This window comes from Cellulomonas sp. H30R-01, assembly GCF_010119915.1.
In the GTDB taxonomy this organism is placed as follows: Bacteria; Actinomycetota; Actinomycetes; order Actinomycetales; family Cellulomonadaceae; genus Cellulomonas; species Cellulomonas algicola.
Genome location: NZ_CP048210.1, coordinates 2760749 through 2816932 on the forward strand (window position 1 = coordinate 2760749; position 56184 = coordinate 2816932).

General features: G+C 74.4%; 54 protein-coding genes (2 of these 54 only partly in view). 22 read left to right on the forward strand and 32 right to left on the reverse strand.

The annotated features are described in order from the left end of the window. The 3 genes in view from mshD to GXP71_RS12315 are tightly spaced (each overlapping or abutting the next) and all read left to right on the forward strand, a layout consistent with a single transcriptional unit that may run on beyond the window. Positions 1-289 carry the final stretch of a mycothiol synthase gene (mshD, locus tag GXP71_RS12305; protein WP_162352877.1) on the forward strand. The gene continues 674 nt to the left of window position 1, outside the view, so the window shows 289 of its 963 coding nt (coding positions 675-963); its start codon lies off the left edge, out of view; the stop codon is at positions 287-289. After that, the gene (locus GXP71_RS12310; RefSeq protein ID WP_162352878.1) at positions 286-2520 is read left to right on the forward strand and encodes an RNA degradosome polyphosphate kinase; all 2235 of its coding nucleotides are present in this window, start codon (positions 286-288) and stop codon (positions 2518-2520) included. The genes mshD and GXP71_RS12310 overlap by 4 nt, the downstream gene beginning before the upstream one ends. Further along, entirely contained in the window at positions 2517-3491 is a 975-nt protein-coding gene (locus GXP71_RS12315; RefSeq protein WP_162352879.1) for an NUDIX domain-containing protein, read from the forward strand. Before GXP71_RS12310 ends, GXP71_RS12315 begins: the two co-directional genes overlap by 4 nt. Positions 3492-3548: 57 nt before the next feature. Here the strand turns inward: GXP71_RS12315 and GXP71_RS12320 are convergent, their stop codons facing one another. The 3 genes from GXP71_RS12320 to GXP71_RS12330 all read right to left on the reverse strand — a co-directional run bounded on the left by GXP71_RS12320 (position 3549) and on the right by GXP71_RS12330 (position 6193). Further along, complete coding sequence (locus GXP71_RS12320; protein WP_162352880.1) at positions 3549-4556, reverse strand: inorganic phosphate transporter; 1008 nt, start codon at positions 4554-4556, stop codon at positions 3549-3551. A gap of 6 nt (positions 4557-4562) precedes the next feature. Then, entirely contained in the window at positions 4563-5183 is a 621-nt protein-coding gene (locus tag GXP71_RS12325; RefSeq protein ID WP_124341894.1) for a DUF47 domain-containing protein, read from the reverse strand. A gap of 410 nt (positions 5184-5593) precedes the next feature. Then, positions 5594-6193 (reverse strand): hypothetical protein, encoded by a 600-nt coding sequence (locus GXP71_RS12330; protein ID WP_162354331.1) that lies wholly within the window; start codon positions 6191-6193, stop codon positions 5594-5596. 252 nt (positions 6194-6445) lie between these two features. On the opposite strand from GXP71_RS12330, the gene GXP71_RS12335 reads away from it, so the two are divergent. The 3 genes from GXP71_RS12335 (at position 6446) to GXP71_RS12345 (ending at position 10373) form a co-directional block, all read left to right on the forward strand. Continuing rightward, positions 6446-7933 carry a sugar porter family MFS transporter gene (locus GXP71_RS12335; RefSeq protein ID WP_162352881.1) on the forward strand — a complete coding sequence of 496 codons (1488 nt, stop codon included), beginning with the start codon at positions 6446-6448 and terminating at the stop codon, positions 7931-7933. 141 nt (positions 7934-8074) lie between these two features. After that, positions 8075-8563: a MarR family winged helix-turn-helix transcriptional regulator gene (locus GXP71_RS12340; RefSeq protein WP_162352882.1), complete on the forward strand. Its 489-nt coding sequence runs from the start codon at positions 8075-8077 to the stop codon at positions 8561-8563. Positions 8564-8813: 250 nt separating this feature from the next. Then, on the forward strand, positions 8814-10373 hold the full coding sequence (locus GXP71_RS12345) for an MFS transporter (protein ID WP_162354332.1): 1560 nt from the start codon (positions 8814-8816) through the stop codon (positions 10371-10373). Between the two features lie 76 nt (positions 10374-10449). Here GXP71_RS12345 and GXP71_RS12350 read toward each other — a convergent pair whose 3' ends face one another. From GXP71_RS12350 to msrB, 3 genes are all read right to left on the reverse strand, one after another. Beyond that, positions 10450-10899: a MarR family winged helix-turn-helix transcriptional regulator gene (locus GXP71_RS12350; RefSeq protein ID WP_162352883.1), complete on the reverse strand. Its 450-nt coding sequence runs from the start codon at positions 10897-10899 to the stop codon at positions 10450-10452. Positions 10900-10996: 97 nt separating this feature from the next. Beyond that, positions 10997-11791, reverse strand: coding sequence for an NERD domain-containing protein (locus GXP71_RS12355; RefSeq protein ID WP_162352884.1), 795 nt, complete (start codon positions 11789-11791; stop codon positions 10997-10999). Between the two features lie 111 nt (positions 11792-11902). Next, positions 11903-12304: a peptide-methionine (R)-S-oxide reductase MsrB gene (msrB, locus tag GXP71_RS12360; protein WP_162352885.1), complete on the reverse strand. Its 402-nt coding sequence runs from the start codon at positions 12302-12304 to the stop codon at positions 11903-11905. A 226-nt stretch (positions 12305-12530) separates the two neighbouring features. Here msrB and GXP71_RS12365 point away from each other — a divergent pair, with 226 nt between their 5' ends. The 4 genes from GXP71_RS12365 to GXP71_RS12380 all read left to right on the forward strand — a co-directional run bounded on the left by GXP71_RS12365 (position 12531) and on the right by GXP71_RS12380 (position 16604). Further along, positions 12531-14636, forward strand: a complete 2106-nt coding sequence (locus GXP71_RS12365; protein ID WP_238402395.1) for a bifunctional diguanylate cyclase/phosphodiesterase — start codon at positions 12531-12533, stop codon at positions 14634-14636. A 96-nt stretch (positions 14637-14732) separates the two neighbouring features. After that, positions 14733-15431 (forward strand): TasA family protein, encoded by a 699-nt coding sequence (locus GXP71_RS12370; RefSeq protein ID WP_162352886.1) that lies wholly within the window; start codon positions 14733-14735, stop codon positions 15429-15431. 59 nt (positions 15432-15490) lie between these two features. Then, on the forward strand, positions 15491-16177 hold the full coding sequence (locus GXP71_RS12375; protein WP_162354334.1) for a signal peptidase I: 687 nt from the start codon (positions 15491-15493) through the stop codon (positions 16175-16177). After that, positions 16158-16604, forward strand: coding sequence for a hypothetical protein (locus tag GXP71_RS12380; protein WP_162352887.1), 447 nt, complete (start codon positions 16158-16160; stop codon positions 16602-16604). Before GXP71_RS12375 ends, GXP71_RS12380 begins: the two co-directional genes overlap by 20 nt. On the opposite strand, the gene GXP71_RS12385 is transcribed toward GXP71_RS12380, so the two are convergent. The 6 genes from GXP71_RS12385 to GXP71_RS12410 all read right to left on the reverse strand — a co-directional run bounded on the left by GXP71_RS12385 (position 16605) and on the right by GXP71_RS12410 (position 23273). Beyond that, positions 16605-18005, reverse strand: a complete 1401-nt coding sequence (locus GXP71_RS12385) for an FAD-binding oxidoreductase (protein ID WP_162352888.1) — start codon at positions 18003-18005, stop codon at positions 16605-16607. Between the two features lie 182 nt (positions 18006-18187). Continuing rightward, a complete protein-coding gene (locus GXP71_RS12390; RefSeq protein WP_162352889.1) occupies positions 18188-19969 on the reverse strand; it encodes a cell wall metabolism sensor histidine kinase WalK in 1782 nt (593 codons plus the stop codon). After that, the gene (locus tag GXP71_RS12395) at positions 19966-20361 is read right to left on the reverse strand and encodes a response regulator (protein ID WP_124341884.1); all 396 of its coding nucleotides are present in this window, start codon (positions 20359-20361) and stop codon (positions 19966-19968) included. Before GXP71_RS12395 ends, GXP71_RS12390 begins: the two co-directional genes overlap by 4 nt. A gap of 79 nt (positions 20362-20440) precedes the next feature. Beyond that, a complete protein-coding gene (locus GXP71_RS12400; RefSeq protein ID WP_162352890.1) occupies positions 20441-21175 on the reverse strand; it encodes a PHP domain-containing protein in 735 nt (244 codons plus the stop codon). Further along, on the reverse strand, positions 21172-22182 hold the full coding sequence (locus GXP71_RS12405) for an ATP-grasp domain-containing protein (RefSeq protein ID WP_162352891.1): 1011 nt from the start codon (positions 22180-22182) through the stop codon (positions 21172-21174). The genes GXP71_RS12400 and GXP71_RS12405 overlap by 4 nt, the downstream gene beginning before the upstream one ends. Next, positions 22179-23273 carry a response regulator gene (locus GXP71_RS12410; protein WP_124341881.1) on the reverse strand — a complete coding sequence of 365 codons (1095 nt, stop codon included), beginning with the start codon at positions 23271-23273 and terminating at the stop codon, positions 22179-22181. The genes GXP71_RS12405 and GXP71_RS12410 overlap by 4 nt, the downstream gene beginning before the upstream one ends. Positions 23274-23512: 239 nt before the next feature. Between GXP71_RS12410 and GXP71_RS12415 the strand changes: the two genes are divergently transcribed. Next, positions 23513-24691: an LLM class flavin-dependent oxidoreductase gene (locus tag GXP71_RS12415; RefSeq protein ID WP_162352892.1), complete on the forward strand. Its 1179-nt coding sequence runs from the start codon at positions 23513-23515 to the stop codon at positions 24689-24691. Between the two features lie 65 nt (positions 24692-24756). Continuing rightward, complete coding sequence (locus GXP71_RS12420; protein WP_162352893.1) at positions 24757-25374, forward strand: FMN reductase; 618 nt, start codon at positions 24757-24759, stop codon at positions 25372-25374. A gap of 255 nt (positions 25375-25629) precedes the next feature. On the opposite strand, the gene GXP71_RS12425 is transcribed toward GXP71_RS12420, so the two are convergent. Further along, on the reverse strand, positions 25630-27606 hold the full coding sequence (locus GXP71_RS12425; RefSeq protein ID WP_202924246.1) for an ABC transporter ATP-binding protein: 1977 nt from the start codon (positions 27604-27606) through the stop codon (positions 25630-25632). Positions 27607-27681: 75 nt separating this feature from the next. Here GXP71_RS12425 and GXP71_RS12430 point away from each other — a divergent pair, with 75 nt between their 5' ends. After that, on the forward strand, positions 27682-28257 hold the full coding sequence (locus GXP71_RS12430; protein ID WP_162352894.1) for a TetR/AcrR family transcriptional regulator: 576 nt from the start codon (positions 27682-27684) through the stop codon (positions 28255-28257). Between the two features lie 131 nt (positions 28258-28388). Here GXP71_RS12430 and GXP71_RS12435 read toward each other — a convergent pair whose 3' ends face one another. Next, positions 28389-28664, reverse strand: coding sequence for an adhesin (locus GXP71_RS12435; RefSeq protein WP_162352895.1), 276 nt, complete (start codon positions 28662-28664; stop codon positions 28389-28391). A 342-nt stretch (positions 28665-29006) separates the two neighbouring features. On the opposite strand from GXP71_RS12435, the gene GXP71_RS12440 reads away from it, so the two are divergent. Together GXP71_RS12440 and GXP71_RS12445 are read left to right on the forward strand one after the other, a co-directional pair. Next, complete coding sequence (locus tag GXP71_RS12440; protein ID WP_162352896.1) at positions 29007-29420, forward strand: nitroreductase family deazaflavin-dependent oxidoreductase; 414 nt, start codon at positions 29007-29009, stop codon at positions 29418-29420. A gap of 84 nt (positions 29421-29504) precedes the next feature. Continuing rightward, a complete protein-coding gene (locus GXP71_RS12445) occupies positions 29505-31124 on the forward strand; it encodes a threonine/serine exporter ThrE family protein (RefSeq protein ID WP_162352897.1) in 1620 nt (539 codons plus the stop codon). 45 nt (positions 31125-31169) lie between these two features. Here GXP71_RS12445 and GXP71_RS12450 read toward each other — a convergent pair whose 3' ends face one another. Beyond that, positions 31170-31979: a M15 family metallopeptidase gene (locus tag GXP71_RS12450; protein WP_238402396.1), complete on the reverse strand. Its 810-nt coding sequence runs from the start codon at positions 31977-31979 to the stop codon at positions 31170-31172. Positions 31980-32320: 341 nt separating this feature from the next. After that, positions 32321-32602: a hypothetical protein gene (locus GXP71_RS12455; RefSeq protein ID WP_162352898.1), complete on the reverse strand. Its 282-nt coding sequence runs from the start codon at positions 32600-32602 to the stop codon at positions 32321-32323. A gap of 127 nt (positions 32603-32729) precedes the next feature. Here GXP71_RS12455 and GXP71_RS12460 point away from each other — a divergent pair, with 127 nt between their 5' ends. Both GXP71_RS12460 and GXP71_RS12465 read left to right on the forward strand, forming a co-directional pair. Continuing rightward, positions 32730-33515, forward strand: a complete 786-nt coding sequence (locus tag GXP71_RS12460) for an aldo/keto reductase (RefSeq protein WP_162352899.1) — start codon at positions 32730-32732, stop codon at positions 33513-33515. A 2-nt stretch (positions 33516-33517) separates the two neighbouring features. Beyond that, positions 33518-33988: an NUDIX domain-containing protein gene (locus tag GXP71_RS12465; protein ID WP_162352900.1), complete on the forward strand. Its 471-nt coding sequence runs from the start codon at positions 33518-33520 to the stop codon at positions 33986-33988. Between the two features lie 82 nt (positions 33989-34070). On the opposite strand, the gene GXP71_RS12470 is transcribed toward GXP71_RS12465, so the two are convergent. Both GXP71_RS12470 and GXP71_RS12475 read right to left on the reverse strand, forming a co-directional pair. Beyond that, positions 34071-34349: a hypothetical protein gene (locus tag GXP71_RS12470; RefSeq protein ID WP_162352901.1), complete on the reverse strand. Its 279-nt coding sequence runs from the start codon at positions 34347-34349 to the stop codon at positions 34071-34073. 113 nt (positions 34350-34462) lie between these two features. Then, complete coding sequence (locus GXP71_RS12475; protein WP_202924247.1) at positions 34463-36520, reverse strand: hypothetical protein; 2058 nt, start codon at positions 36518-36520, stop codon at positions 34463-34465. Between the two features lie 213 nt (positions 36521-36733). Between GXP71_RS12475 and GXP71_RS20510 the strand changes: the two genes are divergently transcribed. The 4 genes from GXP71_RS20510 to GXP71_RS12495 all read left to right on the forward strand — a co-directional run bounded on the left by GXP71_RS20510 (position 36734) and on the right by GXP71_RS12495 (position 39124). Then, positions 36734-37522, forward strand: a complete 789-nt coding sequence (locus GXP71_RS20510; protein ID WP_162352902.1) for a CAP domain-containing protein — start codon at positions 36734-36736, stop codon at positions 37520-37522. Between the two features lie 90 nt (positions 37523-37612). After that, a complete protein-coding gene (locus tag GXP71_RS12485; protein WP_162352903.1) occupies positions 37613-37960 on the forward strand; it encodes a YciI family protein in 348 nt (115 codons plus the stop codon). A 207-nt stretch (positions 37961-38167) separates the two neighbouring features. Further along, a complete protein-coding gene (locus GXP71_RS12490; protein ID WP_162352904.1) occupies positions 38168-38734 on the forward strand; it encodes an isochorismatase family protein in 567 nt (188 codons plus the stop codon). Positions 38735-38875: 141 nt separating this feature from the next. Next, positions 38876-39124, forward strand: a complete 249-nt coding sequence (locus tag GXP71_RS12495) for a hypothetical protein (protein WP_162352905.1) — start codon at positions 38876-38878, stop codon at positions 39122-39124. 171 nt (positions 39125-39295) lie between these two features. On the opposite strand, the gene GXP71_RS12500 is transcribed toward GXP71_RS12495, so the two are convergent. The 8 genes from GXP71_RS12500 to GXP71_RS12535 all read right to left on the reverse strand — a co-directional run bounded on the left by GXP71_RS12500 (position 39296) and on the right by GXP71_RS12535 (position 48031). Then, positions 39296-39604 (reverse strand): PGPGW domain-containing protein, encoded by a 309-nt coding sequence (locus GXP71_RS12500; RefSeq protein ID WP_162352906.1) that lies wholly within the window; start codon positions 39602-39604, stop codon positions 39296-39298. Between the two features lie 70 nt (positions 39605-39674). Next, complete coding sequence (locus tag GXP71_RS12505; RefSeq protein WP_162352907.1) at positions 39675-40088, reverse strand: CBS domain-containing protein; 414 nt, start codon at positions 40086-40088, stop codon at positions 39675-39677. A gap of 262 nt (positions 40089-40350) precedes the next feature. Beyond that, the gene (gene ligD / locus GXP71_RS12510) at positions 40351-41850 is read right to left on the reverse strand and encodes a non-homologous end-joining DNA ligase (RefSeq protein WP_162352908.1); all 1500 of its coding nucleotides are present in this window, start codon (positions 41848-41850) and stop codon (positions 40351-40353) included. A 105-nt stretch (positions 41851-41955) separates the two neighbouring features. Further along, the gene (locus GXP71_RS12515; protein WP_162352909.1) at positions 41956-42705 is read right to left on the reverse strand and encodes a DUF3592 domain-containing protein; all 750 of its coding nucleotides are present in this window, start codon (positions 42703-42705) and stop codon (positions 41956-41958) included. Positions 42706-42905: 200 nt separating this feature from the next. Further along, the gene (locus GXP71_RS12520) at positions 42906-44810 is read right to left on the reverse strand and encodes a glycoside hydrolase family 127 protein (RefSeq protein ID WP_162352910.1); all 1905 of its coding nucleotides are present in this window, start codon (positions 44808-44810) and stop codon (positions 42906-42908) included. Beyond that, positions 44807-45631, reverse strand: coding sequence for a carbohydrate ABC transporter permease (locus GXP71_RS12525; RefSeq protein WP_162352911.1), 825 nt, complete (start codon positions 45629-45631; stop codon positions 44807-44809). The genes GXP71_RS12520 and GXP71_RS12525 overlap by 4 nt, the downstream gene beginning before the upstream one ends. 13 nt (positions 45632-45644) lie before the next feature. Beyond that, positions 45645-46502: a carbohydrate ABC transporter permease gene (locus GXP71_RS12530; RefSeq protein WP_238402397.1), complete on the reverse strand. Its 858-nt coding sequence runs from the start codon at positions 46500-46502 to the stop codon at positions 45645-45647. Between the two features lie 206 nt (positions 46503-46708). Then, a complete protein-coding gene (locus tag GXP71_RS12535) occupies positions 46709-48031 on the reverse strand; it encodes an ABC transporter substrate-binding protein (protein WP_162352912.1) in 1323 nt (440 codons plus the stop codon). Between the two features lie 208 nt (positions 48032-48239). On the opposite strand from GXP71_RS12535, the gene GXP71_RS12540 reads away from it, so the two are divergent. Further along, a complete protein-coding gene (locus GXP71_RS12540) occupies positions 48240-49265 on the forward strand; it encodes a LacI family DNA-binding transcriptional regulator (RefSeq protein WP_162354337.1) in 1026 nt (341 codons plus the stop codon). 22 nt (positions 49266-49287) lie between these two features. Here GXP71_RS12540 and GXP71_RS12545 read toward each other — a convergent pair whose 3' ends face one another. The 6 genes from GXP71_RS12545 to GXP71_RS12570 form a co-directional block, all read right to left on the reverse strand. Then, positions 49288-50253: a sensor histidine kinase KdpD gene (locus tag GXP71_RS12545; RefSeq protein ID WP_162352913.1), complete on the reverse strand. Its 966-nt coding sequence runs from the start codon at positions 50251-50253 to the stop codon at positions 49288-49290. Then, positions 50250-50987, reverse strand: a complete 738-nt coding sequence (locus GXP71_RS12550) for a response regulator transcription factor (RefSeq protein ID WP_238402398.1) — start codon at positions 50985-50987, stop codon at positions 50250-50252. The genes GXP71_RS12545 and GXP71_RS12550 overlap by 4 nt, the downstream gene beginning before the upstream one ends. Then, entirely contained in the window at positions 50984-51268 is a 285-nt protein-coding gene (locus GXP71_RS12555; protein ID WP_162352914.1) for a DUF4190 domain-containing protein, read from the reverse strand. Before GXP71_RS12555 ends, GXP71_RS12550 begins: the two co-directional genes overlap by 4 nt. Next, positions 51265-51831 carry a DUF3060 domain-containing protein gene (locus GXP71_RS12560; protein WP_162352915.1) on the reverse strand — a complete coding sequence of 189 codons (567 nt, stop codon included), beginning with the start codon at positions 51829-51831 and terminating at the stop codon, positions 51265-51267. Before GXP71_RS12560 ends, GXP71_RS12555 begins: the two co-directional genes overlap by 4 nt. Next, positions 51828-53009 (reverse strand): OmpA family protein, encoded by a 1182-nt coding sequence (locus tag GXP71_RS12565; RefSeq protein ID WP_162352916.1) that lies wholly within the window; start codon positions 53007-53009, stop codon positions 51828-51830. The genes GXP71_RS12560 and GXP71_RS12565 overlap by 4 nt, the downstream gene beginning before the upstream one ends. A gap of 162 nt (positions 53010-53171) precedes the next feature. Further along, positions 53172-56184 carry the 3' portion of a family 43 glycosylhydrolase gene (locus GXP71_RS12570; RefSeq protein WP_162352917.1) on the reverse strand. 638 nt of this gene lie beyond the right edge of the window, so the window shows 3013 of its 3651 coding nt (coding positions 639-3651); the start codon falls outside the window, past its right edge; it ends in the stop codon at positions 53172-53174.

Consider the following 56184-nt stretch of genomic DNA (forward strand, 5'->3'; position numbering starts at 1 on the left):
GACGAAGGTGCACCCGGCCGGCACGGAGGCCGACGCGCCGGTCGGCGAGATCTACGTCGTGGGCGTCGACCCGGACGCGCAGGGCACGGGCCTGGGCGCGGCGCTCACGTCGGCCGGGCTCGACCACCTGGCGTCGCGGGGCCTCGCGACGGTCGTCCTCTACGTCGACGCGGACAACACGGCGGCCGTCCGGACGTACGACCGGCAGGGGTTCGTGCGGGCCGCGACCGACGTGATGCTCGCTTCCGATACCGAGGGTTCACCCGCGGGTGCCACGATGGGGTCATGACCGACGCCCCCGCGCTCGACTCCCTCGAAGAGCACCTCGCCTCGCACGTGGCACCGCAGGAGGAGCTGCCCGAGGTCGAGCCCGAACCGCTCCCCGACGACCGGTTCCTGGACCGCGAGCTGTCGTGGCTCGCGTTCAACCAGCGGGTGCTCGAGCTCGCGGAGGACCCGGACCTGCCGCTGCTGGAGCGCGTGCGGTTCCTGGCGATCTTCGCGTCGAACCTCGACGAGTTCTTCATGGTGCGGGTCGCGGGTCTGAAGCGGCGCATCGCGACGGGCATCGCGGTGACGGCGGCGTCGGGCCTGTCGCCCCGTCAGGTGCTCGAGGCCATCAGCGAGAAGGCGCACGAGCTGCAGCACCGGCACGCCCGCGTGTTCGCCGAGCAGGTGCAGCCGGCGCTGGCGCGCGAGGGCATCACGCTGGTCCGCTGGGACGACCTCGGCGACGCCGAGCAGGACCGGCTGCGCAAGTTCTTCCGCCGCCAGATCTTCCCCGTGCTGACGCCGCTCGCGGTCGACCCGGCGCACCCGTTCCCGTACATCTCGGGGCTGTCCCTCAACCTGGCGGTCGTCGTCGCCAACCCGGTCACGGGCAAGGAGCACTTCGCGCGCGTGAAGGTCCCACCGCTGCTGCCGCGGTTCATCGCGGTCGACGCGAGCGGTCGCCCGTCCGCCCCGGACGCGGGCGCGGCCGCGCCCGAGAAGGGCCCGATGTCGTTCGTCCCGGTCGAGGACGTCATCTCCGAGCACCTCGAGCACCTGTTCCCCGGCATGGAGGTGCGCGAGCACCACACGTTCCGCGTGACCCGCAACGAGGACGTCGAGGTCGAGGAGGACGACGCCGAGAACCTGCTCAAGGCGATGGAGAAGGAGCTCCTGCGGCGCCGGTTCGGCCCGCCGGTCCGCCTCGAGATCGCCGAGGGCATCAGCCCGCGCATCCGCCAGCTGCTCGTGCGCGAGCTGCGGATGGCCGACGACGAGGTGTACGAGCTCCCCGCGCCGCTCGACTGCACGGGGCTCAACGTCATCGCGGACCTCGACCGGGCGGAGCTGCAGTTCCCGCGGTTCGTGCCGACGACGCACCGCCAGCTCGCCGAGGTGGAGAGCGCGACGCCCGCCGAGGTGTTCGCGAAGATCCGCGAGCGCGACATCCTGCTGCACCACCCGTACGACTCGTTCTCGACGTCGGTCCAGACGTTCCTCGAGCAGGCCGCGGCCGACCCGGCGGTGCTCGCGATCAAGCAGACGCTCTACCGGACGTCGGGCGACTCCCCGATCGTCGACGCGCTGATCGACGCCGCGCAGGCGGGCAAGCAGGTGCTCGCGCTCGTCGAGATCAAGGCGCGGTTCGACGAGCAGAACAACATCTCGTGGGCGCGCAAGCTCGAGCAGGCGGGCGTGCACGTCGTGTACGGCATCGTCGGGCTCAAGACGCACTGCAAGCTGTCGCTCGTGGTGCGCCAGGAGGCGGACGGCCTGCGCCGGTACAGCCACGTCGGGACGGGCAACTACCACCCGAAGACGGCCCGCCTGTACACGGACGTCGGGCTGCTCACGTCCGACCCCGAGGTCGGGCAGGACCTCACGCGCCTCTTCAACCAGCTGTCGGGGTACGCGCCGAAGTCGCGGTTCCACCGGCTGCTCGTCGCGCCGCGCTCGGTGCGCGTGGGCCTGATCGAGCGCATCGAGCGCGAGGCCGCGGCCGCGCGCGCGGGTGAGCCCGCGTGGATCAAGATCAAGGTCAACTCGATGGTCGACGAGGCCACGATCGACGCGCTGTACCGCGCCTCGCAGGCGGGCGTGCAGGTCGACCTGGTGGTCCGCGGCATCTGCGCGCTGCGGCCGGGCGTGCCGGGCCTGTCGGAGAACGTGCGGGTCCGCTCGATCCTCGGCCGGTTCCTCGAGCACTCGCGGATCTTCGCGTTCGCGAACGCGACGGGCGGCGAGGACGGTGCGCTCGACGGGCCCGAGGTCTTCATCGGGTCTGCGGACCTCATGCACCGCAACCTCGACCGGCGCGTCGAGGCGCTCGTGCGCGTCGCCGACCCCGACCAGGTCGGCGAGCTCGTCGACCTCGTCGACGAGTCCATGGACGACGCGACGTCGACCTGGCACCTCGACGGCGCGGGCGACTGGCACCGCCGGCACGTCGACGACGAGGGCAACCCGCTCGTCGACCTGCAGGCCGCCCTGATCCAGCGGCAGCGGCGCCGCCCCGGCGCCAGCCGGTGAGCAGCACCGCCGCACCGGTCGTCGTCGAGGCGGCCGGCGCTCTCGTGTGGCGCGTGCGCCTGCGTCGCCTGCAGGTCGCGCTCGTGCACCGTCCGCGCTACCGCGACTGGTCGTGGCCGAAGGGCAAGCTCGACCCGGGCGAGACGCCCGTCGTCGCGGCGATCCGCGAGGTCGCCGAGGAGACGGGTCACGACGTCGTGCTCGGCATCCCGCTGCCCGGCCTGGAGTACCGCCTGTCCGACGGCCGCACCAAGCGCGTGCACTACTGGGCCGCACAGGTCGCGGGCCGCCGCGACGCCGTCGCGCTGCGGGCGCGCCCGCCGGTGCCGCGCGCGTCCCGCTCGGAGATCGACCGCGTGCGGTGGATGGACGTCGGCACGGCCGCGCGCCGCCTGACGCGCGCCGCCGACCGCGAGCCGCTCGACGCGCTCGTCGCCGCGTACCGCAAGGGGCGGCTCGACACGCACGCGCTCGTGGTCGCGCGGCACGGGTCGGCCCGCAAGCGGAGCGCGTGGAAGGGCTCGGACGCCGAGCGGCCGCTGACGTCGGACGGGACGCGGCAGGCCGAGGCGCTGGTCCCGCTGCTGTCGGCGTTCGGCGTCGCGCACGTGGTGACGAGCCCGTGGCGGCGCTGCGTCGAGACGGTCCGCCCCTACGCACGGGCGGTCGGCATGCCCGAGCAGAAGGTCGAGGCGTGGTCGGAGGACGCGCACGACGAGGCGCCGGGTCTGGTCACGGGTCACGTCGACGCGCTGATGCACTGGCCCGGCGACGGCGTGGTGTGCACGCACCGGCCGGTGCTGGGCACGGCGTTCGGGGCGCTCGCGTCCCGTGCGCGCAGGTCCGTCGCCGCCCAGGTGCCCGCGGAGGACCCGTACCTGCTGCCGGGCCAGATGCTGGTCGCGCACGTCGCGCACCGCCCGAAGGGTCCGCGGGTCGTCGCGGTCGAGGTGCACGGGCCGGGCGCCTGAGCCGTCGGGGCCGCGCACCGACCCGTCCGGTGCGCGGCGCGGCAGCCGCGCGGCCCGTCAGGTGAGGATCGGGTTGAGCACCAGGTAGATGAGCGCGGCGACGATCGCGGCCGCGGGGATCGTGAGCACCCACGCGGCACCGATGTTCTTCGCGACGCCCCAGCGCACCGCGGACAGCCGCCGGGTCGCGCCGACGCCCATGATCGCCGAGGTGATCGTGTGGGTCGTCGAGACCGGCGCGTGCAGCCAGTACGCGTTGGCGTAGAGCACCACGGCGGCGACGGACTCCGCGACGAAGCCGCGCGCCGGGTCGAGCTCGATGATCTTGCGGCCCAGCGTGCGCATGATGCGCCACCCGCCCGCGTACGTGCCCAGCGAGATCGCAGTCGCGGCGGACAGCTTGACCCACAGCGGGATCGTCATGTTGTCCGGGTCGTGGAAGCCGCCGGCGATGAGCGCGAGGACGATGACGCCCATCGTCTTCTGCGCGTCCTGCAGGCCGTGCCCCAGGGCCATCGCGGCGGCCGAGGCCGTCTGCGCGAGCCGGAAGCGGCGCATCGTCCGCGCGGGCGCGCGGTTCCGGACGAGCCACAGCACGCCGACCATGAGACCGAACGCGAGCAGGAACCCGATGAGCGGCGAGAACACCATCGGCAGGACGACCTTGTCCCAGATGGCGTTCCAGTGGACGGTGACCCCGGACGCGATGCCGACGCCCGTGAGCCCGCCGATGAGCGCGTGCGTCGACGAGGACGGCAGCCCCAGCCACCACGTGATGAGGTTCCACGTGATCGCGCCGATCAGGCCGGACAGCACGATGACCAGACCCTCGTGCGGCCCGACGTCGCCGATGCTGATGATGTCTTCGGCGATCGTCGTCGCGACGTGCGTGCCGAGCAGCGCGCCGACGAGGTTGAAGAACGCCGCCATGAGCAGCGCGACCCGCGGCGTCAGCGCCCGCGTCGAGACCGAGGTCGCGATCGCGTTGGCCGCGTCGTGGAAGCCGTTGGTGTAGTCGAACCCGAGCGCGAACGCGACGACGACGACGACGAGCAGGACGTCCACGTGGGCTCAGGACTCCTTGAGCGCGATCGTCTCGACCGCGTTGGCCACCTTCTCGAACGCGTCCGCGGCGTCCTCGAGCGTGTCGATGATCTCCTTGAGCTTGATGATCATCACGGGGTCGGTCACCTCGTCGAACATCTGGGCGACGAGCTTGCGGTGCGACTTGTCGGCCTGGTTCTCGAGGCGGTTGACCTCGACCCAGTACTCCGAGAGCGAGTCCATCGAGCGCAGCCGCGGCATGGCGTCGGCCGTGAGCTCGGCGGCGCGCTGGAGCACCTGCACCTGGTCGGAGACCCGCGCGGGCAGCTCGTCGATCTTGTAGAGCACGATGAGGTCCGCGGCCTCGTCCATGAGGTCCATGCAGTCGTCGAGGTGCGACGCGAGCATGTAGATGTCGTCGCGGTCGAACGGCGTGACGAAGGTCTGGTTGAGGCGCCGCATGATCGTGTGCGTCGCGTCGTCGGCCGCGTGCTCGGCGTCGGCGATCCGCTTGCCGATCTCCTTGCGGGTGGCACGGTCCGCCCCGAGCATCTCGCCGAGGAGGTTGGCCCCCGTCACGAGGTGCTTCGCCGAGTCGGCGAAGAGGTCGAAGTACGTGGTGTCGCGCGGGGTGAGGCGCAGGCGCACGGGATTCTCCGGGACGGGGGGACGGACGTGGTTCAGGCTAGGTCAACCCGGCCCGGATGCCTAACGGCGGCCGACGGGCTCGTGGACACATGGTGACAGCCCGACGACCGTGCGGGGAACGCGGTGCGCCCGTCCGGGTGGCGACGCGCCGGACGCCACGCGGGTGACGTCGCGACGGGGTCGCGCCCACAGCCGTCACGCGCGTTCGCGCAGGTGAGGGGAGGGGCGGCGCCGGACCGGGAGCGCCTCTCGGCGCGTGGCCGCTCGAAGCGGCTTGAGATGGAGCCCGGGGCTACCGCGGCCCGGCGCCTCGTCCATGCTACGTCGTCGTCGCCCGCCGTGTGCTGTGCGGAACCTCACGACACCCGTCCGGCGAGACCGGACGTACCGGGCGCACCGGCGGGCAGCCGTCAGTCGAGGCGCTCCGCACGCCACAGCGCCGCGGCGTGCGTGAGCTCCTCCGCGGTGCGGACCAGGGACGCGGCCCCGCGCGTCGTGCGCAGCGCCCCCCGCGGGTCGACGAGGTCGAGGTGGTCGGCGTCGAACGCGGCGCCCGTCGCGAGGACCTGGCAGAAGGCGGCCGCGCGCTCGAGCGCGACGGCGAGGTCGCCCGCGTACACGCCCGACAGCACGGCGTCGGCGACGGCCCGGACGTCCTCGGGGCCCGGGGTGTCCGCGACGCCCGCGACGACACCGTGCACGGGGGCCGCGGCGACGCCCGCGCGGTAGCGGTCGGCGATCGTCACGGGGTCGCGCCGGACCCACTCGCGCAGCACGTACAGCCGCCACAGCGCACCGGGCAGCGTGTCGGGCTGGCTGTCGGCCCACAGGCCCGCGACGACGTCGAGACCCTCGTGCTCGACGAGCGCGACGAGCCGCGCGACCACGTCGGGGTCGGGCTGCGCGCGCCCGCGCCGCACGAGCGCCTGCGCCGTGGTGTGCGCGACCTCGTCGCGCAGCGCGGGCGACAGGTCGCCGGGGATCGCGTCCGCCTGCTGCGGGTCGAGCATCGCGGGGCGACGCGGTCGACGGGGCTCGTCGCCGCTGGTCGGACCGGTCATCGCGCACCTCCTCCACGGGCGGGCCGCGGGGTCGGCGCTCACCCGTCGGACGATCTTGCCTCGTCGGGCTGGCCCTCGCGCGCGCCGCCCGTCGTCCGTCCGGGGCGGACGACCGGCCTCGACATGCGTGTCCGTGCAGGTGGGGTCACAGTGGTTCTCACTCCTCGGGACGGCCCCGACGAGTGACGGAGGTGCCACACGATGTCCGACGCGACACGGCCGCCGCAGGGGGCGGCAGGAGGATCCGAGGTGCGCCACCCGCACCACAACAAGGCCATCGCGCTCGCCGTCGCGGCGGCCGTCGGTGGCTTCCTCTTCGGGTTCGACAGCTCCGTCATCAACGGTGCGGTCGACGCGATCGGGGAGCAGTTCGACCTCGGGTCCGCCCTGCAGGGGTTCGCCGTCGCCGTCGCGCTGCTCGGCTGCGCGCTCGGCGCCTGGTCCGGCGGCAAGCTGGCCGACCACTGGGGCCGCACCAGGGTGATGTTCGTCGGTGCGGTCCTGTTCTTCGTGTCGTCGATCCTGTCGGCGATCGCGTTCGGCGTCTGGGACCTGATCCTGTGGCGGTTCATGGCGGGCGTCGGCATCGGCATCGCGTCGGTCATCGCCCCCGCGTACATCGCGGAGATCGCGCCGGCGGCGATGCGCGGCCGGCTCGGCTCGCTCCAGCAGCTCGCGATCACGCTCGGCATCTTCGCCGCCCTGCTGTCCGACCAGCTGCTGGCGACGTCCGCGGGCGGTGCGTCGGAGGAGCTGTGGTTCGGGCTCGAGGCGTGGCGGTGGATGTTCCTGGTCGCCGTGGTCCCCGCGACGGTCTACGGCGTCCTCGCGCTGATGATCCCCGAGTCGCCGCGCTACCTGGTCGCGCGCGGCCGGCGCGACGAGGCGCAGAAGATCCTGGCGGACGTCCTGGGCCCCGACGAGGACGCCGCGGCCCGCGTGCGCGAGATCGAGCACACGATCGAGGCGGACAAGAAGCTCGAGGAGCAGGCGACGCTGCGCGGCCCGCGGTTCGGGCTCCTGCCCGTGGTCTGGGTCGGCATCCTGCTGTCGGTGTTCCAGCAGTTCGTCGGCATCAACGTGATCTTCTACTACTCGACGACGCTGTGGCAGGCCGTCGGGTTCGACGAGTCCGACTCGTTCATGGTCTCGACGATCACGTCGATCACGAACGTCGCGGTGACGTTCATCGCCATCGCGCTCATCGACAAGATCGGTCGCCGCCCGCTCCTGCTCATCGGCTCGGCCGGCATGGCGGTGTCGCTGGCGATCATGGCGATCGCGTTCACGCAGTCGACGGGCACGGGCGACGACCTGACGCTGACGGGCTCGTGGGGCACGATCGCGCTGGTCGCGGCCAACGCGTTCGTCGTGTTCTTCGGCGCGACGTGGGGCCCGCTGGTGTGGGTGCTCCTCGGCGAGATGTTCCCGAACCGGATCCGTGCCGCGGCGCTCGGCGTGGCCGCGATGGCGCAGTGGATCGCGAACTTCCTCATCACGATCTCGTTCCCGCCGATGCTGGACCGGTTCGGCGCGTCCATCCCGTACCTGATGTACGCGATCTTCGCGACGCTGTCCTTCTTCTTCACGCTCTTCAAGGTGCCGGAGACGAAGGGCGTGCAGCTCGAGGACATGGAGTCGGTCAAGGTCGAGCGGCGTGCGCGCGGGACGGCCGCCACGACCCGCTGACGCGACCCGCACGTCCCGGAGGCCCCTGGCGCACCACGCGCCGGGGGCCTTCGTCGTCCCGGTCGACATCCCGCGGAATAAGTTGCCCCGCGCAAATGCTGTGCCCTACAGTCTTTGCGTGACGCAACCAAGGAGCACCCCATGACCGGCACCACCGACGCACCCGAGACACCCACGCGTCTCCTGCTGCGCGCCATGGAGGAGCTCACCCGGTCGCTGCGCGAGGCGTCGCACGTCATGTCGAAGCAGTTCCCCTGCTCGCGCGGCGAGGTCCCGCTCATCCGCCTGCTCGCCCGCCGCGGCGCGCTCGGCGTCGGCGAGATCGCGCACGCCATGCGCGTCGACGTCTCCGTCGTCAGCCGCCAGGTGAGCCACCTCGTCGACGAGGGCTGGGTCGAGCGGACCGTCGACCCCGACGACCGCCGCGCCCGCACGCTGCGGCTCACCGCCGACGGCGAGGCCCTCGCCGCGCGCATGCTCGACGTCCGCGACGGCGCCATGCAGGCCGTCTTCGGCGACTGGGCGCCCGACGACATCGACGACGCGGCGGCCGTCCTGCACCGCATCGCCGCCACGATCGACGCCGCCCGCCTGCGCGAGCAGGCGCCCGCGCTCGCCACCACCGGGTGACAAGCCCGCCGCGACCTCCGCGTCGCGGACCGGCCACGACCCGCACCACCCACCGACCTGCCGACGACGCCGGGTCCACCCCGCACGACCCGAGATCGACGAGAGCGAGACCATGACCGACCGCACCGCACCCTCCGCGCCCGTGGCGCCCGCCGAGGACGAGGCCACGCGCCTCGTCGAGACCTCGGCCGACGCCGCGGGCCTCCCCCTCGACCCCACCGCCGCGCCCGACTCGGCCGACGCCCCCCGCATGACGCACCGCGAGGTGCTCGAGTCGCTGTCCGGGATCCTCCTCGGCATGTTCGTCTCGATCCTCGCGACGAGCGTCGTGTCCTCCTCGCTGCCGCGGATCATCTCCGACCTCGAGGGCGAGCAGTCCGCGTTCACGTGGGTCGTCACGGCGACCCTGCTCACCACGACGATCACGACCCCGATCTGGGGCAAGCTCGCCGACCTCGTCGACCGCAAGCTGCTCATCCAGCTCGCGCTCGTCATCTCCGTCGTGTCGTCCGCGCTCGCGGGCCTCTCGCACACGACCGGCATGCTCATCGGCATGCGCGCCCTGCAGGGCATCGGCGCCGGCGGCCTGACCGCGCTCGGCACGGTCCTCATCGCCGACATCATCAGCCCGCGCGAGCGCGGCCGGTACATGGGCCTCATGGGCGGCGTCATGGGCATCGGCATGGTCGGCGGCCCGCTGCTCGGCGGCCTCATCACCGACGGCCCCGGCTGGCGCTGGAACTTCTTCGTCGGCCTGCCGTTCGCCGTCGCCGCGATCATCGTGCTCCAGCGCACGCTGCACCTGCCCCCGCTCACGCGCCGCCAGGTGAAGATCGACTACCTCGGCGCAGCGCTGCTGTCCGCCGGCATCGCGCTGCTCCTGCTGTGGGTCACCTTCGCGGGCGACTCCTTCGCGTGGGCCTCGTGGCAGACCGCCGCGATGGTCGGCGGCTCGATCGCGCTGCTCGCGCTCGCCGTGTGGGCGGAGTCCCGCGCCGCCGAGCCGATCATCCCGCTGCACCTGTTCAAGAACCGCACGCTGGTCCTGTCGGTCGTCGCCTCCGTCGCGGTCGGCATCGCGCTGTTCGGCACCTCGGTGTTCCTCAGCCAGTACATGCAGCTCGCGCGCGGCAAGACCCCGACCGAGTCGGGTCTGCTCACGATCCCCATGGTCGTCGGCGTGTTCGTCGCCTCGACGCTCTCGGGCCAGATCATCAGCCGCACGGGCCGCTACAAGGGCTTCATGGTCGCGGGCGCGACCGTCCTCACCGCGGGCCTCGTGCTCATGGGGACGATCCACTACGACACGAGCTTCACGCTCGTCGCGCTCTACATGGTGATCCTCGGCACCGGCGTCGGCATGCTCATGCAGAACCTCGTCCTCGCCGTGCAGAACACGCTCGACGTCCGCGAGGTCGGCTCCGGCACCTCGACGGTCGCGTTCTTCCGGACCCTCGGCGGCGCGATCGGCGTGTCCGCGCTCGGCGCCGTCCTGGCCAACCGGGTGGGCGACCTCATCGTCTCCGGCCTGAAGGGCATCGGGATCGACGCGTCGGCGCTCGGCGCGGGCGGCACCAGCACGCTGCCCAACCTGGCCACGCTGCCCGAGCCCGTGCGCGTCGTCGTCGAGCGGGCCTTCGGCGACGCGATCGCGGACCTGTTCCTCGTCGCCGCACCCGTGGCCCTGATCTCCCTGGTCGCGGTCCTGTTCCTCAAGGAGGTGCCGCTCGGCCGCAAGTCCGGCATCGAGCAGCGGCTCGAGCAGGACGCCGACGTCGAGGAGAGGAAGGCGCCCGTCACGGTCGCCTGACCTCACCGCACGCAGACGGACGCGCCGCCTCCCGGGAGTCCCGGGGGCGGCGCGTCCGTCTGCCGCGTGCGGTCGGTCAGTCGTGCTGGCGGATCGCCGCGAGCGCCGAGTTCAGCCGGTCGAGCTGCTCGGCGAGCGCGTCGACCTCCTCCGCGGTCCAGCCGTCGAGCGCGCGCAGCAGGAACTCGCGCCGGGCCGCGCGCGCGGACGACAGGCGGCGCTGACCCTCGTCGGTGAGGTCGAGCAGCTGGCCGCGGAAGTCCTCGGGGTCGGGGCGGCGCGAGACCAGCCCGATGGCGCCGAGCCGCGCGAGCTGGCGGGAGATCGTGCCGCGGCCGACGCCGATGTAGGTCGCGAGGTCGCTGGCCCGGACGCCGGGCGTCGCCTCGATGTGCCCGAGCAGCACGTACGCCGACGGCTCCAGGTCGGGGTGCACGTCGCGCGCGAGCGCCGCCGACGACGCGTGCGCCCGGCGCAGCAGCAGGCCGAGCTCTCGCTCGAGCCTCGCGAAGTTCTCCTCGACCACGCACCCATCCTCGCCCCACCAGGGGTACCCGGGCGGGCGAAATCGCTGGACAGCTGCCCGACACGCCGGACGGACTAGGTGCTGGCACCCAGACGGGTCAGCGTGACCAGGTCGTGCGCCTGCCCGCGATGGTCGCGATCGCGGCGGCGCGGTCGGCCCCGAGCCGCGGCGCCATGCGGCGGAAGATGCCCGGCACCTCGGTCCGCGGGACGACCAGCACGTCGTCCGTGCCGCCCGGCGACCGCACCTCGACGCGGCCCTGCACGACGAGCACCGCGCGGACGACGACGCCCGCGCACGCGGCCGCGAGCAGCGCGGTCTGGACGCGCGACGCCTCGAGCCGCGCGTCGCGCAGGTACGGGACCGGCTCGCCGTCGACGGTCATGAACCGGCCCTCGACGACGACCTCCGAGCCGGTGAGGTCGCGCTCCGAGACGGTGAGGATGCCGCCCGGTCCGACCAGCAGGTTCTGGAGCACCGAGCCCTGCCGGCCCACGGGCACGTCGTGCAGCACCTGCCAGCCCTCGTCGACGAGCCGGGACAGGCGCGTGCGCACCGAGCTGCCGCGCTCGCCGCGGTACGCGGGCAGCGACGGGGCGTCGGCGGAGACGGTGCCGAGCCACGCCTCGAGCGCGGCCTGGTCGAGCGCGTCGAGCGCGTCGGTCGCACTGGCCGGCACGGGCAGCACGAGCGCGCCGGTGTCGGTGCGCAGGTCGGCCCGCAGCCAGGCCTGCGCGGCCTTGCGGACGCCGTCCTCCAGCGCGGGGTGCTCGACGACGACCTCGCCGGACTGGAGGTCGACGGAACCGACGGGGGCGCCGGTCTCCTGCGTGACGAAAAGACGGTCGGCGCCGTAGCGGCGCCACCGTCTCACCGTCAGCAGCTCGTCCACGTCAGCATTATCGGCAGGAACGGGCCCGGACTTCAGGTGTGTCGACCATCCGGACGGCCCCCGTCGGGGTGATCCCCGATCGTCCCGCGACGGGGGCTTCGTGCCGCGCGGTCAGGCCTGCTGCTCGAACGTCAGGCTCACCGAGTTCATGCAGTAGCGGTCCCCCGTGGGGGTCTGCGGCGCGTCGTCGAAGACGTGCCCCAGGTGCGACCCGCAGCGCGCGCAGCGGACCTCGGTCCGCACCATGCCGAGGCTGCGGTCGACGAGCAGCTCGACGCGGTCCTCGGCGAGCGGCGAGAAGAAGCTCGGCCACCCGCAGTGCGAGTCGAACTTCGTCTCGGACCGGAACAGCTCGTTGCCGCACGCGCGACAGCGGTACACGCCGACCCGCTTCTCGTCGAGCAGCTCGCCCGTCCAGGCACGCTCGGTGCCTGCCTGGCGCAGCACCGCGAACTCCTGCGGCGCGAGCTCCGCGGCCCACTGCTCGTCGGTCTTCTCGACCTCGTAGCCCATCTCGTCCTCCTCGTGGGAACCGCGCGGTGCGGCGCCCGACCGGTGCAACACGGCAGGGCCGTCACCGGTTCCCGACGCGCCGAACGGGTCGCTGACCAGCGCGTCTCGCAGTTCCCCAGCACTTCGGTCTACCGTGCCCCGTAGCGCACGCTCCTCCCGCGCTGACCGAAAGCCGCCGAACCCGACCGACTCGCCCCCGGTCGTCCTTCCCGCCCGTGAGGTCCGCGTGCCCCGTACCCGTCGACCGTGGTCGCTGACGCGCTACTTCGCGGTCGTGAGCGTCGTCGCCATGACGGTCCTCGGGCTCGCGCTCGTCGTCGTGTCGGCGAACGTCATGGAGCGGCAGTCCACGCGGGACGGGATGGCGTCCGCGGAGTCCGTCCAGTCGTACGCGACCGGGCAGGTGCCGACCGACTCGTTCGTGCTGGCCACCGCGCTGACCCCCGAGCAGGACGCCGCGGTGCGCGCGGCCGTCGCCGGGTTCGCGGACAGCGTCGTCGAGGTCCGGCTGTGGGCGCAGGACGGGACCCTCATCTTCTCGACCGCCGACCGCACCACGAGCGGGTTCCCCGACGGCGACCGGCTCGACGCGACGATGCGCACCGGCGAGCCGGACGCGAAGGTCGTGACCGACGTCCGCGGCGACGAGGGCGAGGCGAGCGGCACCCAGACCGACGTCCTCGACGTCTACGTCCCGGTCACGGCCGGCGACACGCTCACCGCGGACGGGCAGGCGACGGACGCGGACGAGGTCGTCGGCGCGGCGGAGGTCATGCTCGACCACACCGGCTCGGCCGACGCGGTGGGCGACGCGGTCCGGACGGTCGGCATCGTGGTCGGCGTCGGGCTCGTGCTGCTGTGGGTCCTGCTGTTCCGCACGGTGCTCACGACGTCGCGCCGCCTGCAGGCGACCGCGCTGGAGAACGCCCGGCTCGCGCTGCTCGACTCGCTCACGGGGCTGCCCAACCGGCGCATGCTCGCGGACCGCATGCGCCGCACGATCGCCGAGGCGCAGCAGGACGGGACGCGCGTCGGGCTGATGATGCTCGACATCGACCACTTCAAGGACATCAACGACTCCCTCGGTCACGACCGGGGCGACGAGCTGCTCGAGCAGGTCGCGGAACGGCTGCGCGGGGCGCTGCGCGGGAACGACGTCGTCGCGCGGCTCGGCGGCGACGAGTTCGCGGTCCTGCTGCCCGACGTGCGGTCCGTGGAGAACGCCGAGCGGCTCGCACGGCGCGTGCGTGGGCTGTTCGCGACACCGTTCCCGCTGGGCGACCTGGCGCTGCACGTCGAGACGTCGGTCGGCGTCGCGTGCCTGCCGGAGCACGCGAGCGACGCGTCGTCCCTCATGCGGACCGCCGACGTCGCGATGTACGCCGCGAAGCACCGCCGCACGGGCGTCGCCGTCTACTCGCTCGACGAGGACGACTCCTCCCCCGCGCGCCTGGTCCTGCTGGGCGACCTGCACCGTGCGCTCGACGCGGCGAGCCCCGACTCGCACGAGCTCGAGATGCACTACCAGCCGAAGGTGGACCTCACGACGGGCCGCACCGTCGGCCTCGAGGCGCTCATGCGCTGGCGGCACGAGACGCGCGGCCTGCTGGCGCCCGCGGCGTTCATCCCGCTCGCCGAGCAGTCGGGCCTGATCCACGACGTCACGCGGTACGCGCTCACGGCGTGCGTCCGCCAGCTCGCGCAGTGGTCGCAGGACGGCCGCAGCACGCCGGTCGCGGTCAACCTGTCGGCGCACGACGTGGCGTCGACCGACGTCGTCGACCTCATCGAGCGGCTGCTCGAGGAGCACGCGGTGCCCGCCGAGCTGCTCGAGGTCGAGATCACCGAGACCGCGCTCGTCGCGGACCGGTCGCGCGTCGTGCCGGTGCTCGAGCGTCTCGGCGAGCTCGGGGTGCGGGTCGCGATCGACGACTTCGGCATCGGCAACACGTCGATCTCGCAGCTGCGCGACCTGCCGGTCGACGAGCTGAAGATCGACCGGCTGTTCGTCGCGGACCTGCAGGCCGGGGGCCGGGAGGGCTCGGAGGTCGTGGTCCGCGCGATGGTGGACCTCGCGCACTCGTTCGGGCTGCGCGTGGTCGCGGAGGGCGTCGAGGACGAGCACACCGCCGAGATCCTCGCGCGGCTGGGCGTCGACCAGGCGCAGGGCTTCCTCTACTCGCGCGCCGTCCCGCCCGCCGACCTCACGTTCGGCACGCTCGTCCCGACGCCGCGGCGGGGGGCCGACGAGTCGACGCGACCTGCGGGTTCACGTCCGGGCGGGCGTCGCCGCCCCCGGACGGCGCAGACCACACGTCACTCGAACGAGTGAATCTCACCCGGATGCCTCAACCCGCGCCACCCGTTTGCCGATGGTGATTCGTCCGACCCGTACCTGCCTGCGCACGATGCCCGAGGAGTGCCCCCGATGATGGACGACCTGCTCCAGGAGATGATCGACCCCGCCCCGCCGCAGCGGGACAGGCCCCGACGTCGCCGGATGTGGACCACGGTCGGCATCGTCGGGCTCGCGGTCGTCGGTGCGACGTCGCTCACGACGTCGGCGCTGTTCAGCGACACCGACTCGACGAGCGCCGAGATCTCGACCGGCACCGTGGACCTCGCGGTCGGCGCGACGTCGTTCGCCCTGCCGCCCGGCGGCATGGCGCCCGGCGACACCGTCTACACGCCCGTGACCGTCAGCAACGACGGCTCGCTGCAGCTGCGGTACGCGATCGAGTACCGGGCCGAGACCCTCGCGACGGGCCCGGCGCCCGCACCGACGCTCGCCGACGGTGCGACGCCGCAGTCGCTCGGCACCGTCGTGCAGCTCGCGATCTTCGAGACCGGTCAGTGCGACGCGGCCGGCGTGGCAGGCGCCCGGCAGCTCGGCTCCGTGGACGGCGCGAGCACCCCGCTCGCGACGGACTTCACCGCGATCGTCGGCAGCGCCGCGACCGGCCCGGACACCGACGACCGCGACCTCGGCGCCGGCACGGACGAGACGCTGTGCGTCCGCGTCCACCTGCCGATCGGGGCCGACAACAGCTACCAGGACACGGCGCTCGCGCTCTCCCTGCGCATGCAGGCCGAGCAGGTCGCGAACAACGGCACGTCCTCCTCCTGAGGTCCCGTGCGATGAGGTTCCGCAGGCGCACCCCCGGTGCGCCGGCCGTCGACCGACGGATGCCGAGCGTGCCCGCACGCACCAGGACCGCGCGCGCCCCGCGCCCGGCCTGGCGCCGCGTGCTGTCCGCCGCGCTCTGGACCGTCGTCGCGGTGTGCGGGGCCGCGTACGCCGCGTCGCTGCTGGTGCCGCTCTGGTACCAGGTCAACGACGAGCGGCTGCTCATCGTCACGTCCGGGTCGATGGCGCCGAAGTTCGAGGCCGGTGACGCCGTGGTCCTGCAGGCGATCACGCAGGAGTCCGACCTCAAGGTCGGCCAGGTCGTGTCGTTCTGGCCCGTCGGGTCGCAGCAGCTCGTGACGCACCGGATCGTCGCGCTCCGGCACCTGCCCGAGCTCACGGACGACCCCGTGACGGGCGAGCGCGTGCCGAGGATCGGCGCCGACGGGACCCCGGTCACGAAGCCGTACGTGTTCACCAAGGGCGACGCGAACGCCGAGGCGGACCCGAACGCGATCCCCATCACGCGCGTCCGCGGCGTCGTGCTCGACGTGCACCGCGGGTGGGGCTGGGTCCTGCAGTGGTCGACGTCCGCGACCGGCCGCGCCGTGATGCTCGTGCCGCCGCTGCTGTCGCTCGCGACGCTCGAGCTCCTGGCCGTCACCGACGGCCGACGCGAGCGCCGGGCCGCCGCCGCGAGCGCCCAGGCCGACGCGAGGAGGTTCGATGACCTCCTCCTCGACTGAGGCGACCGTGCCGGCCGGCCGGCACCCGTTCCTCGCGGCGGACCGCGGTTCGTGGGTGCGCCTGGCCGTGGTGCTCGCGTTCGCGGCGGCCGCGCTGGTCGCACCCTTCGTCGGGTCGACGCAGGCGCAGTTCACCGACCACGCGACGGTCGAGATCCGCTACCAGGTGGGCCCGACGACGACCCCCACCCCGACGCCGGACCCGTCGACCGACCCGACCGCCGACCCGTCGGCCGGCACCTCGGCCGACCCCGTGCAGCAGGCCGGCGCCGGCACGGAAGGCCCGGCCGCGGCCTCCCGCACGGTCCCGGGCCGCACACCCCGGCTCTCCCCCGACGCCGCCCGTCCGGGCGCACCCGCCGACGGACCGGACGCCCCGCGCGCGCCGTCCGGTCCGTGGTCGACGCGCGGGGACGCCCGCGACTGATCAGGCCGCGCGCACCCCGCGCGCCGCGAGCAGCACGCCCGCCGGGTCGTACGTGCGGGCCAGCGTGCGCAGGCGGCGCGCGACGAGCGGGGTGAACACCCGGTCCGCCCACGCCGTTCCGGCCGCGTCGGTGAAGTTCGGCAGGCCGCCGTCGGTGACCCAGGGGCCCAGCCCCTGCGCGACGCGCGCGGCGTCGCGCGTCACGACCTGCGCGATCTCGGGGACCAGGAGGCCGACCGCGAAGACGCTGTACGCGGCGTCGCGGTGCGCGTAGGCGCACGGGTCGCCCGTGCGGACGCGGCCGCCGAGCTGGCGGACCTCGACCACGGCGAGCGACGAGTCGACGCCCGGACCGGCGAGCTCGAGCAGCCGGTCGGCACCGTCGACGCCGAAGCCGTGCAGCAGGTGGTGCGACTCGTGCAGCGGCAGCGGGTCGACCGGGTCGGCGTGGATCGCGCCGAGCGCGGCGTACGGCATGACGCCGACCGTGTCGAGGACGGGTGCGGCGACCGCGCGGAGCGCGCGGATCATCTCCTCGCCGACCGCCGGGTCGCCGGTCCAGGCGAAGCGCACGTGCAGCGTCACCTGACCGCGCAGCGGCGCGGGGAACGGGTCCATGTCGGGCAGACGCATCACCGCGGCGGACGTGGTGCCCTCCTCGGGCAGCAGCTCGCACCACCGGCCCCACGTGCGCAGGACCGCGGCGACGTCGGGCTCGGCGAACCACAGACCGCCGCCGTACAGCTCGGGCAGCTCGACGAGGTCGATCTCGACCGCGGTGACGATCCCCAGGGTGCCCTTGCCGCCGCGCAGTCCCCAGAACAGGTCGGGGTGCTCGTCGGGCGTGACGCGGCGCAGCACGCCGTCCCCCGTGACGACCTCGAACGCGCGCACGGTGTCCGACGACAGCCCGTGCGAGCGGGCGATCGGCCCGAGGCCGCCGCCCGTGAGCAGACCCACGACCCCGACGTCGGGCGAGGACCCGCACAGGGCCGCGAGCCCGTACGGCGCGGTCGCCTCGAGCACCCGCTCCCAGCGGACGCCCGCACCCACGCGCGCCCAGCGCTCCTCGGGGTGGACCGTGAGCTCGTCGAGCGCGGCGGTGTGCACGAGGACCGCGTCACGCATCTCCTCGGTCGCGCCGTGGCCGGTGCTCTGCACGCCGACCTGCACGCCGAACGCGGCGGCGATGCGCAGCGTGGCGCTCACGTCCGCCGCGCCCGTGGCCTCGACCACGGCGAGCGGGCTCACGCGGCGCGTGAGGTTCGAGGTCGCGGTGAGGCGCGCGTAGCCGTCGGTGCCGGGCAGGTGCACGGCGGGGACGGCGTCGCGCAGCGCGCGGACGGCGGCGGCGCCGGTCGGGCGGGGGTCCGTCCCGAGGGCGGGGCTGACGAACGACATGGGTGATCCTTCGGGTCCGGCACGGGGTTCCGTGCGCTGTCACGAGGGCGCCGCGTCGGGCGCACGGGCAGAAGGAATCCCGGGCAGGTGTCCAGATACATCTCGTTCCTCCGGTGCCGGCGCTCGCCGGGCCGGGCAGGCAGGGCGCGCGTGGCCGGCGGAGGAGGCGGTCGGGTCTCGGCTCAGGCGCGCGCGTCGGGCGGCGGGGCCGCCGGGAGCGTCACGACGAACGTCGTCCCCTCGCCCAGCGTGCTGTCGATGTCGAGCAGCCCGCCGTGCGCGTCGACCACGGCCCGCGCGATCGCGAGCCCCAGCCCGACGCCGGGGATCGCGCGGCGCGTCGCGGACGTCGCGCGGAAGAACCGGGTCGTCAGGCGGCTGAGCTCGTCGGGCGCGATGCCGATGCCCGTGTCGCGCACCGACAGGGCCGCGCCGCCGTCGGGTGTCGGCCCCACCTCGAGGTGCACGTCGCCGCCCGCGGGCGTGAACTTCACGGCGTTGGAGACGAGGTTGTCGACGACCTGCGAGAGCCGGCCCGGGTCGGCGGTCACCGGGGCGGGCGCGATGGTCGTCGTGAGGCGCACGCCCGCCTGCTCGGCGACCGGGCCGAGGGACGCGACCGAGCCCGTCACGACGTCGGCGAGGTCGATGCCGCGCGGCGAGATCGCGAACGTGCCCGCGTCGACCTGCGCCGTCAGCAGCAGGTCGCCGACCAGACGGAGCTGGCGGCGCGCGTTGCGCTCGATCACCGTGAGGTAGCTGCGCTGCTCCTCGGTGAGCTCGTCGGTGCCGTCGAGCAGCAGCTCGAGGTACCCGAGCACGGACGTCAGCGGGGTGCGCAGCTCGTGGCTCACCAGGCTGACGAACTCGTCCTTGAGCCGCGACGCCTCGCGCTCGGCCGTGACGTCGGTCGCGACGACGACGTACCCGGCGATGCTGCCGTCGACGTCGAGCCGTCGGGTCACCGCGAGCTTGACCGTCACGTCGGTCCCGTCGCGGCGGCGGTACGTGGCGTCGCGCGACGCGCGCCCGTCGTCCCCGGCCGTCACGATCGACTCGAGCAGCCGCGCGGCGACCGAGCCGGGCGCGCGCGGCTGGTTGCCCGTCGGCTCGACGACGTCGGCGTACAGGTCCGTGATACGCCTCTTGCCGACGACCTCGCCCTGACCGAACCCGAGCAGCCGCTCGGCACCCGCGTTGAAGACGCGGATCATCCCGGTCGCGTCGGTCGCGATGATCGCCTGCTCGGTCGCGGAGTCGATGATCGAGACGAGCTCGTCGCGCGCGGCGCGGCGGGCGTCGGCCACGCGGGCGAGCTCGAACGCGTCGGCGCGCATGCGCTCGACCATCTCCTGCTCGCGGTCGCGCATGACGGACACGGCCTCGGTGCGCGCGCGCAGCCGCTCGGTCACCTCGTGCGCGGTGACGGCGACGACCAGCGCCACGAGCGACACGAACAGGCCGCGGACCAGCACGAGCGTCCCGAAGTCGGCGTTCGGGTCGAGCAGCGGCGGCAGCAGGATGACGAGGTTGACCCCGATGGTCGAGATGATCGGGCCGCGCCACCCGCGCTGCGCGGCGAGCGCGAGCACGGGCAGGAAGATCATCACGGTGTACATCGAGCCGACGCCGCCCGTGCCGGCGCGCAGGAACGCGACGCAGACCATCTGCATGATCGGCAGCAGGTCCTGCGTCCACTCGGGCTCGTCGCGCCAGTGCACGAGTCGCGCGACGACCGCGAGCAGCACCGCGACCGCGGCCGACACCCACACGGCCCACGGCACGGTCACGGGGATCGACGGGATCCACAGCGTCAGCACCGCGACGAGGTACACGCCGAGGAACGGCAGCTGGCGCTCGACGACGTTCGCGTCGTCGCCCAGGCGCGACGCGATCTTCGTCAGGAACCGCGAGCCGCCGCCCGCGGGCACGGGCGGGATCGCGGCGCGGTAGGAGGACGTCATCGCGCCCTGTCCGGCAGCGCCTGCTCGAGGGCCGCGCGCACGCTCTCCCCGACGAACGGCTTCGGCAGCGTCGCCTCGACGTCCGGGTAGTCGTGCGCGTCGAGCACCGAGGTGACGACGACCGGCAGGCCGGGACGGAGCCGGTGCAGCTCCTCGACGAGCTCCCAGCCGCCCATGCCGGGCAGGCGCAGGTCGACGAACGCGACGTCGACGTCGAGCTGCCGCTCGTCGGCGAGCGCGGCCTCCGCCGACGGCGCCTCGAGCACCTCGCAGCCCGCGCGGCGCAGGTGGGTCGCGAGCAGCGCGCGCTCGTCGGGCTCGTCGTCGACGACCAGCACGCGGGTGCCCGCGCCCGGCTCGGTGGGTCGCACGGTCGTGTCGTCGTCGGTCATGCGTCCAGCCTGCCCGTCCGCGGCCTCGCACCGCAGCACATCGGGCGCGTCGCGGCCCGGCACGTCGCGCGTCCGGTGGTCACGCGCCCTCCCGGACGGCCTCGCGCAGCCACGCGTACCGGCCGACGTCGTCCGCGACGTGCGCGTCGGTCGACGCGACGAGCGCGACGCCCGCGTCCGCCCACCGGGCCCGCACGCGCGGTCCGGGGCAGCGCCACTTCTCGTTGACCTCGACCGGCGTGCCGGTCGCGACCGCGACGGCGGCGAGCTCGTCGAGCAGGTCGTCGGGGACGTCGTCCTCGGTGAGGCCGATCTTCGGCAGCAGGGACAGCGGGTGCGCGAGCTGCGCGCGGCCGGCGCGTCGCACGGCCCGGACGGTGGCGCTGACGAGCGTCTCGACCGCGCCCTCGCGCGTCAGCGCCCCGGACGCGAGGTGCTCGACGACGACGCGCGGGCTCCACGGCCCGTCGGGCCCGGGGTACTGGTGGTCGGCGAGCAGCACCCGGTCGGCACCGTCGGGCCCGCCGAGCGTCGCGAGCACCTCGGGCGGTGCGTCGATCCCGCCGTCGGCGTCCAGGATCTTCGCCTCGACGCCCGTGAGGACGCGCAGGCCGTCGACGGCCGGCAGACCGCGCACGACCGCGAGGAAGTCGGGCACGTACGTGGTCGAGACGCGCACGTGGTCGACCATCCGCACCGTGTCGAGCCCCGCGGCCCGGGCGGCGGCGAGGTTCTCGGCGGGCGTGCTCACCGCGTCGTCCGAGAACGCGGAGTGCACGTGGTGGTCGCCGCGCAGCGACGGGCCGCCCGTCATGCGCCGGGGGTGTCGGCGCCGGTCGGCACGGGCGCGGCGTCAGGTGCCGCGAGCACCTCGTCGACCGGCAGGAACACGTCCTCGAGGTAGCGGACGTTGGCGATCTCGGCGAAGTCGACGCGCTCCGGGACCGGCCGGCCGAGCACGGCGTCGAGCGTGAGCGACGGCATGTCGACGCCCGCGGCGATGGTCAGCGGCATCGCGCCCGGGAACCGCGGGTTGACCTCGAGCAGCGCGGGCGTGCCGTCGGCGTCGCGCTTGAGCTGGACGTTCGCGACGCTCGTGAGCCCGACCGCGCGCGCGACGGCCGACGCGGTCGCGACGAGCTCGTCGTCGCGCACGGTCACCCCCGCGACCGCGACGCCCGAGTCGACGCGCAGGCGGGCGCGCGGGACGGCGGCGATCACCTGCCCGTCGGGCCCGGCGAGGACGTCGACCGAGTACTCGTCGCCGGGCAGCATCTCCTGCACCAGCAGGTCCTCCTCGGCGTGCACGGCGTCGAGCTCGGCGGCCGTGAACACCGTCCGGACCCCGCGCGACCCGGCGCCGCGCCGCGGCTTGACGATGACCGGGAAGTCCCAGCCCGACGTGGCCTCGGGCGTCCCGACGAGCTCGGTGCGCGGCACGCGGACGGTGCGCGCGCAGGCCCGCGCGAGCGCGAGCTTGTCGAGGCACGTCTCGATGGTGTCGAGCGTGGGCGACGCGAGCAGCGTGCCGTCGGCGGCGAGGTCGTCGCGCGCGGCGGCCAGCCGCGGCAGCTCGACGTCGACGGTCGGGTAGAGCACGTCGATCCCGTCCTCGCGGCACATCGCGCGCACGACGTCGACGAACTCGGGTGCACGACCCGCCGGGACGAGGCGGCGCCGGTCCGGCGGGACGAGGTAGATCGCGCTGGCCCACCGGTCCATGTCGGCGGCGTACACCTCGACGTCGTCGCGCGCCTGCAGCGAGCGGATCACCGCGACGCCCGCGGGGCCGCCCGCCCCCGTGACGAGGACCCTGGTCATCGCGTGCCTCCCGTGTCGTCGTGCGCCAGCGGCGCGGGCTCGTGCGCCGCGGCCGCAGCGATGCCGCCGCCGCGCCCGGAGCCGGAGATCATCGCCGCGACCCGCACCGTCTCGAGCGGCTCGGCGTACCGGCCCGTGCCGAACCTCGACCAGTACCGCGCGGTCGCGCGCACGAGCTCGGGCTCCATGTAGTCGCGGTGCGCCTGCGACTCGAACGCCGCGAGCATCTGCAGCTTCGTCTCGACGAACCCGTCGACGGGCACGAACGTGTCGGGCTGGAAGTCGACCGTCGACGACGGGCTCTGGAAGCACGCGAGCGACGGGACGCGCCGCGCGGCGACCTGCACGGCCTGGTGCACCGCGCGGTGGTCCTGGTGCCGGTCGTGCACCGAGTGCGTGTAGACGATCGTCGGCGACACCTCGGCGATCATCTGCTCGATCGTCGTGATGAGCCCGCCCGCGGGGTCGAGCCGGGTGTCCTCGAAGTCGTGCAGGTAGAGCCGCGCGCCGATGACGGCGGACGCCGCGAGCGCCTCGTGCCGCCGTGCGTTGATCTCGCCGCCGATCGCGCCGCCCGACAGCGTGAGGACCACGACGGTGTCGCCCGCGGCCCGGTGCGACGCGAGCGTCGCGCCGACGCCGATCTCGACGTCGTCGGGGTGCGCGCCGACGGCCAGCACGGTCTCGGTCGGCCCGGCGGCGTCGCGGCGGCTGCGTCCCTCGGCCGCGAGCGCGCGCACCTTCTCGACGAGGATCGCGGCGCCGACGGGCTTGACGAGGAACTCGTCCGCGTCACGGCGCAGCGCCTCGACGGCGTAGTCGACGCTCGCGAACGCGGTCATGACCGCGACCGGCACGCCGGGAGCGCGTGAGCGCAGCTCGCCGAGCAGCTCGAGCCCGCTCATGCCGGGCATCTGGATGTCCGTCAGGACGACGTCGAACGTCTGCTGCGCGACCTCGGCGAGCGCCGACATCGGGTCGTGCACGACGGTGGCCGACATGCCACCGCGACGTTCCAGGACAGTCCGGACGAATTGGGCGGTGTCGACGTCGTCCTCGACGACGAGCACCTTCACCTGGTCGTCGGCCACGCTGGTCGGCCCTCCCCACCCCTGACTGCCTTCCGGTGACCACCGTAACCGCGGAGTCGCGCGGAAGCCCTTCGGGCCCTCCCGTCGGCGCGGCGCGGCGCCCCCGCTGTCGTGCGCCGGACGGGCACGGCACCCTGGGAATAGGTCGCGCGGCCCGTGGGTTGAGCGGGTCGATACATGCAAACGCATGAACCTCCGGGACGGGTTCCCGGATCGAGGCAGCAGGAACGAGGCGCACCATGCAGTTCGGGATCTTCAGCGTCGGGGACGTCACCACCGACCCGACCACCGGGCACACGCCGGACGACACCGAGCGCGTGCGGAACATGCTCACGATCGCCGAGCACGCGGACCAGGCCGGCCTCGACGTCTTCGCGACCGGCGAGCACCACAACCCGCCGTTCGTCCCGTCGTCGCCCACGACGATGCTCGGCTACCTCGCGGGGCGCACCACGAACATCGTGCTGTCGACCGCGACCACCCTCATCACGACCAACGACCCCGTCCGCCTGGCCGAGGAGTACGCGATGCTCCAGGTCATCTCCGACGGCCGCATGGACCTCATGCTCGGCCGCGGCAACACCGGCCCCGTCTACCCGTGGTTCGGCCAGGACATCCGCCAGGGCATCCCGCTCGCGATCGAGAACTACGCGCTGCTGCGCAAGCTGTGGACCGAGGACGTCGTCGACTGGTCCGGCAAGTTCCGCACCCCGCTGCAGGGCTTCACCTCGACCCCGCGCCCGCTCGACGGCGTCGCGCCGTTCGTGTGGCACGCGTCGATCCGCTCCCCCGAGATCGCCGAGCAGGCCGCGTACTACGGCGACGGCTTCCTGCACAACGCGATCTTCTGGCCCATGGAGCACACCGCGCAGATGGTGAACTTCTACCGCCAGCGCTTCGAGCACTACGGGCACGGCCAGGCCGACCAGGCGATCGTCGGGCTCGGCGGACAGGTCTTCGTCCGCAAGGACTCGCAGAAGGCGTGGGACGAGTTCCGCCCCTACTTCGACGTCGCCCCCGTCTACGGCCACGGGCCGTCGATGGAGGAGTTCACGCGCGACACCCCGCTGACCGTCGGGTCGCCGCAGCAGGTCATCGACCGGTACGGGAAGTTCTTCGAGCAGGTCGGGCACTACCAGCGGCAGATGTTCCTCGTCGACCACGCCGGCCTCCCGCTCAAGACCGTCCTGGAGCAGATCGACCTCCTCGCCGAGGAGATCGTGCCCGTGCTGCGCCGCGAGGCCGAGGCCGTCCGCCCCGCGCACGTCCCGTCGAACCCGCCGTCGCACGCCGAGCGCGTCGCCGCGGCACGCGCCGCCGGCACGCTGCCCGCCGCCGCGGCGACCGCCGCCGCCGACCGCTGGACCGGCCGGACCGCGGAGGACGACGTGGAAGCAGCGGACGCCGTCGCGCGTTGAGCCTGCTGGACTCCTCGCAGCACCCCTCGCAGCACCTCACGCACACGTACAGGAAGAAGGACACGATGAGCGACCGCTCGATCGTCGTCGTCTCGGCCGGGCTGTCCCAGCCCTCCTCGACGCGTCTGCTGGCCGACCGGCTGGCCGACGCGACCGTGGCCGAGCTCGCCCAGCGCGGCATCGCCGCGCAGGTCGAGACCGTGGAGCTCCGGGACCTCGCCCACGAGATCGTCAACATGACCCTCACCGGGTTCGCGTCCGGGACGCTGCGCGAGGTTCTCGACAAGGTCGACCGGGCCGACGGCCTCATCGCCGTGTCGCCCGTGTTCTCCGCGTCGTACTCCGGGCTGTTCAAGTCCTTCGTCGACGTGCTCGACAAGGACGCGCTCGTCGGGCGGCCCGTGCTGCTCGGCGCGACGGGCGGCACCGCCCGGCACTCGCTCGCGCTCGAGTACGCGCTGCGGCCGCTGTTCGCCTACCTGCGGGCCGACGTCGTGCCGACCGGCGTGTTCGCCGCCACCGACGACTGGGGCGACGACGGCAGCGAGCGGGTCAACCCGCTGCCCGACCGCATCCGCCGCGCCGGCCGCCAGCTGGCCGAGGAGGTCGCGGACCGCGAGCCGTCGGCGCCCGCGGGCCTGTACGACGCGGTCCCGTCCTTCGAGGACCTCCTGGGCGGCTGACGCCCGGCCCCACCGGCCGCGTCCCCTCTGCGCCGCCGAGTTCGTCACGTCGCGCCCAGTGCGTCAGCTGCCACTGACGAGCTCGGCACGGACCAGCGAGCTCGGCGGCGCTGCGCGTGGGGCGAGGCGCGGGTGGTGGGTCAGGCGGGGTGCCGATCCGGGGGCAGGCGGGGTGCCGATCGGGGGGCAGGCGGGGTGCCGATCGGGGGGCAGGCGGGTTGCCGATCGGGGGTCAGGCGGGGTGCCGATCGGGGGTCAGACGGGGGTGCGGGCCGGGAGCTCGACGCCGATGCGGAGGGCCTCGACCAGGTCGCGGTAGAGGTCGTCGGTCGCCAGCAGGTCGGTGTGCGTCCCGCGCGCGCGGACGCGGCCGTCCTCCATGACGAGGATCGTGTCCGCGTCGACGACCGTCGACAGCCGGTGCGCGACGGTCACGACCGCGCCCGTCTCTGCCGCCGCCCGGATGCAGTCGTGCACCGCGGCCTCCGTCAGGCCGTCGACCTGGGCCGTCGCCTCGTCGAGCAGCAGCACGTCGGGCGAACGCAGCAGCGCGCGGGCCAGCGCGATCCGCTGACGCTGCCCGCCCGAGACCGACGTCGACGACAGCGACGTGTCGAGCCCGTCGGGCAGGCCGTCGAACGCGCCGTCGAGCCGGACGGCCCGCAGCACGCGGTCGAGCGCCTCCTCGGACGCGTCGGGCGCGCTGAACAGCAGGTTGTCGCGGATCGTGCCCGGCACGATCGGGGTCTCCTGCTCGACGTACGCGAACCGTGCGCGCAGCGCGTCGTGGCCGACCTCCGCGAACGGGACGCCGTCGAGCAGCAGCGTCCCGTCCTGCGGCTCGAGGAACCGCAGCAGCAGCGAGAAGATCGTCGTCTTGCCCGCCCCCGACGGGCCCACCAGGGCGGTGTGACCGCGCCGCGGGATCGCGAACGACACGTCACGGACCGCCGGCGGTGCGTCGGGCCCGTACGCGGCGGTCACGCCGCGCAGCTCGACGACCGGCAGCGCCGCGCCGGGCACCGCGCCCGGCTCCGGACGCGGGTCGGCCTCGCGTCGGGCCTCCGGTCCTGCGACGTCCGGCCCGCCCGGTTCCGGCGCCGCGCCTGCCCTGTCCGGCGCCACCTCGCCGTCGCGCCCGCTCGCCCGGCCACCCGCGCGTGCGTGCGTCGCAGCGACGGCAGGCGGCTCCTCGGTCTCCATCGCGGTCACCTCGCGGATGCGCGCGGCCGCGGCGATGCCGGACTGGAGCTGCGTGAAGCTCTGCGTGAGCTCGGTGATCGGGCCGACGATGTTGAACGCGTAGAGCAGGAAAGCGACGAGGCTCGACACCGCGAGCAGCCCCTCGGACACACGCCACGCGCCGAGGCCCAGGATGACGACGATCGCGAGCTGGATGCCGCCCCACGACACCGTCCACGCCACGGCGGTCGTGCGGACGGCCCGGATCGCGTGGTCACGGGCTCCCTGCGCGTCGACGAGGATCTTGTCGCCCTGGCGCCGCTCGGCCCGGCTCGACTTCACGGTGCGGACCGCGCGCAGCGTGCCCTCGAGCGTCCCGCCGAGGCGGCCCATCGACTCCTGCGCCGCCTGCTGCGCGGCCCCGATGCCCGGCAGCAGGAGGGCCATCACGGCGCCGACGACGACGATCGCCGCGATGGTCGTGCCGAGCAGCACCAGGTCGAGCACGGCCATGAGGACGAGCGTCCCGATCAGCGAGACCGTCCCGTTGACGAGGCTCACGAGGCTCGACGACGCGGCCTCGCGCAGCAGCACGGTGTCGGACGTGGTCCGCGTGACGAGCTCGCCGACGGGCCGGCGCGTGATCGCCGGGACGGTCGCGCGCAGGAAGTGGTCGACGAGCGAGCGGCGTGCGTCGTAGACGATCCGCTCGGCGACGGTCCCCATGAGGATCCACTGCGCGAGCCCGACCGCGGAGCCGACGACGAGCAGGGCGAGGAGCACGCCGACGGGTGCCGCGAGGTCGCCCGACGCGGTGAGCGAGTCGAGGACCCACTTGGTGACCATCGGGGTCGCGAGGCCCATGGCGGTCGCCGCGAGCCCCAGGACGAGCCCGAGGGACAGCGAGCGCGCGTGCGGGCGGGCGAACGAGACGAGGATGCGCAGCCGCTCGCCGCGCGGCAGCTCGGGCTCGGCGGGGGCGGCCGTGTCGCCCGGAGCCGGGTGGGTGGTGTCCGGGGTCTCGGTGGAGGGTGCGGTCGTCGGCGGCATGGGCCCAGTGGAACACTGGTGTTCCATCGCGGTCAACACTGATTCCACTGTGGAACACGGTGCTACTGTCCGATCGTGAGCACGGACATCGCGACCGGGGCACGCGCCCGCACCCGACGCGCCATCGTCGACGCCGCGATCCGCACCCTCGCGCAGGACGCGGGTGCGAGCCTCGGCCAGATCGCCGACGCCGCCGACGTCGGCCGCACGACGCTCCACCGCTACTTCCCCGAGCGCGGCGACCTACTCGCCGCCGTCACCGAGGAGGCCGGCACGCGGCTCGCCGCCGTCGCGGACCGCGCGCGGCTCGACGACGGGCCCGGCCTCGACGCGATCCTGCGCGCGTGCCAGGAGTGCCTGCGCCTCGGCGACCTCCTGACGCTCGTCTTCACGGGCCTCGTGCCGCTCGAGCAGTGCGACCCGGCCGACGGCTTCACGCACGCGCTCGACGCCGCCTGCACGCGCGGACTCGCGGACGGGTCGCTCGACACCCGGCTCACCGCCGCGTGGGTGCAGACCACGGTGTGGGCGTCGCTCTACGCCGCGTGGAGCGAGCTCGCGCAGGGCAGCGCCGGTCCGCACGACGTCGTGACGCAGCTCCTGCTCACGGTCGGCAAGGGTCTCGCGGCACCCGGCGCACCAGCGCGCTGACAGCCCACGTCGGCCCCCGGACACGGGAACGGCGGGGCGGGAGTGACGCCTCCCGCCCCGCCGCCGGGGACGCCGCCCCGCTCAGCGAGCGGGGACGGTCCAGGGCCGCGGCCTCACCGCGGCTCCCGGGTTCACTGCGGCGAGAGCGTGAAGCTCGAGCCGCTCGCCGTCGGCTCCACGTCCAGACGCTGCGCGGACAACGTGTGCGCAGCGCGCTGGTCGACGTAGACGCGGGCACCCGCGTCGGACACCACGTCGTCTCCGGGCACGGGCGCGGCGACGAGCGCGAGCTCGAAACCTCCCGCGTCCTGCTCGGCGATGCGCAGCCCGCCCGTCTCGTCGGGCAGGCCCGCCCGCTCCGTGAGGGTCCGGACGGCGGTGCAGGCGTTCTCGGTCAGGGTGAGCACAGGCGGCTCCTCTCGTGCCGGGGAACACCACCCCGTCACCGACAGGCCCGGGGGCCGGCCGACGCCGGGGCAGCGCTTGCGGACCCCTCCACCGTGGGCGGACCGCGCGACGGCAGGCAAGTCGAGGTCCGCCCAGCGAGACCGTTCGCGACACGCCGGGCCCCCCGGTCGCGTCGTCCCGCGCACCCTCCTAAGTTGCGCACCCGCCGCCTCGAACGCCGCCGCGGCGGCGGTCCGGGGGCAGGTGTCGCGCGGTCCGTCCGACGCCGGTCGACGAGCGCCGCGGACGACGGCCGCGGACCCCGGGTGCCCCGCCGCTGAAGCGTCGGTACGGTCCACCCCATGCCCATCCCGCACTGGATCACCCGCGTCAACCGGGTCGTCGCCAACCCGGTGATGGGGCTCTTCTCCGACCGTGTCCCACCGCTCGCGACGCTGCACCACGTCGGCCGCTCGTCGGGCCGCCGCTACCGGACCCCCGTCATGGCGTTCCGGACGCCGCGCGGCGTCGTCGTCGCGCTCACCTACGGTCCCGACGTGCAGTGGCTGCACAACATCGACGCCGCCGGCGGGGCGCGGCTCGTCCGGGCCGGGCACGTCCTCGTGCTCGACGACCCCGTCCGCCTGCGCGGCGACGCGGGTACCCGCCTGGTGCCCGCGCCCGTCCGCGCCGCGCTGCGCGTGCTGCACGTCGACGAGTTCGTCGAGCTCGCCGTCGTCGGGACCGCGACCGGGACCGCCCACCGGGACGCCTGACCGGTCCCTCCGTACGATCCGAGGAGGACCGGCACGATGGGACCAGCCCGGCAGGACGGCCTGGGCGCACGCGCGGGAGGCAGCATGCGCGACGAGGGGGCACAGCCGCCTGCGACGCCCCCGACGGGGACGACGGCCGCCTACCCGCCGCCGACCTCCGCCACGGGGACGCCCGCCGTCCGCGGACCGGCGACGTCCCCGGCAGCCGCACGGTCCGTCCGGGCGCGCTCGACGTCGACCGGCGCGCCCCCCGTCGTGCGCGGGCCGTCGACGTCTCTCGGAGGCACCCCCGTCGCCGTCGCCCCCGCGACGGCACCGACGGGTGCACCCGTCGTCGTCCCACCGGCGGCCGTCGCGCGCCGCCGGACGCTCGCCGCCCGGCTCCGGCGCGCGGCGCACGCGCTCACCGAGCCCGCCGCGCCGCACGCGCCGCCCGAGCCCGTCGAGCCGCCCGAGGTGCCGCCCGACCTCGTCCCGCTGCTGCGCGAGCTGGGCGCCGCGCTGCTGTCGTCGGGGCAGTCGGTCGTCGACACCGAGCGCCAGATCGGCGAGGTCGCGGCCGCGTACGGCGCCGACCACGTGCGCACGATCGTGCTGCCGACCGGCGTGTTCGTCCAGGTCGAGACGACCCGCGGGACGTTGAGCGACTTCACCGGGCCGGGCGCGAGCGGCACGCTGCCGCTGCACCAGATCGGCGACGTCGACCGGCTCGTGCGCGACCTCGTGCGCGGTGACGCCGACCTCGCCGGTGCCCGCGCGCGGCTGCGCGAGATCCTGGCGACGCCCGCGCGGTTCGGCCCGCTGCTCGTCGTGCTCGGCCACGCGCTGCTCACCGTCGGGTTCGGCCTGATCCTCTACCCGAGCGCCGCGACGCTCCCGGTGTTCCTCGTGCTCGGCGCGGTCGTCGGGGTCCTCCGGCTGCTCGGCGGGCGCTGGCCCACGCTCGGCGCGGCCCTGCCGGTCGCGGCGTCGTTCCTCGTCACGGTCGTCACGATCACGCTCGTGTCGCCCGCGCTCGGCGGCGACCCCGTGCGGATCCTCGCACCGCCGCTCGTGAGCTTCCTGCCGGGTGCGGTGCTCACGGTCGCCGCGATCGAGCTGACGTCGAACCAGGTCGTCGCGGGCGCGAGCCGCTTCGTGTTCGGCGGCGCGCAGCTGCTGCTGCTCGCGTTCGGCGTCGTCGCCGCGGTGAGCGTCGCGGGCCCGTTCGCGACCGAGACGCGGCTGGACCCGCTCGGCGCGTGGACGCCCTGGCTCGGCGTGCTGTGCGTCGCCGTCGGGCACCGGTTCTTCTCGTCGCCGCCGCGCGGCACGTTCTGGTGGCTGCTGCTCGCGCTCTACGCGGCCTACACCGCGCAGGCCGTCGGGGGTCTCGTGCTCAACCCGCAGCTGTCGGGCTTCGTCGGCGGGCTGGTCGTCGTCCCCGTCTCGCAGGCGATCCAGCGCGCCCGCACCGGTCCACCCGCGGTCGTCACGATGCTCCCCGCGTTCTGGCTGCTCGTGCCCGGTGCGCTCGGGTTCCGAGGCGTCTCCGAGCTCGCCACCGGCTACTCGTTCGGGATCTCCGACCTGATCGACACGGTCCTGGCGCTGTTCTCGATCGCGCTCGGGGTGCTCGTCGGGACCGCCGCCACGCGCGACGCCCGGCGCGTGACCCGCACGGTCGTCGAGGCCGTCGCCCCCGTGGTCCACCGCGACCGCTGAACGCGCCGCGTCCGCGCGCGGTCGGTCGGTCGGGCGACGGCGGGATCAGCGGCCCGAGACGGAGAAGTGCTGGTAGTCGACCGGCGAGGACCAGTCGCCGCCCCACTGCCAGCCCGCCGCCGCGAACGCCCGGACCACGGCGTCGTCCGCCAGGATCACGCCCGGCGCCGGGGTCCGGGACGCGAAGGCGCGGCCCGCGGGCGGCGCGACGTGCCGGCCGACCACGTAGGGGTTCTCGACGGGGTTCACGTCGATCGCCCTGCCGTAGGCGTGCTCCGACCACGCGGTGCCGCCCGTGATCGCGCGGCAGTTGAAGGCCGACGTGTTGTCGGCCGCCATCGACGCGTCGTCGTCGCCCCCGAAGTCGTCGACCAGGCGCATCGACCGGACCGGGTAGCCCGCGTCGAACAGCGCGCGGAACACCTCGACGATCCCGTCGGCGACGTCGGCGTGCACGACGAGCTCGCCCTGGAGGACCTGTCCCTCGAACCCGTGGTGCGTGACGGTGACGTACCGCAGGTCCTCGAGAGGCACCGGGCAGCCCGGTCGCCACGACGCGGACATGCGGGCGACGACGTCGGCCGTGAGCGCGCTCACCGTGCCGACGTACGCGGAGGTGGGGGTAGGGGTGGCGGTGGCGGTGGGGGTGGGGGTGGGGGTCGGCGTCGGCGTCGGGACGACGGGGTCGGGCGCCGCCACCTTCGCCGCCGCGTCGGGCCGGACCGTGACCGTCGCGGCCGTGACGGGGTCGCGCACCACGGATCCGCACCCGGCGAGCCCGACCGCGAGCACGCCGGCGCACGCGAGCGCCGCGAGGCGGCGCGCGCCGGACGACCGGTCACCCGCGGTCCGCACGTCGCCAGTGTCGCGGCCGGGCACCCGGTCGCGCACCTGGAGACCGGGACCGCTGCACGCCGACGGGACGACCCGGACGGGAGAGACGGACGCGAGCCCTCGCGCGAGCGCCGAAGGGGCCGAGCGCCGAGGGCCGAGGGCCGAGGGCCGAGGGTGCAGGGTCGAGGGTCGAGGGCCGAGGGCCGAGGGCCGAGGGCCGAGGGCCGAGGGTCGAGGGCCGAGGGCCGAGGGCCGCAGGGTGCCGGGCGAGGGACGGCGAGGGACGAGGGACGCAGGGCCCCACGTGCGAGGAGCCGGTGACGCGGGGTGAGGGGATGAGGGCCGAAGCGACCGACCGTCGCCTACACGCGACCGCGCCGGTCGACCGTGACGCCGACGGACACCGTGCTGCCCGCCCACAGCCGCACGTCGCGGCAGTCCTCGGCGCAGTGCATGCCGCACGCGGGGCAGACCCACAGCGTGTGGTGCCGCTCGATCGTGCAGCCGCACGTGACGAACCGCTCCGAGGGTCGGCCCGGACCCGTCGTCGTCCAGCGGTGACCGGCGGGGCACGCCGCCGGCGGCACCCGCACCCAGCCGCGTGGCGTTCGCAGCCACTTCGACCAGTCGACCTCCCGCACCATCGAACAAGTGTACGAACGCGCGGACCGCTCGGGCGACCGCCCAGCGGGTGACGAGCTCGCGCCGCACCGCCTGCGGGCGACGACGCACGCCGGGCAGCGACGGGGACCGCGGGTGAGGATGGGACGCATGACACTTCCCCCTACGACCCCCACGCTGACCATCCCCGGCGGAGAGATCCCGGTGCTCGGTCTCGGCACCTGGCAGGCGGAGGGCGGCGACGCGGAGCGCGCGGTGACGGCCGCGCTGCAGCTCGGCTACCGCCACGTCGACACCGCGACGGGCTACGGCAACGAGGCGGAGGTCGGCCGCGCGCTGGCCACGATCGACATCGACCGCGACGACGTGTTCGTCACGACGAAGCTGCCGCCGGACCACGTCGGTCGCGAGCGCCAGACGCTGATGGAGTCGCTGGCGGCGCTCGGCACCGACCACCTGGACCTGTGGCTCGTGCACTGGCCGCCGAACAAGCAGGCGACGCCCAGCACGTGGCGCGAGCTCGTCGCGGCCCGTGACGAGGGCCTGGTGCGGTCCATCGGCGTCTCCAACTACTCGATCGCGCAGATCGACGAGCTCATCGACGCGACCGGCGTCGCGCCCGCGGTCAACCAGATCCCGTACAGCCCGGTCGACCACGACCCGGCCCTGCTGGCGGCGCACCGTGAGCGCGGCGTGGTCGTCGAGGGCTACAGCCCGCTCAAGCGCACCGACCTGGACGCCGCGGCCATCGCGGACGCGGCCCGGGCGCACGGCGTGACGCCCGCGCAGGTCGTGCTGCGCTGGCACGTCCAGCACGACGTGGTCGTCATCCCGAAGTCGACGAAGCAGCACCGCCTCGAGGAGAACCTGGGCGCGCTCGGGTTCGAGCTCTCGGCGGACGAGGTCGCGGCGATCGACGCCCTCGGCAAGGGCTGAGCGTGGCGGCCCGCGTGAGCGCCGGGCTGCTGCTGTACCGGCGGACCGGCGACGGCGTCGAGGTGCTGCTCGCGCACATGGGCGGCCCGTTCTGGGAGCGCCGTGAGCGCGCCTGGACGATCCCGAAGGGCGAGCCGGAGCCCGACGAGGACGACCTGCTCGCGGTCGCGGTGCGGGAGTTCACCGAGGAGCTCGGCGTCGCTCCCCCGCCGGCGTCGACCCCCGACCTGCCGCTGGGCACCGTGCGGCAGAGCGGTGGGAAGGTCGTGCACGCGTGGGCCCGGGAGGGCTCGGTCGACGAGACGACGGTCCGCAGCAACACGGTCGAGGTCGAGTGGCCGCCGCGCTCGGGCCGCACGGTGACCGTCCCGGAGGTGGACCGGGCGGCGTGGTTCACGCCCGACGACGCGCGGCTCGCGGTCGTCGCGGCGCAGGCCGAGCTCGTGGAGCGGCTGGCGCAGGCGCTGACCTGAGCAGGACCGTGCGTCCGTCGCGGCGCGCGACGTCGACCACGGGCGGGCCGGTGCCCTGGGGCTAACCCGGCGCGCCGGCCCGTCAGGGGTTGTGCTCGACCTCGGCGTGCGGGGTCACGCCCGGGGGCGTCGGCCCGGGCACGGTCTCGTCGAGGATGACCTCGAGCCGCTTGGCGCTGGTCGAGAGCGCGTACCCCGCGAGCGCGAGCCCCATGGCGGCCGCGACGACCAGGGCCTTGAGCACGAGACCGGGGACGAGGACGGCGCCGTAGGCGGCCGGGACGACGAGCAGCAGCGTCACGTGCGCGCCCGTCCACATGCCGTCGCGGCGCTGCTCGAGCTCGTGGCGCATCGAGGCCATCGTCACCTCCGTGGTCGGGGGTCGCCCGCCGTTGGACGACCCCGCCGACCGAACACTACGACCCGAGGGGCGGGGTGCGTGAGGACGATGGTCCCCGCGCACCCCGCGTGCCGTCAGCGGCGGACGACGACCGTGAGGGGTGCGGTCGCCGTGGTGCCCGCGGCGTTCGACAGCTCGGCGGTGAACACGTACGTCCCGGGCGCCAGTCCGCTGACCCGCGTGGTCGCGTGCTGCGCCTGCGGCGTGGCCGGGGTCAGCGTCTGGCGGTCGACCTCGACACCGTCCTGGTAGAGGACGTACCGCTCGGCGTTCGTGCCCCACCACAGGTGCGCGGTGATCGTCAGGTCGCCGTCCCCGTCCCGGTCGTCGTGCTTCAGGACGGCCTTCGCGGGTGCCGCGTCGCGGACGCGGACCGTCAGCGGTGCCGACGTCGACGAGCCCCACGGGTTGAGGACCTCGACCACGTACGTGCGGTCGCCGTCGGTCCGGCCGGTGACGTCGAACGCGACCTGCTGCCTGCCCGGCGTCCTGCCCTCGAGCCAGGCCGCGTCGACGAGCACGCCGTCCTCGTACAGCTTGGCGACCGTGCCGTTGCTGCCCCAGAAGAGCGTCGCCGTGACGGTGTAGTCGCCGTCGTGCAGCCCGGTGTCCCAGCCGTTGTCGTGCGACAGCCGGAACCGGTCGGGCGCACGGTCGGCGACGGGCGACCCGGACCGCAGCACGCCCGCACCGGCCTGTGCGCGGACGGTGGCCGCGACCTGCTCGGCCGGCTGCGCGGTGTACGGGTAGACCGCGGCGGGGTCCCAGCGGACGGCGTCGGACAGCGGCGTCGTGGCCGTCGCGTTGTACGCGGCGAGCACGTCGAACGGCGCGCCGTTCACGAGCGACCCGGCGACCTTCGCCTCGGTGCCGCCCCAGCCCGCCAGGATCTTCGCGGGGTCGGACGTCGGCAGCAGCTCGAAGACGTTCTGCTCCGCGACGATGCTGCTCTCCCGGCCCGCGCCGAGGTAGTACTGGAACCCGACACCGTCGGGGTAGAGCGCGGGCTTCGTCTGCTCGTAGAGCTCGTTGTAGACGTGGACGTCGCCGTACCGGACGCGGGGTGCGCGCTGGCCGATGTCGGTCCAGCGGTTGTGGTGGTAGGTGATGCGGTGCTGGCCGCGGTCCTGCGTCCGGGAGTCGGACGAGCCGACGAGCGACGTCTTGTCGTGCTCGGTCAGCGCGTTGTACGACACCGTGACGAGGTCGGAGCCGTGCGTGATGTCGACCAGGCCGTCGTGCACCTCGAACGGCCGCCCGTAGACGGTGTCGAGCGTGGCCGGCGGGTGGTCGCCGTCGTCGAACGTGTTGTGGTCGATCCACACGCTCGTCGAGGTCCACACCGAGAGGTTGTCGTAGGCGGAGTTCCAGTTGCCGCCCGAGTCGTTCGCGTCCCACTGCGGGAAGCAGTCGTACGCGTCGGACAGCGTGAGGTTGCGGACGATCACGTTGCTCGCGTCGCGGATGCGCAGGGACCCGCCGACGATCCGGGCGTCGTCGCCGACGCCCACGAGCGTCACGTTCGAGCCGACGTGCTGGAGCGTCTGGGCGGCCTGCAGCGCGGCGGCCGCGGTGCGCGCGGTCTCGAGCGGGCCGCTCGGGTCGACACCGGGGCCGAAGGCCGCGACGTAGTCGCTCATCGCGAACGGCTCGCCGGTCCCCTCGACCGCGACCCGCCGCTCGAGGTCCGCGCACGTGGTGCGCGTGCCGTCCGGGCGCTCCCACGCGTCGATCGTGCCGCGCACGTAGACGATCCGCGGGACCGTGTTGCGGCGCGCGTCGGTCTGGGACCCGCCGCGCTTGCCGGCGAGCGCGTCGCGCAGCTCCTGCCAGGTGTCGACGACGTACACATCGGCGGGCGCTGCGGCCACGCCGCCGGTGACGGGGGCCGCGGTGCGCGCGACCCCGTCGGGGCGGGTGACGCCGGACCAGGAGGCCCAGCCGTCGCCGGGCGGCAGGACCTCGCGACCGAGGTCGACGGCTGGCGAGGGCGGTGGCGTCGACGGCTTCTGCGCGGCGCGAGCGGTCGCGGGCAGGGCCGTCGCGGCGCCCGTGACGCCGAGCGCCGCGACGAGTGCGAGGGTGGCGGCCGCGCGGGCGCGGCGCCGCGGGACGGGGGCGGTGGTGCGCATGAGACTCCTTCGTCCCGGGACGCGGGGGCGGGTCACGGCCTGCGCGGACATCCCGCCAGAAACCGGTTTCCCTACGAATCGCCCCCAACGTCCCACACGGGCCCGGAAAGCGCAATCCCCTCGGATGGCCGCACGGCGCGACACGCCGACGCGAACCGGACCGGTGTCCAGTCCGGGATGACGGAAATGTCACGGTCCGATAACGTGCCGGGCGTGACGTTCCCGGAGCAGGCCCCTCGACGACGCGACCTGCGCCGACGCGACCGGGGCCGCCCACGGCGCCGGCGCCGGGTCGTCGTCGAGCTGCTGGTCGTCGCCACCGGCCTCGCCGCCGCAGCGGTCGCCGCCCCGCTCGTCCTCGCCCCCGACCCCGCCGACGGCCTCGCGGCCGCCCCGGGAGCCGGCCTCGAGCAGCGCCTCTGGGACGCCGTCAGCCGCAGCGGCGGGCGCGCGGAGCTCAGCGACGCCTCCGCCACCCCCACCGCGCCCACCCCCGCCACCGCCTCCGCGACGCCGACGCAGACGCCCGCGCCGACCGCGACCGACGCCCCGGCCGCACCCCCCGCCGCCGGCACGCCCCCGCCCTCCGGCGGCAGCTCCCCCGCGCCGGCTCCGTCGTCCGCCCCTGCGGCGGCCCCCGCACCCCGGCCGGTCGACGCCGAGATCGTCGCGCTCGGCAACGACGCCCGCCGTGCGCAGGGCGCCGGCGACCTCACCGTCTCCGCGTGCGCCCAGCAGCAGGCGCTCGCGCGCGCCACGCTCCTCGTCGCCGAGGGCCGCTTCGAGCACGATCCGCTCGAGCCCATCCTCGCGGCCTGCGGCGGCCGGACCGTCGGGGAGAACCTCGCGCTGGGCTACCCGACCGCCAAGGCCACTGTCGACGCGTGGCTCGCGTCGCCGGGGCACCGCGCCAACCTCCTCTCGAAGGACTTCACGAGCATCGGCGTGGCGTGCGTCGACAGCGCACGCGGCCTGCTGTGCGCGCAGGTGTTCCTGGGCTGACGCGCGTCGCCTGTCGAACCAGGCCGGCCTCGCGCGTCATGGGCACGACGGGCACGCTCGGGCCCGTCGACGGGAACAGGAGGACGGACGATGTCGCAGACCTGGGTCGTGCTGCTGCACGGCGACGAGAAGGCGTGGGAGAGCGCCGACGAGGCCACCCGCGCCGCCGCGTACGCGGACCACGACGCGTTCAGCGCCGCGTGCGCCGAGCGCGGCCACACCATCGTCGGCGGGCACGAGCTCGCGTCGTCGAGCCGCGCGGTCGTGGTGCGGAACGACGCCGAGGGCCACACCGTCACCGACGGCCCGTACGCCGAGGCCGTCGAGCAGCTCGGCGGCTACTACGCGGTCGAGACCGACGACGTCCAGGACCTGGCCCGCCTGGTCGTGCAGGTCCTGTCGCCGGGCGAGGCCGCCGAGATCCGGCCCGTCGCCTGACGCGCACCGCCCGGGCGACCGCGGCCCGACGGCGGCAGCACCCGTCGCCGTCGTCGGCGGCAGCACCAGTCGCCGGACGGCGGCAGCACCCGTCGCCGGACGGCGGCGTCCGACGCGTGGGACACGTACCGGGACGAACCGGGACCCGGCCGACCTGCGGGTGCGTCGATTTCCCCGCCGTGCCCCCGGTCGTGGAGAATCGGCACCATGTATGGGAGCGCTACCACGCCACGCACGGCGGTGCTCGTCGTCGACCTCCAGGTCGGCGTCGTCGGGGACTGCGTCGACGTCGACGGCGTGCTCGCCCGCACCGTCGCCCTCGTCGACCGGGCACGCGCCGAGGGCGTCCCCGTCGTCTGGGTCCAGGACGAGCAGGACTTCCCCCGCGGCAGTGCCGGCTGGGAGCTGCACCCGGCGCTGGTGCCGGTCCCCGGCGAGGCGCGCGTCCACAAGGCGTACCGCGACGCGTTCGCCGGCACCGACCTGCAGTCCGTGCTGGCCCGCACCGGGACGACCCACCTCGTCCTCACGGGCGCCCAGTCCGACTACTGCGTGCGGACCCTGGGGCAGTCCGCGGCGAACGCCGGGTACGACGTCACGCTCGTCTCCGACTGCCACACGACGACCGGCGCGCACCTCGCGGGCGTCTGGGTGGGCGGCGAGCAGATCGTCGCGCACGTCAACGCCTACTTCGCGGGCCTCCGCTACCCCGGGCAGCGGTTCGCCGCCGTCCCGCACGACCAGGTCGTGCTCAGCGCGTCCGTCGTCGCCTGACCCGTGCGCCGCTCTTCACCCGCGGGCCGCGTCCGCACCGACGCGCCACCGGCTCCTTCCTCGCGGGTGGTCGCGCCCACCGCGTGGCGTCCCGGTGATGTCGGTGGGCGGCGCGACGATGGTGGGCAGGAGGAGCCGACCATGACGGACACGGACGTGCAGCGCACCGACGCCGACGAGCGCCTGGTCGCCGAGCTCGCGGGGGCCAGCTGGTTCCAGGTCGCCGCGGTCACCGCACGCGCGCACCACGAGATCGAGCGGTGCCCGGCCGGTGCCGAGCGGCGCGACGCGCAGGAGCGCTACGAGGTGCTGCGGCGACTGCTCGACGCGCGCACCGACGACCTCGCCTCGCACCCCGTCTTCGGCGGGACGCACCGCACGGGCCGCTGACCGTCGCGGGCGCACCTCACGGGGGGTCTACCGTCGGCGGGACGCACCGCACGGCCCGCTGACCGTCGGCGGGACGCGACGCACGGCCGCTCACGAGGCGGGAAGCCGCGGTCAGCGGCGGGAAGCCGCGGTCAGCGGCGGGAAACCGCGGTCAGCGGCGGGAAGCCGCGGTCAGCGGCGACGCTGCAGCGCGTCGCGCCCCTTGTCGACGCCGGCCTTCGCGGCCGCCTTGCTGCGCTCGAGGACGCGCCGGGCCCACACGAACTCCGTGGCGAGGATGGCCAGGCCCGCGAGGATCGCGAGGATCCCCGGTCCGGGCAGGACGAGCATCGCGACACCCGCGAGCAGGACGACACCGCCCACGGACGTCACGGCGACCACCCGCACGGGCTTCGGCAGGCTGCGGATGGCCTCGGTGATGCGGCCCAGCCGCTCGGACCACGTCGGGCGGGCGGGGCGGGGCGGCGCCTCGTTCGTCATCGCGCCACGGTAAGCGACGGGTCGGCGCGCGTGCACCACCGTCCGTGCGACGCGCGCCGCGGCCGCCGGGTCACGACGACGCGGGTGCCTGCGAGATTGCGCCGAGGACCGGACCGGCGTTGTGGCGGACGGCCAGGTCGCCGAGGGACAGGACGCCGACGACCTCGCCCTCGCGGACCACGGGCAGCCGGCGCACGGCGTGCGTGGCCATGAGCCGCGCGGCCCCGACGAGGTCGTCGTCGGGGCCCACGACCACGGGCGAGCCGGTCGCGACCTGCCCGACGGGGTCGTTCGACCCCCCGCCGACGGCGAGGACGCGCACGACGAGGTCACGGTCGGTGACGATGCCGACCAGGCGGCCCTGCTCGACGACGACGAGGTCGCCGACGTCGTGCTCGCGCATGAGCTCGGCGGCCTCGCGGACGGTCGCGGTGGTCTCGACGGTGATCGGGGACGGGGACAGGACGTCCGCGACGGTGGCCATGGGGGGGTCTCCTCGGTGACGCGCGTCGCCGTCGACGCGGTCCGGGCGGGCGCCGCTCCGCACCCGCGGTCGCGGCGCTGGGCCGCGTGACCACATCGTCGCCCCGCGCCACGTCGCGCGCACCCGCGCGCGCCCGCGCGCGCCTGCTGCCCGCGCGCCGGTCGGCACGAGGCCTCGGACGTCCCTCCGGCTCGACGGCTCGGGCGCCCCGTCGGCACGGCTCGGGCGGACCGTCGGCACGGAGCTCGGGCGGGAGTGCTCGTCAGGTGCTCTCGACGACGACGTCGGCCGGGAACTTGTCGGGGCGCAACCCACGCCAGGACGGGTGCCGCAGGCGGCCGTCGGACGTCCACTCGGTGAAGGCGACCTCGCCGACGAGCTCGGGCCGGACCCAGTGGACGTCGCGGGTGTCGGCGGCAGGCAGCCGGACCGTGAACGGCGACGACGGCGTCTCGCGCGGGGTGAGCCGGCGCAGCAGGTCGTCGAGGGTGCGGCGCGTGAAGCCGGTGCCGACGGACCCCGCGGGCCGCAGCACGCCGTCGTCGTCGGGCACGCCGAGCACGAGCGACCCGAGCGTCTCGGCCCGCGCGCCCTTGCCGGGCTTCCAGCCGACGAGCACGACCTCCTGCATGCGGACGTGCTTGACCTTGACCCAGTCCGGCGAGCGGCGGCCCGGCCGGTACGGAGAGCGCCGCTTCTTCGCGAGCACGCCCTCCAGGCCGTTCTCGCGGCTCGCTGCCAGGACGGCCGAGCCCGGGCCGTCGAACGACGGTGGCGTCTGCCACGAGCGACCCGCGAGGCCGAGCCCGTCGAGCAGCGCACGGCGCTCGTCGTAGGGCAGGTCGAGCGTGTCGCGGCCGTCGAGGTGCAGGACGTCGAAGACGAGGTAGACGACGGGCACGGTCTGGGCGAGCCGGCGGGCGACCGCGGGGTCCGCGACGTGCATCCGCTGCTGGAGGCGCCCGAAGTCGGGGGCGCCGCGCGCGTCGAAGGTGACGAGCTCGCCGTCGAGGACCGCCTGAGTCGACCCCAGCTGCTCGCCGAGCCCGGCGATCTCGGGGTACGACCGCGTGACGTCCAAGTCGTTGCGCGACATCAGCCTGACACGACCGCCGTCGACGTACGCGACGGCCCGCACGCCGTCCCACTTCATCTCGTACGCCCACGCGTCGTCGTCGGGCGGCAGCTCGCCCGCGACGGCCGCCATCGGACGGACCAGGTCGGGCAGCGGCGTCCAGTCGGGGCGCGTCGGCGGGTCCATGCGGTGCACCATCCAGCTGCGCTCGTCGTCGCCCCGCCCGCCGCCGTCGCCGGAGCCGCCGGAGCGCCCGCGACCCCGCGTGCGGAACAGCACGTACCGTCCCTGCACGCGCTCGCCGTGCAGCACGACCTGCACCTCGCGGTCCGACCACTTCACGGTCTCGTACGTGCCGCGGTCCCAGACCGCCATGTGCCCGCCGCCGTACTCGCCCGCGGGGATGTCGCCCTCGAACGTCGCGTACTCCATCGGGTGGTCCTCGGTGTGGACCGCGAGGTGGTTGGTCCCCGGCTCCTGCGGCAGACCCTTCGGCACGGCCCACGACACCAGCACACCGTCGCGCTCGAGGCGCAGGTCCCAGTGCAGCGCGCGGGCGTGGTGCTCCTGGATCACGAACGTGCACCCCTCCCCGTCGGGCAGCGGCGCGTCGGGCGGTGGGACGGGCTCCCGGGTGCGCGCCGGGTCCCGCTTCGCGCGGTACTCGTCGAGCGGGCGTCGGGGCACGTCACGAGTCTGCCGCCGCCGTCGCCGCACGGCACGGGCAGGTGGCGGAGCCGCTCGACGACGTCGACGGGCACGCCGCCGCCCGGGACCGGGGGGCGAGGGCCGCTACAGGCGGGTGAGCGCCAGGATGTCGGCGACCAGCCGCGTCTCTCGGCAGTCCGGTGCGTCCTCCTGGACCGCCACCCACCACGACGCCAGACCGGCCTCGACGACGTCACCGCTCGTCGGCTCGGGCCGCCGCTGGTGCTCGTTCACGAACGCGACGTACTCCCCCGCGCGGCGGGCGCGCTCGGCGGCGTGGACCCGTGGGTCGCCGTACCGCGCGACGCGGTACCTCTGGGCCACGACCTGGCCCCCGAGACTCGCCCACCCCACGACGACGAGCCCCGAGGGCAGGACGAGCAGCAGGACGGCAGGCAGGAACCACCACCTCGTCCACCCGGCCAGCCGCCCGGCGGTCATGGCCCGCTCCGGATCGTGCGGGTCGTGCACCACGGTCACCTGGTCGCCCACGAGGCTGCACGGGCATCCCGAGCCGTCGACGGTCGTGAGGCCGTCCAGGTAGGTGACGTCCAGGCGGTAGTTCAGGCCACCGCGACCACCGGTCACCGTGACGGCCGTGACGACCCCGGTCGTCGCGACCCCGTCCGCGCGCAGGTCGCGCGCGAGGGCGTCCTCGCGGACGAGGAACGCGATCATCAGCGCCGCGACTCCCACGAACGCCGCGGTCGCGAGCAGACCGACGGGGACCGCGAGCGCCTTCTTCACCGTCGCCCACCGTCCACCGGGAGCGGGCGAGGCCAGCACGGAGCGCGGACGGAACCCGGGTGCCCCGCTCGTGGTCGCAGACGTCATCCGGGCGGCTCCTGGTCGGCGCGGGGCGTGCCGACCTTCGCGCCCGCACGCCGCTCCCCGGGTATATCGGCGTGACCGCGCGCCGCCATGAGCGCGCCGGCGGCGCCTCGCGCTCGTCGCACCGGCCGGCCGCGTGCGCATGCCGCACCGGAGATGCCCCGCCGCCCCGGCGTCGGCACGGCGGGGCGGTCGGGGGCCGGTCAGGTCGTCGGGATCCAGACCCGCATGGTGCTCGGGCCGCGGTTGGCCCAGGAGTGGTACGGGACGAGCCGCAGGTCGACGCCGTCGGCGTCGCGCTCGCGCGGCTCCGGGGCGTACGGCCAGTCGGCGTCGTCGTGCGCGACGGCCCGCCCGCGACCGCGCGCACCGGCACCGTCGGCGACCAGCGGTGCCGAGGGGTCCAGGCGGATCGCGTCGACGTGCAGCCCGCCGGGCAGGTCGGTCGACTCGGCGCACAGGACCAGCGGGCCGCGCTCGACCGCGACGCAGCCGCGCACGGCGTCGATGCGGTCGTCGGGCGTCGTGACGCGGGGCTGCACCGGGAGCGAGAGGCGCACCTCGTCGCCCACCGCGAACGTGCGGCGGGCCGTCGCGACGCCGCCCTCGACGGGCTCGCCGTCGAGCGTCGCCGCGCCCACCGCCCAGGCCGGCACGCGCAACGACAGGGTCACCTCGCCGGGCGGTCCCTGCGTCACGCGGACCACGACGTCGCCCTCGTGCGGGTAGCCGGTCTCGACCTCGAGGCCGATCGCGCGGCCGTCGCCGAGCGTCGTCGCGATGCGCGCCGGCGCGTACTGGTGCAGCTGCACGCCGTCGTCGGACACGGTCGCGAGGTACGCGCCGAGCGACGCGAACGTGCGGGCCACGTTGGTCGGGCAGCACGACACCTCGAACCACGGCGCACGCAGCCGCGACAGGGCCCGCGCGCTGACCTCGTCGGGGTCCGCCGCCGAGCCGGGGACCCGCTTGTGCAGCGGGTTCGTGTAGAAGAACGCCTGCCCGTCCTCCGCGGGCGACGTCGCCACGACGTTGAACAGCGTCCGCTCGACCACGTCGCCCCAGTGCGCGTCACCCGTCGCGAGCAGCAGCCGCCACGCGACCATGACCGACGCGACGCCCGCGCACGTCTCGCAGTACGCGCGGTCCGGCGGCAGCTCGTGGTCGTCGCCGAACGCCTCGTCCTGGTGGTGCGAGCCCATGCCGCCCGTGAGGTACGTCCGGCGCGCGAGCGTGCGCTCGTACTGGTCGCGCACGACGTCGAGCAGCGTCTCGTCGCCCGTCTCGACCGCGACGTCGACCGCGCCCGCCGCCAGGTAGAGCGCACGCACCGCGTGGCCGCGCAGCACCGTGGCGTCCCGGACGGGCACGTCGTCCTGGTAGTACTCACGGCCGTACTCGATGTCCGGCAGCGTGCCGTGGCCGCGGCGCTCGACGAAGAGCGCGGCCTGGTCCAGGTAGCGCCGCTCCCCCGTCGCGCGGGCGAGCTCGACGAGCGCGACCTCGATCTCCGGGTGGCCGCACACGCCGTCGCGGCCGTCAGGCCCGAACTCGGCGCACACGTGGTCGGCGGCGCGGCGGGCGATCGCGACGAGCTCGTCGTCGTGCCCCGTGCGCAGCCGCGCGACCGCGGCCTGGATCAGGTGGCCGTAGCAGTAGAGCTCGTGGCCCCACGCGAGGTCGGAGTAGCGCGGCTCCTGGCCGGGCCGCCCGAACTTCGTGTTGAGGTAACCGTCGGGCTCCTGCACGCGGCCGATCAGCGCGGACAGCTCGACGATGCGAGCCTCGAGCGCGGGGTCGCCGGTCCGGCCGACCTCCCACGCCATCGCCTCGATCATCTTGTAGACGTCCGAGTCGGAGAACTCGCGGCCCGTGCGCTGCTGCACGACCGTGCCGTCGAGCGCGTGCCGGAAGTTGTCGATCCAGCCGACGCGCGTCTCCCACGTGTCGCAGTGCCGGATCGACGCCTCGCCGTTGACGCGCTGGCGGTCGGCCCAGAAGCCCCCGGTGATCGCCACCTCGTCGAGGCCGAGCGGTCGCAGGGCCCCCGTCGACGGCAGCACGGGCGCAGGACGGATGGTGGTGGTGTTGTTCACGAGCGAGGTCATCCCTTCAGCGCGCCCGACATGAATCCGTTGACGTAGTGCCGCTGGAGCACGAGGAAGAGGACGATGCACGGGATCGTCAGCACGACGACGCCGGACTGCGTGGCGCCGTAGTCGATGACGCCCATGACCTGCTGGCGCATGTTGACCAGCGCCAGCGGCAGCGGCTGGTTCTCGCCCCCCACGAGGTACAGCGGCACCATGAAGTCGTTCCACGCGGCGAGGAACGCGAACAGCCCGATGGTGATGAGGCCCGGCTTGACCGCCGGGAGCAGCACGCGGCGCAGCGCGCCGAACGAGCCGCAGCCGTCGACGAGGGCCGCCTCCTCCATCTCCTTGGGCACCGACTCGAACGAGATGCGCATCATGAACATCGCGAACGGCAGCTGGAACACGGCGAGCACCAGGCCCACGCCGACGAGCGAGTTGTTGAGGCCGAGGTCCTTGAGCCAGATGACGAGCGGGACCAGCAGCGTCGCGTACGGGACCATGAGGATCGACAGGACGAGCAGGAACAGCGCGTCCTTGCCGGGGAAGGTGAACCGCGCGAACGCGTACCCGCCGAGTGTCGCCGCGACGAGCGTCGTCAGCACCGCGACGAGCGTGATGACGAGCGAGTTGCCCAGGTAGTGGCCGAGGCCCGCCTGGTAGTTGAGCAACGTCTCGTAGTTGCCGAGACCGTAGCCGTTCACCTGCGCCGAGCCGGGCTGCGGCGACACCGACGACACGGCGGTCCAGATCATCGGGTACAGGAACAGGATGGCCAGGCCACCGGTCAGCACCCAGTAGGGCGTGCGTCCGAGCACGCGGGGCAGCGTCTTCATCGTCGGGACTCCCTCACTCGTCCGGCGAGCGCCGCAGCGCCTTGAGCTGGACGACGTTGATGACGACGAGGGCGAGCAGCACGAGCACGGACAGCGCGGCGGCCATGCCGAGGTCGCGCTTGGACTCGAACGCGAGGTTGTAGACGAGCTGGACGACGGTCATGGTGGCGCCGTCCGGTCCGCCCTTCGTCAGGATGTAGAACTGGTCGAACGCGAGCAGCGACCCGGTGACGCACAGGATCGTGGCGAGCGCGAGCGACGGCTTGAGCAGCGGCAGCGTGATCTTGCGGAACACCTGCCACGTGTTGGCGCCGTCCATGCGGGCGGACTCGTAGACCTCCTGGCCGATGCCCTGCAGCCCCACGAGCAGCAGCAGCATGTAGAACCCCGCGAACCGCCAGACGATGAGGATCACCGTCCCCCACAGCGCGCCGTCGGCGGTGCCGAGGACGTTCACCTGGCCGTTGCCGATCCCGAACCGCGCGAGGAAGTCCGACATGGGGCCGACCTGCGGCGAGTACAGCGCGTAGAACAGCAGCGACGCCGACGCGAGGCCGAGGGCCGTGGGCAGCAGGAACGACGTCCGCAGCACGCCGCTCCACCGGCTGCTCTCCTGCACCAGCAGCGCGAGCCCCAGGCCCAGGCCGATGAGCAGCACCGTCGCGATGACCGTGTACTTGAGCGTGAACACGACGGCCGGCCAGAACATCCGGTGGTCGAGGACCTCCGTGTAGTTCTCCGGGAAGTTGGTGCCGTCGTTGCCCGCGAGGAGCGACCAGTCCGACGCGGACATGATCAGGACGAGCACGAGCGGGACGACGAACAGGACCGCGACGAGCACCGCGGTGGGGCTCGCGTAGAGCCAGCCCATCAGGGGCCCGTGCGAGCGGTTGGCTCGCGGGCGGTGGCGGTGCGGGGGTGATGCGGACGGTCCCGCGTCGGGCGGACGGGTGGTGACGGTGGTCATGCGTGGCTCCGGGGTCGCGCCCGTCGTGGCGGGCTCGCGGGTGAGACGTGGTCGGGCGGCAGCGGGCTGACTGCCGAGCGGACGGGGCCGAACCCGCCGCCGCCCTGGTCTCACTGGTCGAGGACCGCCGTGACGGCGTCGTTGTCCTCGTCGACCGTGCCGGTCTTGTCGAAGGTCGCGTTGCGGAACAGCGTGACCCACGGGCTGCCGGACGCGTTGAACGCCTCCGAGAAGTACTCGGCGACGGGCGTGCGGCCGTTCTCGGCGAGCTTGTTCATCGTGAGGGCCAGCGGGTCCTCCTGCGCGTACTGGTTGTCGAGCAGGCTGTTGCGGCCGGGGACCTCGCCGTTCTTCGCGACGACCTCGAGCTGGGTGTCGTCGGACATCATCCAGGCGAGGAAGTTCCAGGCCTGCGCGACGTGCTCGGAGTCCTTGGAGACGCCCATCGCGTCGCCGCCGAGGAACGTCGACTGGCCGCCGTCGATCCCGGGGATGCCGGTGACGCCGACGTCGATGCCGGCCTCCTGAGCCGCGTACACCGCGGTGTTGGGGTACTGCATGACGCCGACCTCGCCGTTCGAGAACGGTGCGGTCCACGTCGCGCCGGTCTCCTCCTTCGAGCCTGCGCCCACGGCGCCCGCGTCGTTCAGCCGCGCGTACGTGTCGTAGACCTCCTGGGCGGTGTCGGACGCGAGCAGCGACTCCTTGCCGTCGTCCGAGAGCACCTCGTCGCCCGACGCCCAGATGGTCGGGAACCACGTGAAGACGAGGCAGCCGCCGCAGTTGCCGCCGTAGTACGTGCCCGAGACGCCCGGCTTGTCGAGCGCCTGGACCGCCTTGGCCTGCTCCTCGAACTCCGCGAACGTGGTCGGGCCCTTCTCCGGGTCGAGGCCGGCCTCGGCGTACAGCGCCTTGTTCCAGACCATCACGGAGATGTCGGTGACGAACGGGACGGTGTGCTTGGCGCCGTCCGCGTCGGTGCCCGCATCGACGTGGCCCTGCGTGATGTCGTCCGCGAAGTCGAGCCCGTCGATGTTCTCCGTCAGGTCCGTGAACAGGCCGTTCGACACCCAGTAGGGCAGGCGGACGACGTCGCCCGCGAGCAGGTCAGGCAGCTCGTCGTTCGTGGCGGCCGCGCCGACCTTCCCCTCCATGTCGTCGTTGGGGATGATCTCCAGCTTCACCTGGTTCTCGTGCGACGCGTTGTACGCCTCGACCAGGGCCTTGGCCTGCCGCTCGAGCGGCGCGCGCGTCCACATGGTGAGGCTGGTGCCGTCGTCGACGCCGTCGGGGCCGACGGACTCGGCCGGGGCGTCGCCGCCCCCGTCGCCGTCACCGCTGCTGCAGGCTGCCAGGCTCGTCAGCGCCAGACCGGCGACGGCCAGCAGGACAGCTCCTCGTGCTGTGCGCGATCGGGACAACCGCTTGCTCATCGTGCTCTCCTCGGACTTCATCGTCGAAGCGAACTGGGGGTGACCTCCGTCGGGCACCCGTGGGCTGAGGGCTTGCCGAAACCCTTTTCGGGAACATAGCGGCCGCCTCCTCGGCACGTCAAGGGCTCCGTTCGACGCGTTCTCCCGGTACGATCCCGAAAGACGACGGCGTCCAGCCCCGTCACTTTCGTTCTCGCAGGGGATGAACATGCAGACGACGCCGGGAAACACGCGGAAGCCGCCGACCCTCGCGGACGTGGCCAAGCTCGCCGGGGTGTCGCTCGCGACGGCCTCCAAGTCGCTCAACGGGCGGCAGCAGGTCAAGGCCGAAACCCGTGAGAGAGTCCTTTCAGCGGCGGAGCAGCTGAACTTCTCCCCCAACGTCCTCGCGCGGCACCTGCTGTCCGGGCGGTCGGGCACGATCGGCCTCGTCACGCACGACCTCGAGGGCCGGTTCTCGATCCCGACGCTCATGGGCGCCGAGGACGCCGCCGGCACGGGCAAGACGTCCGTGCTGCTGTGCGACGCGCGCGGCGATGCCCTGCGCGAGCAGTACCACGTGCAGGCGCTGCTCGGCCGGCGCGTCGACGGGCTCATCGTCGTGGGCGCCCGCCCCGATCCGCGGCCGTCGCTCGGCCAGCTGCCCGTGCCCGTCGTCTACGCGTACGCGCCGTCGCAGGACCTCGCCGACATGTCCGTCGTCACCGACAACGTGCAGGGCGGGCGGCTCGTCGCCGAGCACCTGCTGGCGTGCGGGCGGTCGCGCGTCGCGATCGTCACCGGCGACGCCGGGTACGGGGCCGCGCACGACCGCGTCGACGGGGCGACCGCCGTGCTGTCCGAGGCGGGCGTCGAGGTGCTCGGCGGACCGCTCTACGGCGCGTGGTCCGAGGAGTGGGGCCGCACCGCCGCCGGGCTGATCCTCCACCGGTTCGCCGACGTCGACGCGATCATCAGCGGGTCCGACCAGATCGCGCGCGGCGTGCTCGACGCCCTGCGCGAGGCGGGCCGCCGCGTCCCCGAGGACGTCGCCGTGACCGGCCACGACAACTGGGAGATCCTCGCGCTCAACGCGCGCCCGCAGCTCACGAGCATCGACATGAACCTCGAGGAGCTCGGCCGCCGCGCCGCGGCCCTCCTGTTCGACGCCATCGAGGGCAACCCCCACCACGGCACCGAGGTCATCCCGTCCCGCCTGGTCCCCCGCGGCTCGACAGGCCCCAAGCCGGCCTGACGCGCACCTCGACCCCGCGGCGTCAGCGCGGGCCCGCGGCGGGGACCCGCAGCCGGGCGCTCGTGCCCTGGCCGAGCCTCGACCGGAGCGTCACCTCGCCGCCGTGCCGCTCGGCGATGACACGCACGAGCGCGAGACCGATGCCCGAGCCCGGCAGACCCCGCGCGCCCCGACCGCGGGCCAGCTCGTCGAACACGGTGCCCACCTCGTCGTCCGGGATGCCCGGCCCGGCGTCGGCGACCTCGACCACGACCGTGCCGTCGTCGTCGGTGCCCCGCACCTCGATCCGCGTGCCCGGCGGTGAGAACTTCACGGCGTTCGCGAGCAGGTTGTAGACCGCGACGTACAGCAGGTCGACGTCGCCGCGCACGTGCGGCAGCGGCCACGGCGCGGTCGGCAGGACGACCTGCACGGCGGGCCGCGGCGCCCCGGCCGCCTCCGCCTGGGCGCTCACGTCGTCGACCGCCTCGCGGACCACCTGCGCCAGGTCGACGTCCTCGTCCTCGAGCTCCTGCGTGCCGAGCTCGGCCAGCTTGCGCAGGTCCGCCACGAGCGACGCGAGCCGCGTCGACTGCGACACGAGCGTCGCGCGCGCCCGGGCCCGCTCGTCCGGGCCTGCCGCGTCATCCGTGCCCGTGACCGCGGCGCGGATGGCGGTCACCGGGTTCTTGAGCTCGTGGTCGAGCCGCGCGAGGAAGCGTCCGTGCGCCTCACGCTCGGCGCGCCGGCCCGCGAGCTCGGCCTGCGTCGCCGCGTCGTCGGCGCGGCGGCGACGGTCGCCCCGGACCCGCGCGGCCACCGCCACCGCGGCGGCGGTCGCGCCACCCACCACCAGCACGAGCGGCAGGAGCCGCACGGTCACGCGCAGCGAGGCGCCCGGCAGGGTCAGCGCCGTCACGACGGCGACCGCGAGCGTCACGACGGCGACCGCCCCCGCCACGACGAGAGCACGCCGCGACCCGCCGCGACCGGCGCTGCTCGCGGTCATGCGCGGCCACCGCGGCGGACCTCGCCGCAGAACCGGTAGCCGCCCGCCGGCACCGTCTCGACGAAGCGCGGCTCGGCGGGGTCGTCGGCCAGGACCCGCCGGATCTCGGCCACCCGGTGGTCCACCGCGCGGGTCGTCACCATCGACTCGAAGCCCCACAGCGCCGACAGCAGCCGCTCACGCGTGAGCAGCTCGCTGGGGTGCGTCATGAGGTAGTCCAGGAGCAGCGACGCCTTGGGGGTCAGCGCGACCGGACGACCGTCGAGGGTCGCCCGGCGTGCGGCGCGGTCCACGCGCAGACCGCCGCTGACGAGCACGTCGGACGCGGTGAGCGACGGCACGCCCGGCACCGCACGACGCAGCACGGCGCGCACGCGCGCCAGCAGCTCCAGCGGGTCGAACGGCTTGTTGAGGTAGTCGTCGGCGCCCTCCTCGAGCGCCGCGGAACGCTCGTACGACTCGCCCACCTGCGTCAGCAGCACGACCGGCGTCCAGTCGCCGTCCGCACGCAGGCGGCGCACGAGCGCGCGGCCGTCGAGACGTGGCATGAGGACGTCGCACACCAGGATGTCCGCGGGGGTGCGGGCGTGGGTCGCGAGCGCCGCCTCGCCGTCCGCGGCGGTCGACACGCGGACGCCCGACCGCTCGAGGAACGGCGCGAGGCCGTCGAGGATCGCCTGCTCGTCGTCGACGAGCAGCACGTGCGGCGCCACCGTCCCGCCCGTCCCGGTCACGCCTGCACGCCCCACCACACCGAGCCCGCGACCACGAGCAGCACGACGACGACCAGCGCGAGCGTCGTGTACCCGAGCACCAGCCCGGCGACCGCGAGCCCGGAGCCGCGCTCACCGGTCTGCCGGATCCGGCGCAGCGCGAGGTGCCCGAGCACGACGGGCAGGAGCCCGAACCCGCACAGCGCGAGCACGAGGGACGCGACGGCGAGCCCGCTGGTCCGCGGGACGGGTGGCAGCGACCAGCCGGGCGCGACCGGCCCGGGCGGCAGCGGTGCCGTCATGACGCACCGTCCGAGCCGTCGAGCCCGACCGTTCCGACGGGCCCGTAGACGTTGGCCGCGCCGCGGTCGTCCACGCGGGGGGTGCCGTCCTCCCACGCGACGCGCACGTCGGCCGCGTCGATCTCGACCGACCCGACGTGTGCGACGACGACGCGCACGGCCGCGCCCTGCACGACGAGCCGTTCGACGTCGCCCGCGACGACGGTCGTGTCCGTCCCGGCGACGGTCAGCGTCGCGCAGTCGTCGTCGACCGCGACGGCCGACACCGCGGTGGACAGGACGAGGTCGCCGCCGCCGCACGTGACGTGCTGCGTCGCGGCCGCGAGGAGGCCCGCACGGTCGAGCGTGGTCGCGACGTCGTGCTCCGTCGGCACCGTGTCCTGCGACCCGGTCGGGGTGGTGGGCGGGGTCCGGCCCTCCGGCGCGGACCGGCTGTCTCCGTCGGCGGTCGACGTGGGGGCGTCGGCCCGGACGATCTCCGCCGAGCAACCCGCGAGCGCTCCGCCGAGCACCGCGGCGAGGACCACGGCGGTGCGTACGGACGGCCGGATGCGGCCGGTCACGACGGCACCACGATCTCGACGCGGCGGTTGAGCTGCCGGCCTGCGGGGTTGTCGGCGCCGTCGACCTCGTCGGGCGCGACCGGGCGCGACTCCCCGTACCCGACGGTGTCCAGGGAACCGGTCACGCCGCGCTCGGCGAGCGCCGCCGCGACGGCGTCCGCGCGGCGCTCGGACAGCGCCTGGTTGAAGTCGTCCGAGGACACGGAGTCGGTGTGCCCCTCGACGCCCGCGGCCGGGACGTCGGCGAGCACCGTCGCGACCGCGTCGAGCGTGGGCCGCGCGTCGGCCCGCAGCTCGTGGCTGCCGAAGTCGAACAGGACGGCCGCGTCGAGCACGATGCGCGTGCCGCACGACGGGGCCGGTGCGAGGACGCCCATCGACGGGAACGTCCCGAGCCGCGGCACGGGCGCGAGCTCGGGCACCTGCACGGGCACTCCGTTGACGACGCCCGTGCCGTCGCCGTGGTTGGTGATCGACACCCCCGGCCCCTCGTACGCGCCGGAGCCGTCGCCGTAGTTCTGGATCGTCACGGTGCCGTCGTCGTAGACGCCCGAGCCGTCGCCGTAGTTCGTGATGGTCCGCCCGCCGCGCGACCACGTCCCGGACCCGTCGCCGTACAGCGTGACGCTGGTCGTCCCGTCGTCGTACGTGCCCGAGCCGTCGCCGTAGCTCGTGACGGTCGTGGTGCCGTCCGCGTAGGTCCCGGACCCGTCGCCGTAGACCGTGACCTCGGTGCCGTTCAGGCTGTACGTGCCCGAGCCGTCGCCGTAGTTCGTCACCGTGCCGTCGGGACCGGTGAGCGTCCCGGACCCGTCGCCGTACGCGAGCAGGACGCCGAGGGACGTGCCCTGCGCGTCGCACCGCTGGGGCTCGACGCGCACACCCGCGAGGTCGCCGACGGCGTCGTCGACCTGGATCGCGAACCCGGAGAGGGACGCGTCGAGCATCGACAGGTCGGGCAGCACGAACAGCGGCACGGGCGGGATCTCGCCGACGTCGTACCCCGCCGCAACGGCGAGCGTCGGGCTCGGCGACGCGGTCCGGGGCGGGCGCGGGTCACGGGTCGCGGGGTCGGACGCGCCGGGTGTCCCGGGGGCCGCGCACGCCGTGAGCGTCACGGCGACGAGGGCGCAGAACGCGCCTGACGTGCGACGACGGGTGGTTCGCAGGGGGTGCATACGGACAAAGTACGTGGACCCGACAGGCACGCCGGTCGCGCGTGCGTCGCAACGGTGTCGCAGTCCTGCGACAGGCCCAGCGGGTTCACCCGGACGGGTGCGAACGACGACGCGGGGTGGCCGGCCCTCTCCGCCGGCCACCCCGCGTCGGTCACGGGTGGGTCAGGACCACGGCCAGCGCCAGCCGCCGCCCGACCAGGGCCAGTCCCAGCCCGTCTTCGGCGGGAGGACCCGGCCGACGGGGTCGGAGGTGGCCGACGCCGTGACCAGTCCGGTGCCGAAGCCCGTGACCTTGACGGTGACCGACGTCCCCTCCAGTGCTGCGGGCACCTGGAGGCGGTCACCGGTGACGCCGTCGAGGCGGACCCCGTCGGCGAACCACGTGTACGCGAGGCGGATCCCCTGCGGCTGCCAGCCCTTCGTCGACACCGTGAGCGTGTCGCCGACGCGCGCCTTGCCCTTCAGCGCGACGGACCCCGGGACGACGGCGGTCGCGGGCGAGCAGTCGGGGGCGTCGACCCGGAAGGCCCACGACACCGCCTGCGGACCCGCCGGGAAGGCGTACCCGTCGAGCGGGACCGCGCTGAGCGTGACGAGCGACCCGAGCGCGACGGCGACCGTGCCGGTCACCGCGGAGCCGTCGACGCGGTACTCGACGCCGTCGACGGTCGGCACCGCGACCGACCCGTCACCCGGCTCGCCGTCGGTGCAGACCGGGCCGGTGTAGGCCGGTGCGGTCGGCGTGACCACGACGTCCTCGACCGGGCAGTCAGGAGCGGTGAACTGCTGCTCCCACTCGGTCGTCGCGCCGTCGGCCAGGGTGTACCCGTCGGTGGCGCGGGCGGTGACCACCACACGGGCGTCGGCCGCGACCTCGACCGTGCCGGTCACGTCGGTGCCGTCGATCGAGTACACGACACCGTCGGTGGACGGGATCACGACGCGCGCCTTCTCGGGCTCGCCGTCGGAGCAGACCTCGGCCGGCGTGAACGTCGGCGCCGCCGGAGTCACGACCCCGGCAGCCTCCGCTGCCCCGACCTGCCACTCGTGGATCCCGACGGACCCCTGCCCGGCGGCGGCACCCCACGACTGGGCGACGATCCGCAGCGCGCGCGTCGTGAGGGCGTCGAACCCGACCGGCACGAACCCGGTCGACGTGCGCGCGTACTCGCCCGAGGTGAGCGTGACGTCGTGCCACGTCGTCCCGTCCGCGTCGAGGTACTGCAGGACCCACGACCTCGGCGCGATCAGACCCTCGTTCTGCGCGTCGGGGACGTTCTGGTACCACCAGACATTCGCGCGGTCGACGGTCACGTCGAAGTCCCACGTGAGCTGCGCCCACTGCTCCCCGACGCGGTCCCACGTGCCCCACGACGCGCCGTACTTCGACGCGTCGTCCTCGCCCCAGGCGGTGGTGCCATCGTTCATGCCGGCGACGTTCTCCCACCCGGAGGTGAAGGACGCCGAGGCGGTGGCATACGGGGCGACGTTGCCGGTGAGCGACGCGCCGTCGCCGAGCGGGACGCTGACGGTGGCCGTGGCGGTGTTGCCCGCGCGGTCGCGGGCGCGGACGACGAGCTCGTGCGGGAGCATGTCGGGCGCCTCGACGACGGCCCCGTCGGCCGCCGTGACCCAGTCGCCGGCGCCGTCGAACCGGTACTCGACCGCCGCCACCCCGGACAGGGTGTCGGTGGCGCCGACGGTCACCGCCCGGGTGGCGGGGACCAGCACCGCCGTGACCGCCGGGGCGCCGGTGTCGACCTTCACGGCCCGGCTGACCTGGGCGGACGTGTTGCCGGCCGCGTCGGTGGCCCGGCCGCTGACGACCGTCTCGCCCTGCGCGGTGACGGGCACGTCGACGTGCCGGGCGTCGGCCGTCGGGGTCCACGCGCCGTCGCCGACGCGCGTCTCGATCGTCGTGAGGTAGGACGTGTCGTCGTCGGCCGCGACCCGGACGGTGACGGGTGACGAGAACCACCCGTCCTCGCCGGACGTGCCGGACGCCGACACGGAGACGACGGGCGCCGTCGTGTCGTCGCCGCCCGGGTCGACGGTCCCGCCCACGCGGACGGTCGCCGTCACGTACTTGGCCTTCTGCCCGAGCGCGCGGCCCTCGACCGTGAACGTCCCCTCGCCGGCGTAGTCCGCCGGATCGACGGGCCGCCAGTTGACCGGCACCCACGCGGACGCGTCCCCGTAAGTCGCCCGGACAGCGGCGGGCAGCGACGGTGCGGTCCCGACGGGCGTCGCGACGGTCACGGACGGCAGCGCGTCGGCCGCGACCGCATACACCTCCCACTCCGAGACGGACACGGAGTGCACGTACGGGCCCTCCTCGAGCCCGCGGAACGTCGCACGCAGCGCGGTCGTCGAGACCGTGTCGAACGTGACGGTGTGCCAGGTGTCGGTCGCCGTCGGGTAGGTCGCGCCGGTCACCGGCCGCCACGCGCCCGCGTCGTCGAGGTACTCGACGACCCACGAGGACGGCTGCCGGATCCAGTTGCCGTCGCGGTGGAGCTCGATGCCCACCGAGCCGGTCCGCACGGGCGCGTCCCACGTGTACTGCACCCAGTCCGACGGGTGCGACGACGTCGTGCCGCGGTAGTTGCCCCACTGGTCGGGCGGCAGCAGCGCGGTCGTGCGGCGGAAACCGTCGTTGACGGCGCCGAGCCGCATGGGCGGCTGCTCGGTGAACGACGCCGACGCGGTCGCCGCGAGCGCGACGTTGTCCGTCAGCCGGAAGTCCGGGTCGTCGGCGAGCGTCTGCTGCACGGGCAGGATGCGCGACCCGTCGAAGTGGACCTCGTCGATCGCGACGGACCGGCGGAAGTGCCCACCGCCCACCGCGTCCTTGGTGTGGTACGTGATCCACCAGCGGCCCTCGTGCTCGACGATCGACGGGTGCACGGTCGTCGCGGACGTGCCGCCGAGGATGATCCCCTGGTAGGTCCACGGGCCGAGCGCCGACGGGGCCGTCGCGTAGGCGATGCACGCCTGGTAGTTCGACGGCGTGCACTTCGACCCGCCCTGCTTCCAGTCGTACGCCAGGTAGTAGGTGCCCGACCGCTCGAACACCCACGGCGCCTCGAAGAAGCCGGTGAGCCCGGGGATCGTCTGGATCGACCCTGCCAGCGCGGTCATCGACGGGTCGAGCTTCACGACGCGTGCGACCGAC

Excerpts from the sequence above, each read along its gene's own strand:
- GXP71_RS12565 (WP_162352916.1), bottom strand. The coding sequence starts at position 53,009 with ATGCACCCCCTGCGAACCACCCGTCGTCGCACGTCAGGCGCGTTCTGC.
- GXP71_RS12310 (WP_162352878.1), top strand. The coding sequence starts at position 286 with ATGACCGACGCCCCCGCGCTCGACTCCCTCGAAGAGCACCTCGCCTCG.
- GXP71_RS12455 (WP_162352898.1), bottom strand. The coding sequence starts at position 32,602 with ATGGTGCGGGAGGTCGACTGGTCGAAGTGGCTGCGAACGCCACGCGGC.
- GXP71_RS12420 (WP_162352893.1), top strand. The coding sequence starts at position 24,757 with ATGAGCGACCGCTCGATCGTCGTCGTCTCGGCCGGGCTGTCCCAGCCC.
- GXP71_RS12345 (WP_162354332.1), top strand. The coding sequence starts at position 8,814 with ATGACGCACCGCGAGGTGCTCGAGTCGCTGTCCGGGATCCTCCTCGGC.
- GXP71_RS12440 (WP_162352896.1), top strand. The coding sequence starts at position 29,007 with ATGCCCATCCCGCACTGGATCACCCGCGTCAACCGGGTCGTCGCCAAC.
- GXP71_RS12425 (WP_202924246.1), bottom strand. The coding sequence starts at position 27,606 with ATGCCGCCGACGACCGCACCCTCCACCGAGACCCCGGACACCACCCAC.
- GXP71_RS12395 (WP_124341884.1), bottom strand. The coding sequence starts at position 20,361 with ATGACCGACGACGACACGACCGTGCGACCCACCGAGCCGGGCGCGGGC.
- GXP71_RS12515 (WP_162352909.1), bottom strand. The coding sequence starts at position 42,705 with ATGACGTCTGCGACCACGAGCGGGGCACCCGGGTTCCGTCCGCGCTCC.
- GXP71_RS12545 (WP_162352913.1), bottom strand. The coding sequence starts at position 50,253 with ATGACCGCGAGCAGCGCCGGTCGCGGCGGGTCGCGGCGTGCTCTCGTC.
- GXP71_RS12385 (WP_162352888.1), bottom strand. The coding sequence starts at position 18,005 with ATGTCGTTCGTCAGCCCCGCCCTCGGGACGGACCCCCGCCCGACCGGC.
- GXP71_RS12415 (WP_162352892.1), top strand. The coding sequence starts at position 23,513 with ATGCAGTTCGGGATCTTCAGCGTCGGGGACGTCACCACCGACCCGACC.
- GXP71_RS12370 (WP_162352886.1), top strand. The coding sequence starts at position 14,733 with ATGATGGACGACCTGCTCCAGGAGATGATCGACCCCGCCCCGCCGCAG.
- GXP71_RS12485 (WP_162352903.1), top strand. The coding sequence starts at position 37,613 with ATGTCGCAGACCTGGGTCGTGCTGCTGCACGGCGACGAGAAGGCGTGG.
- GXP71_RS12340 (WP_162352882.1), top strand. The coding sequence starts at position 8,075 with ATGACCGGCACCACCGACGCACCCGAGACACCCACGCGTCTCCTGCTG.
- GXP71_RS12490 (WP_162352904.1), top strand. The coding sequence starts at position 38,168 with ATGTATGGGAGCGCTACCACGCCACGCACGGCGGTGCTCGTCGTCGAC.
- GXP71_RS12460 (WP_162352899.1), top strand. The coding sequence starts at position 32,730 with ATGACACTTCCCCCTACGACCCCCACGCTGACCATCCCCGGCGGAGAG.
- GXP71_RS12530 (WP_238402397.1), bottom strand. The coding sequence starts at position 46,502 with ATGGGCTGGCTCTACGCGAGCCCCACCGCGGTGCTCGTCGCGGTCCTG.
- GXP71_RS12405 (WP_162352891.1), bottom strand. The coding sequence starts at position 22,182 with ATGACCAGGGTCCTCGTCACGGGGGCGGGCGGCCCCGCGGGCGTCGCG.
- GXP71_RS12500 (WP_162352906.1), bottom strand. The coding sequence starts at position 39,604 with ATGACGAACGAGGCGCCGCCCCGCCCCGCCCGCCCGACGTGGTCCGAG.
- msrB (WP_162352885.1), bottom strand. The coding sequence starts at position 12,304 with ATGGGCTACGAGGTCGAGAAGACCGACGAGCAGTGGGCCGCGGAGCTC.
- GXP71_RS12380 (WP_162352887.1), top strand. The coding sequence starts at position 16,158 with ATGACCTCCTCCTCGACTGAGGCGACCGTGCCGGCCGGCCGGCACCCG.
- GXP71_RS12505 (WP_162352907.1), bottom strand. The coding sequence starts at position 40,088 with ATGGCCACCGTCGCGGACGTCCTGTCCCCGTCCCCGATCACCGTCGAG.
- GXP71_RS12400 (WP_162352890.1), bottom strand. The coding sequence starts at position 21,175 with ATGACGGGCGGCCCGTCGCTGCGCGGCGACCACCACGTGCACTCCGCG.
- GXP71_RS12445 (WP_162352897.1), top strand. The coding sequence starts at position 29,505 with ATGCGCGACGAGGGGGCACAGCCGCCTGCGACGCCCCCGACGGGGACG.
- GXP71_RS12390 (WP_162352889.1), bottom strand. The coding sequence starts at position 19,969 with ATGACGTCCTCCTACCGCGCCGCGATCCCGCCCGTGCCCGCGGGCGGC.
- GXP71_RS12470 (WP_162352901.1), bottom strand. The coding sequence starts at position 34,349 with ATGGCCTCGATGCGCCACGAGCTCGAGCAGCGCCGCGACGGCATGTGG.
- GXP71_RS12475 (WP_202924247.1), bottom strand. The coding sequence starts at position 36,520 with ATGCGCACCACCGCCCCCGTCCCGCGGCGCCGCGCCCGCGCGGCCGCC.
- GXP71_RS12335 (WP_162352881.1), top strand. The coding sequence starts at position 6,446 with ATGTCCGACGCGACACGGCCGCCGCAGGGGGCGGCAGGAGGATCCGAG.
- GXP71_RS12525 (WP_162352911.1), bottom strand. The coding sequence starts at position 45,631 with ATGAAGACGCTGCCCCGCGTGCTCGGACGCACGCCCTACTGGGTGCTG.
- GXP71_RS12520 (WP_162352910.1), bottom strand. The coding sequence starts at position 44,810 with ATGACCTCGCTCGTGAACAACACCACCACCATCCGTCCTGCGCCCGTG.
- GXP71_RS12495 (WP_162352905.1), top strand. The coding sequence starts at position 38,876 with ATGACGGACACGGACGTGCAGCGCACCGACGCCGACGAGCGCCTGGTC.
- GXP71_RS12555 (WP_162352914.1), bottom strand. The coding sequence starts at position 51,268 with ATGACGGCACCGCTGCCGCCCGGGCCGGTCGCGCCCGGCTGGTCGCTG.
- GXP71_RS12535 (WP_162352912.1), bottom strand. The coding sequence starts at position 48,031 with ATGAGCAAGCGGTTGTCCCGATCGCGCACAGCACGAGGAGCTGTCCTG.
- GXP71_RS12540 (WP_162354337.1), top strand. The coding sequence starts at position 48,240 with ATGCAGACGACGCCGGGAAACACGCGGAAGCCGCCGACCCTCGCGGAC.
- GXP71_RS12375 (WP_162354334.1), top strand. The coding sequence starts at position 15,491 with ATGCCGAGCGTGCCCGCACGCACCAGGACCGCGCGCGCCCCGCGCCCG.
- GXP71_RS12330 (WP_162354331.1), bottom strand. The coding sequence starts at position 6,193 with ATGCTCGACCCGCAGCAGGCGGACGCGATCCCCGGCGACCTGTCGCCC.